Below are 55,189 nucleotides of genomic sequence, written 5' to 3' on the forward strand. Positions count from 1 at the left end.
ACGACCGCATCAGCGGCAGCAGCTGCTCGAAGGTGTCGAAGCTCGCGAAGAACCCTCTCCACTCCTGCAGCGGCTCGAGCCGGATGGTGGCGCGGGCGATGATGCCCGCCGTGCCGTAATTGTGCACGTACGGCTGCGCCTCGTCGCCCTCGACGTGCACCAGGGTCGCGTCGGGCACGGCGTGGACGACGTCGAGCGCCACGACGAAGCCCTGGTGGTTCGAGCCGTGCTTGATCGAGCCTGTGCCGCCGGAGCCGCCGGAGAGGAACCCGCCGATGGTCGACTGCGCCGTCGACGGATACAGGAGGATCTGCTGGCCGGTCTTCGCAGCGGCCTGTTCGAGCGAGACCATCGTCGCGCCGGCCTCGGCCGTGAGCGTTCCGTCGCCGACCTCGACGATGGCGCGGGCGCGGGTCATGTCGAGCACCAGCCCGCCGTCGAACGGGATCGCCTGACCGTAGTTGCCGGTGCCCTTGCCGCGCGGGGTGATCGGCACGCCGTGGCGGACGGCGGCGCCGACGACGAGGGCGATCTCGTCGGCCGTGGCGGGGTAGGCGACGAGATCGGCGAGCCCGAGCGGCAGCTGCTGGCTGATCACGGGCGAGAGGCGCGAGCCGTCGACGGACGCCTTCTCGCGCGCGGCGAGCTCGACCGAGACGCCGCGCTCGCCGAGCAGCTCGCGCAGCTCGGCCTCGAGGGCGGCGAGAGCCTCGGGTGCGACGGGGGTGGCGTGTGTGGGCATCAGGCGTCCTTCGGGTCGGCGAGCAGGGGGTGCGCAGGAGCCGCGGCGCCCGGCCCGGCAGGCGAGGCGACACTCCGCGAGGTGGACGACTCCGCGACGAGCGCCCCGCGGTGGATCACGAAGCGGTCGGCGGGCGCGTTGGCGACGACGTCGGCGAGCGAGGTGCCGCGGACCGCGAGCAGCTCGGCCTGCGCTCCCACGACGACGCCGGCCGCGGGCAGCGCGAGCACTTCACGCGCGGAAGTGCTGACGAGACCGTAGGCCTCGTCGATCGTGAGGTGCCCGGCGGTCACGAGCAGCATCGCGGTCTCGAGGGCGTCGCTGCGCCCGAGCGGGTTGAACGGGTCGCGCACGTTGTCGGCTCCCGCGGCGACGCGGGCGCCGGCGTCGAGCAGCTGCCGCACCGGCGCGAGGCCGCGCGGCATCGAGACGTCGTCGCCCCAGCCCTGCAGGTAGAGGTTGGTGATCGGGTTGGCGATGACGCCGATGCCGGCGGCGACGGTCGCGGCGATCGTCTCGTCGCGTGCTGCGGCGGGCGCCGTGCCGAGTCGCACGCAGTGGCCGGCGCTGACATTCACCGGCAGGAGTCCGTCCGCGAGATCGGCCTCGCGCCAGCCGGCGACGATCCGGGCGAACTCGTCCAGCGTGACGGGGCCGTGCAGGCTCTCGTCGGTGTGCAGGTCGACTCCGGCGCGGCGGGCTCGGGCCAGGGCGAGGAGCCTCGTGAGGTCGGCTGTCGGATCCTGCGCCAGATGCGGCGAGCCGCCGACGAGGTCGACGCCCAGGTCGAGCGCCGCCTCGATGTCTCGCGTGGGTACGTCGGGCCCCGCGAGCGCGACGAGTTCGATGTCGATCAGGTCGCGCAGCTCGTCGCGCACCCGCACGAGGGCCTCGGCGCCCCGGAGGGGCTGATCGCCGAGCAGGATGTCGAGGTGCGTGCGGATCGCGGTCGTGCCCTGGCCGAGCATCCGAAGCGCCTGCTCGCGGGCGCGGTCGGCGATGTCGTCGACGGTCATGGTCGCCGCGTACTCGCGCCACGACGCGATCGCGGCGCGCAGGTCGCCCATCGGCGGGCGGATCGCCTCGTACGAGAGGGCCTTGTCGAGGTGCGCGTGCGGTTCGGCCGGGGCGGTCAGCAGCAGGTGGCCGGTGAGGTCGAGGGTCGACGCGGGGGAGTCGGGCGTGCGGGTCTCGGATCCTGCGCCTTGAGCCGAGGCACCCGCGGTCTCGACCCTCGCGACCCGGTGGCCGTCGAGCGTGACGTCGACGAGGCGCCCGTCGGGCAGCGTCGCGTTCGTGAGCCGGGTGAGCTGGCGGGGGAGTGCGGTCACGGGGCCTCGAGACGGGGAGGGGGCAGAATGTTGATGGAACCAACACGCTCGAATCTAGGCAGAGCGCGTTTCCGGGTCGTAACGTGACCGTTTCAACCCCGTGAAACGGGCCTTCCGGCCGGAATCGGCGTGGTACACAAGCATGGTCCCACCGCACCACAGGAGGCCCCCGTTACCGCCGTCGACACTTCACCACCCGCAGCCCCTGCCACGCAGGCGGCCTCAGGCGGCGCCATCGACGCGCAGGCGCTGTCGGTCGGTCGCAGGATCCGAGAGCTCCGGCGCGCCCGGGGCCTCACGCTGGTGCAGCTCGCGCAGGCGGCGGAGCTCTCGCACCCCTTCCTCTCGCAGCTCGAACGCGGGCTCGCCCGGCCGAGCATGGTCTCGCTCGAGCGCATCGCCAAGTCGCTCGGCTCCACCCAGGTCGAGCTGCTCGCGGCCATCGACGACGCCCGCGAAGGGTCGAGCCCCGATGCGAGTCAGCCGGCAGTGGTCTTCGTCGGCCACGACGACGGCTCGCGCGGCGCCTACGGCAATGACGGGGCCAGGATGCTCGTGCACGGCTCGCGGAAGTTCCTCCCCTTCGAGCTGCGCGGCGACGCCCGGGAGGCCGGCGACTACATGACCCACGCCGAAGACGAGTTCATGCACGTGGTCGAGGGCACCGTGATGGTCGACCTCGAGGGGTCCGAGCCGCGGACGCTCGTGGCCGGCGACTCGCTCTACTACTCGGGCGGCACGCCGCACCGGTGGTCGGCGGTCGACGAGGCGGGGTACCGGCTGTTCATCGTCAAGGAGAGGCCGGCGGCGCTGTGAGCGACGTGTCGCCGGGCGGCGCTGTGAGCCCGTCTCACTCCGAGGCCGCCGGGCTGCACGAGACCCAGTTCGACGTGCGCGTGGTGGGCCGCACGCGCGGGGCCGACGGGGTCGAGCTGTTCGAGCTGGGGCCGCTCGGGCCTCTCGGAGACGACAGGGCCGCGCTTCCCGGCTGGACCGCCGGCTCGCACATCGACGTCGTCCTGCCCGACGGCGAGGTGCGCCAGTACTCCCTCTGGGGCGCGCCGTCGCCCGGCAGCGCCGCGACGTGGCGCATCGGCGTGCTGCTCGAGCCGTCCGGTCGCGGAGGCTCCGCATGGCTCCACTCGTCGCTCCACGTCGGCGACACCCTGACCGTCGCGGGCCCGCGCAACCACTTCGAGTTCGTCCCCACGCACGGCACGCGCTACGAGCTCGTCGCCGGCGGCATCGGCATCACCCCGATCTCGTCCATGGCTGCCGCGGCGAAGGCGGCGGGCGTGCCGTACCGCCTCCATTACGCCGGGCGCTCGCGAGAGACCATGGCCCTTCTCGACGACCTGGCGCAGGAGCACGGCGACGCCCTCGTCATCCACGCCGCCGCCGACGGAGACCGCCTCGACCTCCCCGCCCTCTTCGCCGACATGCCGCCGTTCACCACCACGTACTGCTGCGGGCCGGCCCGACTGCTCGACGCGATCGAGGCGGCCGGCCGCGGGCGACAGGTCGTCGTCGAGCGCTTCACGCCCCGCGAGGTCGGAGCCCCCGTGCTCAACGAGCCGTTCGAGGTCGAGCTCGCCGCGACCGGTGTGACCGTGACCGTGCCGCCGTCGCGGAGCATCCTCGACGTCGCCGAGGAGGCCGGGGCTCTCGTGCTGTCGAGCTGTCGCGAGGGCACCTGCGGCACGTGCGAGACCGTGGTGCTCTCAGGCGAGGTCGACCATCGTGACTCGATCCTGACGCCCGACGAGCAGGACGCGAACGACGTCATGTACGTCTGCGTCTCGCGCTCCGCGTGCCCGCGGCTGGTGCTCGACCTGTAGCCGCGCGCTCGCCGCCTCGAGTGGGCGCGGTCTGACGCAGCGGGGCGCCCCCGCGTCCGATAGCGCCCAGTCGCGAACCCGAGTGGCCCGAAATGCACGCTCGGGCACGCTGATGCGTGCGTTTCCGGCCACTCGGCGCCCTTCGGCGGCGGAGGCGGCCCGCGGCGGCCGGCGGCCGCGAGTCGACGGCTAGCGGGGCACGCGGGCGCGGAGGGCGGCCACGAGCTCCGCCTCGTCCGCCCCGACGAGCCGATAGTCGCGCACCACGACCCTCCCGGCGACCACCACGTGCTTCGGGCGGCGGCCGGGCGCGGCCCACAGCAGCCCGGCGACGGGGTCGGCGACGCCCGCGTCCGCCACGCCCGAGACGTCCCAGACGCAGAGGTCGGCCGCGGCGCCGACCGCGAGGTGCCCCAGCTCCTGCCGCCCCAGCCCCTGCGCACCGCCGCGCGTGGCCATGCCCAGCACCTCGCGCGCCGAGAGCGCTGGCCCGACGAGCGGCGCGACCTGCATCGCCAGGCGCGCGTCGGCGAGCAGGTGCCCGGCGTCGTTGCTGCCCCCGCCCGAGGTGCCGAGCCCGACCGTGACGCCGGCTTCGCGCAGGGCCGCGACGGGAGCGACGCCCCAGCCCATCGGCAGGTCGCAGCCCGGCGCGTGGGTCGCGGACACCCCCGCGGCGGCGAGGCGCTCGATCTCTGCGGGTGTCACGTCGCACAGGTGCGCGATGGTGACGTCGGGAGCAAGCCACCCCCACTCCTCGAGCAACTCCAGCGGCCGGCGACCGTACCGCTCGAGCGCGATCGCGGTGTCGACCTGCTCGTTCGCCTGCGTGCGGCGTCGCAGTCCGTGCCGCGCCGCGACCTCGCCGAGCGCCTCGAACGTCGCAGCGGAGTCGCTGTGCACCCCGGCCGGGCCGACGGCGACCTGCAGCATGCCGTCGTCGCGCACTCCGCCGACCGCCCCGGGCACGAGCGCCTCGACGATGGCCTCGGCCGAGGCGGCAGCGGTCGCAGGATCATCGCGAGCGCTTCCCCGCACGAACACCAGCCGCGCCCCCAGCCTCTCGGCGGCACCCGCGATGGATTCGGCGATCGACACGGTCTGGGCGACGTACTTGTCGCGCGCGTCCGCGGTGAGTGCCTCGGCTCCTGCGCCTGGCGCCGCTGGCCAGTTCAGCATGTGGTCGGCCACCGTCGTCACGCCGTTCAGCAGTCCCTCGGCGAGGCCGACGGCGGCGCTCGCGGCGAGCAGTGAGGCGTTGATGCGGGCCTCGGCGTACGCGGCGGCCATCGTCGGCAGCCACTCGGCCATCGGCACGCCCCGCGTGCCGGGCAGGGTGCGGAAGGCGCTCTGCAGGAGGTGGTGGTGCGCGTTGACGAGACCCGGCGTCACCAGGCAGCCGGTCGCGTCGAGTGTCTCGCGAGGCCCGCCCGCGGAATCGACGGAGATGTGCGCCTGCGACCCCACGCCGACGACGATGCCGCGGTCGAGGAGGAGCGATTCTCCGTCGATCTCGACGCCCTCGTCGAGCAGGAGGCGGGTGGCGCCGGTGACTTCGAGCATCCTGCGTTTCTAGCAGGGGTGTGTGTCGGGCGTGTGTCGCCGGCGCGCGAGCGCGGGGGCGGGTGCGGGAGCGGGCGCTACGCCGCCGGCTTGCGCGCCTCGATGAGGAACCGCGTCGAGTACGCGACGAACGGCCCGTCGGCGGTGATCTTCTCGTGCAGGTCTCGCAGCCGGGGCAGGTGGGCCTCGACCGTGAAGCCCGGCACGATCCAGATCACCTTCCGCAGGAAGTAGACGACCGCGCCGATGTCGAAGAACTCCATGCGGGTCTCCTCGTAGCGCAGGTCGACGACCTCGAGCCCTGCTTCGGCCGCCGCGACCCGGTCTGCCTCCGGGGCGCGCATCTGCCGAACTTCCTCCGGCTGCGGGCCGAGGAACCACTCCACGACCTCGAACACCGAGTGCGGCCCCACGTGCTGGGCGAAGTAGCTGCCTCCCGGGGCGAGCACCCGCGCGATCTCGTCCCACCAGACCCGCACGGGGTGCCGAGACGAGATCAGGTCGAACGTGTCGTCGGCGAAGGGCAGCGGCGGCTCTTCGGCGGCGTTCACCACCACGATGCCGCGAGGCCCGAGAAGGCGCTGCGCCTTCTGCAGGTTCGGGGCCCAGGATTCGGTGGCCACCGCCAGCCGCGGAACGCTCGGCACCTGCGCCAAGACCTCACCCCCGCCGGTCTGCAGGTCGAGCGACGACTGGACCCCGGCCATCCGGTAGCCGAGGGCGCGCGAGAAGCCCCACGAGGGTCGCGCTTCGGTCGCACGGCCGTCCAGCCACGAGAAGTCCCACCCTTCGACCGACGCGCTCGCGGCCTCGGCCACCAGCTCGTCGAACCCCCGCTCCGTCATGTCCACAGTGTGCCGCGCCTGCCCGTCCCGTCGCGACCCCCGTCGTCACCACGCTCGCTCGCGCGCCGCGCGGGCCGAGACCTGGCGATCACCGCTGGCGGTAGACGAGTCGACGATGCCCCGCCCGCAGCACGAGTATGCGCAGCTCGTCGTCGAAGACGTCGTAGATGATCCGGTAGTCGCCCGTTCGCACCCGCCACTCCCCGCCGCCGCCGACGAGCTGCGTCGCCGCAGGAGGTCTCGGGTTGTCGGCCAGCAGCTCGATCGCTGCCTGGATGCGACGCCGAGCGGGCGGATCCATCTTGCGCAGCTCGCGGACCGCCGCCGGCGTGATCGTGATCTCGTAGGTCACTCGAGGCCCAGGTCGCGCTTCACCTCGGCCCACGGGATGACCGTCTCGGGTGCTTCGGCCATCTCGTCGCGAGCATCGGCGGCGTCGAGGATGTCCTGCATGTCTTCGGCCAGCGCCATCAGGTGGGCCAGGTCGTCGCTGTCGACGATCGCCGCGACGCGCTTGCCGTGGCGCTCGAGGAACACGGGCTCGTGATCGGCGTGCGCCTGTGACACGAGCGCGCCGAGGTTGCTCCGGGCGTCGGAGAGGCTGATGGCCGTCGCGAGACTCATGTCACAAGTGTACCAAATGTACTGATTGTACGAATCGGTCGAAACGACGCCGACACACGGGGTCGCTACAGTGAGGCCGATGACCGACGCGAACGCCAACGACTTCCGCGACAAGCTCCGCACCGCCCTCCACGTCGAGCGCTGGGTCGACGACGTCGCGGCGAAGGCCCCCTTCAGCGACCTCGACTCGCTCGTGATGGCCGCGTACGACGCCGCCACGCCTCTCACCCCGGCCGAGATCGACGAGGCCGTCGCCGCCCACCCGCGCATCGGCGAGAAGCCGGCCGGCGCGACGCAGTCGGCGGCGCTGAGCCGCTCCGAGCAGTCCGCTCCCGACGCCGACGACGAGCAGCTCGCCGCCGCGATCGCGCAGGGGAACGCCGACTACGAAGCGCGGTTCGGGAGGGTGTTCTTGATTCGCGCCGCGGGGCGGACGAGGGCCGAGGTGCTCTCCGAGCTCCTGCGCCGGTTGGAGCTCGACGACCAGACCGAGCTCGAGATCGTGGGAGAGCAGCTGCGCGACATCGCCCTTCTCCGCATCGAGACCCTGTTCTCGCAGGGAATCGTCGCCGGAGGTGCCGCGTGAGCCACGTCACCACCCACGTGCTGGACTCGAGCATCGGCCGGCCCGCCGGCGGCGTCTACGTCGAGCTGCAGGAGCCGACCGGTCGCGTCCTCGGCACCGGCGTCACCAACGCAGACGGCCGGGTCCCCTCGCTCGGCCCCGACGTGCTCGACGACGGCGCATACCGGCTCGTGTTCGACACCGGCGCGTACTTCGCCGCGACCGGCACGGCGACGTTCTATCCGTCGGTCACGCTCGACTTCCAGGTGTCGGGCGATCCGCACTATCACGTGCCGCTGCTGCTGAGCCCCTTCGCCTACAGCACCTACCGCGGCTCGTAGTTCTCCCGGCTGTCGCGAATTCGCGACCGGAATCGCGTTCCGACCTCACCCGTTACTGCCGTTCGGCGGTGTTTTGCCCGAATCGGTCGCGAATTCGCGACACCCCGCGTCAGTACGCCGTGCGGGCGGCAGCCGTCAGCCACGTGTCGAACGGCTGGGCGGCGTGTGATGGCCGTACGGTGTCGACGCGGAGCTCCCACTCCGACCGGTCGCGCGCGAACAGCTCGTAGAACGCGAGGTCGTCGAACCCACCCCGCGCGGCGTCGTACCGGTCGGCGGCGAACACCACGCGATCGACGCGCGACCACAGCGCGGCGGCCAGGCACAGGGGGCACGGCTCGCACGACGTGTAGAGCGTGCACCCGTCGAGGGCGAACGATCCCACCACCTGGCACGCGGCCCGAATGGCGACGACCTCGGCGTGGGCCGTCGGATCGAGGTCGCGGGTGACGCGGTTCTGCCCCTCGGCGATCACCGTTCCCTCGGGGCCGACGATCACGGCCCCGAAGGGCCCGCCGCCGTCGCCGACGTTCGCCGTGGCGAGGTCGATGGCGCGTGCGAGGTGGGCGGCGTCGGCTGTCGCCGATCCTGCAGCAGGATCCGACACCCCGCGGGGCGCGAGGTCGCCCGTCGCCGCCCGGCCCGCCGGGCCCGCGGAGGTCATGCCAGCCCCGCCGAGAACCGCCAGGCCTCGCCTGCGTCGGGGGCGTCGTCGCGCGTGACCTGCGCCTCGATGAGGCCGTAGGGGCGGTCGGCGGCCCAGAACACCTCCTGCTTGTTCTCGATGCCGAAGCGGCCGATGTCGTAGGTGAAGTGGTGCTTGTTGGGGGCCTTGAGGCGCACCTCGGCGATGAAGTCGAAGGCCTCGAGGACGGCCTTGCCCATGGCCCAGAGGGTCTGCTGCAGGGCGAGCGAGTGCAGGGTCGCGAAGTGCTTCACCATGATCGCCTTGATCTCGGGGTAGACGGCCTCGAAGTCGATGTCGTCGAGCGACTGCCCGGCCGTTGGCGCGAACCGCCACTGCGCCTGCAGGGCCGTCGCCATGATGCGGTCCTTCTCCTCGGGGAGGGTCGTGTACTCGTCCTTGAGGAAGCCGGTGAACTCCGACCCGGTGCTCTTGAGCAGCACGAGGTCTTTGAGGCCCCCGATGACGTACTCGCCGGTCGCGTCGACCGTGATCGCGGCGGTGCGGACCTCCTGGCCCTTGCGCAGCCAGGTGTGGTCGTGCTCGGCTCCGTCGACGACGGCGCGCTCCCACGCGTACTCCTCGACCTCGATGCGGGCGCCCTCGACCGGGTCGACGTCGTGCACGAAGTGGTGCGCGAGCTCCAGGCCGAAGGCCTCCGGCGAGGTGATGCCCTTCGACTTCGCGAACGCGTACGCCGTGTTCTTCTGCGTGTCGGTCGGCAGCACGTTCGACTGGTCGCCCTCGAGATACGCGTTCTGGAACGGGCCGCGCAGGGCGGTCGTCACGTTGAGGTCGCGGATCTCGTGCCGAGGGGTGTCGCGCACGATGCGGACGAGTCGTGATTCCGCTTTGCCGTACTGGATGTCTCCGAGGATGATCGCCATGCGCGCAGTCTGTCAACAAAATGTAACCGGGGTGTTTCGGCGCGGTTCCCGATTGCTTTCAGGTGAAACCAATAGGTTCGCCACGTGGTTTCGAAAGCAGAGCAGGCGGCCCGGCGTCGCGCCAAGGTCGAAGAATTCCGACGGCAGCAGGAGCGGCAGCAACGTCGACGCCTCATCTTCATTCTCGCCGGGGCGGTCGCCACGGCGATCGTGATCGTCATCATCTTCCTCGGAGCAGACGGTCGCTTCGGCGGCGGCTGGTCGAAGCCGGCGTCGACGAGCGCCGCGTCGCAGCAGATCATCCCGTCGAAGCCCGACGGCACGACGACCACGACGCAGGCGGCGGTGACGAAGGTCGCGAACACCACCGGCATCGACGGCGTGGTCGCGTACGACACCGAGGGGTGGCCCGGCAACGGCGACGCCCACAAGGGCGCCCTCGAGCACGACCACGTGACCGGCCCGGTGACGTACTCGATCACGCCCCCGGTCGGCGGCCCGCACAACGCCATCTGGATGAACGCCGGCGTCTACACGAAGCCCGTGCCGACCGAACGTGCGGTGCACAACCTCGAGCACGGCGCCGTGTGGATCACCTACGACCCCGACCTCTCGGCGTCGCAGGTGAAGAAGCTCACCGCGTTCGTCGGCAAGCAGACGATGATCCCCGAGAGCGAGCAGACCGCCGGCCAGGAGAACCGCTACATGGACCTCTCGCCGTGGGCCTCGAACGACCTGCCCTCGAAGATCGTGATCTCGGCCTGGGGCTACCAGCTGCAGGTCTCGAGCGCCTCGGACCCGCGGCTCCAGAAGTTCGTCGACACCTTCCGCCACAACCCGAAGTACACGCCCGAGTACGGTGCCCCGGTGGACGGCGTGCCGATCAACACGGGCGGTCGCCCTGCGAAGTTCGGCAGCCTGAAGGCGAACCCTCCCGGTACTGCCACCGACTGACGCTGCACTCTCCGCGCCACTCGTTTTGGGGTGCGCGACCCGCCGATGCCGAGTTGAGGCCCGAGTGCGCTCTCGGGCATACTGGTCTGGCATTCAATTGCATCCGCTGCACCTCGTGCAGCAAGTCCTACAGCCGCCTTCGGGCGGCTGTAGTTGTTTCAGCTTGGTGTAACGACGAGGTGACCGTGTTTCTCTGCTACATCGACGAGTCAGGCGATGAACAGGCCCTTCGAACCAAGAACGACCCGCCCGTGCTCGTTCTAGGTGGGCTTGTCGTCGAAGAGTCGCAGAGCCGCGGCCTCATCTGGGACTTCCTCCAGTTGAAGAAGAAGTACAACCCGGCGTTGGCGGCAAAAGACGCGCAGCTCTCCGACGTCATAGCGTTCGAGATAAAAGGCGCCAACTTGCGAGCCGACATTCGGTCTGACTCGCGTCGCCGTCGACGCCGCGCCTTCGGCATTCTCGACGACGTGATCTCTCTTCTCGACTCCCACAACGTGTCGCTCATCGCTGAGGTCCATGTCAAAGGGCAGAAGGTCCTCAACCGCTGGATCTACTCAGATTGCGTCGCGTCGCTCGCCGAGAAATTCGACGTTCAACTTCGTGCCGCCAGTACGACTGGCCTCGTGGTCCTCGATGCGCGGACGAAGGCGAAGAACGTTCCTAGCGTCCAACGAATCACGACGAAGCGCTTCAAGTCAGGCGCGAACGCTTACACGCACCTGGCCGAGTCACCGGTCTTCGGACACTCCGATGCCCACGTCGTCCTGCAGATCGTTGACATCGTGGTCTGGGCGTTGGTCTTTCCGATGGCATGTGCCGGTTTCTGCCTCTGCCTTCTTGATAACGCTCACCCGAGCAGTGAGTACCTCCACGTCCGTGAGCGCTATGGCCAGAAGCTGCGACTCCTGGAGTACCGGTATCTGGACCGTGATGGATCCCGAGTGGGTGGAGTCCGGGTTCATGACCACATGAATCGCCAGCCAACGCTGGCGCTCTTCGAGGATGTACCGTTCCGCATTTCCTCCTAGGCCGCGGCCTGATTGAGCGGCTCCTGCGCCTCGGTCCGCCCCGCACTCAGCAGACGTCGTCCGACTGACGCCTGCCTTTGGCCCCCTGCGTCGCGGCTCGCTGAGCACTGTTTGCTGACTCGAGAGTATGTGCCCTGACACGTATGGTTTCCGGTGGGAGGAACCGATGACCGCGTCATTCCAAGAACTATCTGTCGAGACCAAGGCCCGATGAACGGATGATGCTTTGGCCGCGTACGACGCGGCGTCGGCATCATTCACCGCCGAGTTCGGCGTGCGCACCGAGCGGAGTGACAGTCAGCCGTCGCGTGGCGGCGGTGACGACTCACTGAAGGTTGGTTAGCGGGTGGCGGCCTCGGCGATGGGCGAGAAAACAGGGTGAGCAGTGAACACGGGCAAGACATTCGTCGATGGCGCAGACCGCATCGACGCGCTCCTGGCACGTCCGGGCATGACCGGGAAAATCGCCGAGATTGACGTGCGGGCCGATGAGGAGGATCGCTCCTAGGGCGTGAGCGTCGCGATGGTGCACGAGTCGTCGCGACGTCGAGCTCGAGTTGTCGGCCCTGACCCAGAAGTAGCCGGCCGACACGGCTCGTTAGGCCACCGGCCGCCGCGCCTTCGGCAAAGCCGCGATCACGAGCCGGTACGACTCCCGGATCAACTCCTCGTCGAGCCCGTCGGGCAGCGACCCGTCGAGCGTGACGGTGATCCAGTGCCGCTTGTTCATGTGGTACCCCGGCGTCACGGCCGCGTGCTCGCGCACCAGCGCCTCGGCGTCGGCCGGCTCGCTCTTGAGAGTGATCGACGCCACCTCGGAATGCAGCGGCAGGATCGCGAACACCCTGCCTCGCACCTTCATCACCGCGGTCTCGAACCCGAACGGGTGAGTGAGCTCCGCCGACGGCAGGTTCTGGCAGAACTCGAGTGCTTCGTCGTCGTTCATGTGGACGATCCTGCCTCCTCCTGACGCGGCGACCTGGACGCGCGGGCGGGTCGGCCCGACGCCCGCGACGACGCGTGCCATGCTTTTCGCAAGGATATTCATGTGCACGCGCGGAGAGGACAGCGCGACACAGACGTGACCGCAGGGGGTCGCCGTGCTCGACCTCACCGCACTCACGAGCCGCCGACGACGCACCCCGCACGAGCCGGCCGCCCCCGAGGCAGCAGCACCCGCGGCCGCGCCCGAGAAGGCAACGGCCGCGGGCCGACGACGCACCCCACGCACCCGCGCCACCACCGCCGGCCCACCCCCGCTCCCCCCGCGCCACGCCGCCCCCCGCGGCTACGCCGGCTACGGCCACCCCATGCCGCACCGCACCCCCGCCGCGAGCTCCCCCGGCCTCGGCGGCGAACGCTTCTCGCCCGAGATCCAGGCCCTCCGCGCCCTCGCGGTGACGCTCGTCGTCTTCTTCCACTCCTTCCCCGAGGTCGTGACCGGAGGCTTCGTCGGAGTCGACGTCTTCTTCGTCATCTCGGGGTACCTGATCATCGGGCACCTGTGGCGGGAGCGCGAGGCCACCGGCACCGTGAACGTCCTGGCCTTCTGGTCCAGGCGCATCCGCCGGCTCCTGCCGGCCGCGGCCGTGGTCTTGATCGTGAGTCTCGTCGCGACGCTGCCGCTCGTGCCCATTCAGCGGTACCCGGCGATCCTCGAGGAGTTCTGGTCGAGCGTCGGACTCGTCGAGAACTGGACCCTCGCGAACCTCAGCGTCGACTACTTCCAGTCGGGGCGCGCCGCCTCGCCGTTCCAGCACTACTGGTCGCTCTCGGTCGAAGAGCAGTTCTACATCGTCTGCCCGCTCGTGCTCGTCGCCGCCGTCTGGATCGCGGCCCGCCTCCGCCGCCCGGGCCCGCGACGCCACACCGGCAGCGAGCTCCACGCGGCCAGGCGCAGCGCGGCGGGCTTCGCCGGCGTCGTGGCGGTCGTCGGCGCGGCCAGCCTCGTCTACTCGGTGATCTTCACGGCGCAGGATCCGACAGTCGCCTACTTCTCCACTCTCACCCACGTGTGGGAGTTCTCGGCGGGAGGCCTGCTCGGGTTCGCCGCCCCGTCTCTTCGGCAGACACTCGCGCGACTGCCGGGGTCGCTGAGGAGGGTCGCGGGCAGCGTGGCGCTGGGCGGGGGAGTGTCGCTGATCCTGCTGGCCGCGTTCGCGTTCGACGGGTCGAACGGGTTCCCCGGCTGGCGGGCGCTCGTGCCGGCCCTCGGCGCCGTGCTCGTGATCGTGTCGAGCGCGGTCGAGCTGCCGCGGCCCGTGGCGCTCGCGGTGGCGTGGCGTCCGGTCGACTTCGTCGGGGCGATCTCGTACTCGCTGTACCTCTGGCACTGGCCGGTGCTCATCGTCGCCGGGCTGATCGTCGGCGGCAGTGGCGCCGCGGGCGACCCGCTCGTGGCGCTGCCGTGCATCGCGGTGAGCGTGCTGCTCGCCTGGCTCTCGAAGCGGTACGTCGAGGACCCCGCGCGTGTGATCCACCACCCGCGCCGCGCGGTCTTCCGCACCTACGTCATGGCGGCCGCCGCCGTCGTGATCGTGCTCGCCGTGTCGATCGCCCCGACGCACCACTACGACGGCGCCAAGGCGCAGGCCGTCGAGGCGTACCGCACCCTCAGCGGGCAGGCGCAGGGCTCGTCCGAGACGGGGCTGACCTGTGTGGGCGCAGGAGCAGCGCTCCAGCCCAACCCCGACACCTGCCCCGCCAGCCACACCGTCGGCGCCGCCGAGGCCGCCCTCACCCCGTGGCTGCCGACCCTGGCCGCCGACACCACCACGGGCACGGCCGACACGATCACGTGGAACAACTGCCCGTCGAGCTTCGTCGGACACCTGCACACCTGCTCGTACGGGCCGAAAGGCGCCGCCTTCCACATCGAGATCGTCGGCGACAGCCACGGGTTCCAGTGGGCGCACACGATCCTGCCGCTCGCCCTCGCGCGGGGCTGGCGCGTCACCGTCAACTGGCAGGCGGGGTGCCCGCTGGCCATCGCCGGCTACTACACGCCCGGCGGCACCGGCGACTCGGAGGAGGGGCCGACCTGCCAGGACTGGCAGCCCGTGATCCTGAAGAAGATCGAGAGCGACAGGTCGATCGACGCGGTCGTGATGAGCAGCTTCTCGCACAAGTACGCCGCCGACGGGCAGTCCGCCAAGATCCCCGGGGTCGAGAAGGCGAACGCGGCGGTCATGCGGCAGCTCGTGGCCGCGGGCAAGCGGGTCGTGGTGATGGCGGATCCCCCGGATCCGGGTCGAGACATCCCCACTTGCATCGACGACGCGCCCTCGAAGGTCGACCCGTGCACCACCCCGCGCTCGCAGGCGGTGCTGCCGGACCCGATGGCGCAGGCCGCCCGGTCGCTGCACGACCCCCGGGTGAACCTCATCGACATCACCTCGCTGATGTGCGACGCGAAGGTCTGCCACTCGGTGATCGGCGGCGTCACGGCCTACGAAGACAGCCATCACCTGTCGAGCCAGTTCCTGAACTCGCTCGGGCCGGCCGTCGCGCCCGTGCTCGACCAGCTGGCGGCGGACGCCCGCTGAGAACTCTTTCGCAGGATCGGGAATGCCGTGCGTCCGGCTGAGTTGCGTTAAGCAAGCTAGATCGATCACCGACGAAAGAAGAGACCATGTCCACCACCCCCAGCCTCGACGGAGCCGTAGTCCTCGTCACCGGAGCGAACGGAGGCCTCGGCGAGGAGTTCGTCGCGCAGGCCCTCGCCCGCGGCGCCGCGAAGGTCTACGCGACCGCCCGCTCCCCGCGCACCTGGTCGGACCCGCGCGTCGTGCCGCTGGCGCTCGACGTCACCGACGCCGCCTCGGTCGCCGCCGCGGCGGCCGCGGCCTCCGACACGACGGTCCTCGTCAACAACGCCGGCATCAACGTGCGCGACGACAATTCGCTGACCTCCTCGTCGCTCGACGCGGTGCGCGTCGTCTTCGAGACCAACTTCTTCGGGGCCGTGCGGGTGGTGCAGGAGTTCGTCCCGATCCTGGGCCGCAACGGCGGCGGCGCCCTGATCGACGTGCACTCGGTGCTCAGCTGGATCGGCATCGCCGGCATCTACTCGGCGTCGAAGGCCGCCTTCTGGTCGGCGACGAACTCGTTCCGCCTCGACCTCGCGCCGCAGGGCACGCACGTGCTCGGACTCCACCTCGGCTACACCGACACCCCGATGACCGCGGCGCTCGACGTCGAGAAGGGCGACCCGGCCGACGTCGTGCGCGACGCCTACGACGGCCTCGAGCGGGGCGAGCACGAGGTGCTGGCCGACCAGATCAGCCGCGACGTGAAGGCCGGGCTGTCCGCTCCGGTCGAGGCGCTGTACCCGCAGCTGGCCGCGCGCGTCTGACGTTTCCTGCTGTTCGGCGGGCGCCGCGTTCGAGTTCTGGGGGCGCGGCGCGCGTCGGTACCTCGGGCCGATTTCTCGAGAAGATGTCACTCCTGCGGAGGATGCGGGACGACGGAAATCAGAGGTTGGCCCGAGGCGGGGTCCTCCCGTAGGGTGGTCGGGATGCACCCGAACGAGAAGACCTCCAGCACGCCTGTGTCCGCCCTCGTCGACCTCGCAGACGCTCCCACGTCTCGCCCCTCCGGTCGTCGTCGCGCCGCCACGCCCGTCGCTGACCTCTCGTCCGCCGGTGCCCTCTCGTCGCCCGTTTCGGTTGGGGCGCAGGAGCCAGCTTCGTTCGCACCGAGCGCGTCCGCCGCCCACGCGACGTCCGACGCACCCACGTTCGACGCCGTGGTGAGCCCCCGCCGTGCCGCCCGCGCCGCACGCGAGGCAGCCGCCGCCGCCGCGATGTCGGAGGCGCCCGCCTCCGTCCCGACGTCCCCCGTCCTCCCGACCACGGCGGTGCTGCCGGTGGTCGAGGTCGCGCCCGCCTCGGCTACTACCGTCGCTCCTGCTGCCGCCGAGCCGGTCCAGCCCGTCGCTCCGGTTGCGCCCGCCGCGGCGTCCGTCGCCGCCCCTGTGTCGCCCGCCGCCGAGCTCGCCCCGACACCGTTCACCGGGTCGCTCGCCGTCGGCATCCCCGCGCCCGAGTCGTCCTCCGGCCGTCGTGAGACGTTCGTGCCGTCGGCCGCCGGTGCGGGTCGCGGTTCGGCTCGCCCGGCGTCGCGCTCCACGGTCGCGCGTCGTCGTCCCGCTGCTCTCGCCGCGCCTGCCGCCCAGGCCCGCCCGCCCCGCCGGGGAGCGTTCTCGCGCGTCGGCGTCCGCGTCGCGGTCGCGGCGGTGATCGCGGGCATTCTGGCCACGAGCATCCTGCCCGCCATCGGCCACACCGGCGCTGCGAAGGCCTACGCCTCGACCAACGCCGACGGCTCGACCACCGTGCACATCGGCAACCAGACCTACGACGTCGCCGCCGGCGTCGACAGCCAGGTGCTCGCCCGCGACGGCTACAGCGCCACCTCGGTGCTCGACTACGAGACCCAGGTCATCGCGAACCGCAAGGCCGAGAAGGTCACGACCTACACGGGCCCGACGGCCGCGGAATACGTCGCGCACCCGCTCTACTCCGACAACCCGCTCGACCGCTCGCAGGTGTTCAACGTCGCCCTGCAGTACCTCGGCACGCCCTACGTGCACGGCGGCGCCGACCCGTCGGCGTTCGACTGCTCGGGCTTCATCATGTTCGTCTACGCGCAGTTCGGCATCTCGCTGCCGCACTACGTTCCCTCGCAGGACGCCCTCGGCACCACGATTCCGCAGTCCGAGGCGGTTCCGGGCGACCTCGTCGTCTTCGACAACGAGGAGCACGACGGCTTCTACGCCGGCAACGGCATGATCCTCGACGCCCCCAAGCCCGGCGGTGTCGTCTCGGTGCGTCCGATCTGGGACCAGCCGCACCACTTCGTGCGCATCAACCCGTAGCCCGGGTCTCGTCGCGCGCTCCTCGAACCGTCGCTGCGCCTCGCGTCGCAGTGCTCGGCCATGCTCGCCCGCGCCGCCGCGGTTGCCCGCGTCGCGCGTCCGCCGCCCGCCTGCCCGCGTCGCGCGTCCGCCGCCCGCCCGCCCGCGTCGCGCGTCCTGCCTGCCCGCCTACTGCCCGCCGCCTGCGCGCCGCCCGTCGACCTGGTGCCTGCCCGCCGGGTGCCCGCCTGGCCGCCGGCTCCCCGTTGCCGGCCCGCTGGGTGTGTTGCTTCACTTTTTTCCCTCCTCAACTACGCAGTTGAGGAGGGAAAAAAGTGAAGCAACACCCCGGGGCTCGCTGAACAGGCCAGGCACGCGGCGGCCTCCCGCCGCCGCGTCCCGTTCGCCGGGCGTGCGACGAGCGGCGCGCCGCGCCGGGCGTGCGACGAGCGGGCTGCGACGAGCAGGCTGCCACAGCCGGGCGTGCGGCGAGCTGCCCGGCGATCGGACGAACGACGAAAGGCCCCGCCGCGAGGCGGGGCCCTTCGGATGGGGCACGTCTACTGGTGCCGGGAGTCCGGCTCGACCGGGGCGGCGTGCGCACCGTGCGGGTGGTCGGCCACGTGGTGACCGTGCGACGGAGACGGCTCGGCAGGATGCGCGGGGTCGGCGGCGTGAGCCCCGTGGCCGGGCGCGTGGCCGGCGGCGGGGGAGCCGGCGGGCTGTGTGCCGGCTCCTGCGCCCTGAGGCTGCGGCTCGCCGGACGCCGCTGAGGCCGAACCCGGACCACCCGACGCGTCGGCCGCCGAAGCACCGGCGCCAGCCGGAGCCCCCGCACCGGCGGGCGCACCGGCGGCACCGCCGGGAGCACCACCCTGAGCCCCGCCACCGTGACCACCGGGCGCACCCGGCACGCCGACCCGCTTGGGCAGAGCGAACACCAGGCCGAACGCGACGATCGCGAAGATGACGCTCACGAGCATCGCCTTGGCGGAGGCGTTCCCGAACCCGGTCGCCAGGTTGTCGAGTGCCTGCTGCTTCACCGCGGCGATCGCCGCCGGCGTAGGAGACGTCGGGGCAGCAGGCTTCGCCACGACAAGCGTCCCGAACAGCACCGACCCGATCACCGCGATGCCCACGGCGCTGCCGACCCGCTGCACGGCCGCGATGACAGCCGACGCCGAGCCCGCGTCTCGGCGGTCGACCGTGGCGACGATGAACTGCGCGTTCGGGGCGATGAAGAAGCCGTTGCCGATGCCGGCGAAGAACAGCGGCGCGACGAGCATCCAGTTGGTGAGGTCGGTCGCCTTCACGGCGACGAGGATCAGCCACACCGAGATCAGCCCGGCGGCGACCAGCGCGGTGCCGATGATCAGCACGGTGCGACCGAGACGCGCGGCGAGTCGCCCGCTCTGCGACGACCCGAGGATCGAGCCGACCGCGAACGGGATCGTGACGACGCCCGACTCGAGCGCGGTGTGCGCCAGGCCGGTCTGCCAGAGCAGCGAGATGGTGAAGAAGATGCTCGTGAACGCGGCGAAGTAGACCAGCGCGAGCACGACTCCGCCGGTGAACTGCGGGTGGCGGAACAGCGCGGGCGGCACGAGGGGGCTGCGACCGACGTGGGCGACGTGCACCTCCCACAGGCCGAAGACCGCGAGCAGGATCACGCCGAGTGCGATCGTGAGATAGGTCCAGAGCGGCCAGCCGTCCTGCTGCCCCTGAATGAGCGGCACCAGGATCGCGACGAGGGCGGCCGACACGAGGAACACGCCGAACCAGTCGAGACCCGCGGGCGGGCGGGGCGCGTTCACATCGCGCTTGGGCAGCCAGATCGCGGCCAGGATCAGCGTGGCCAGGCCGATCGGCAGGTTCACGTAGAAGACGGTGCGCCAGCCGTCCGTGTCGCCGAACGCCTGGATCAGCAGACCGCCGACGATGGGGCCGAGCGCCGACGAGACGCCGATGACCGAGCCCATGATCGCGAACGCGCGACCGCGGGCCTGCGGCGGGAACAGCAGCTGGATGAAGGCGGTGACGGCGGGCACGAAGATGCCGCCGGCGAGGCCCTGGATCACGCGGAAGATCACCAGCTGCTCGTCGGACTGCGAGATCCCGCAGGCGAACGAGGCGGCGGTGAAGATCAGGATGCCGGTGAAGTACACCCACTTGTGGCCGATGCGGTCGCCGATCCTGCCCGCGGGGATGAGGGCGAGGCCGAAGGCGAGCGCGTAGCCCGAGATGATCCACGAGAGGGTCGACTCGGACGCGTTCAGCGACGACTTGATGGTCGGCAGGGCGACGTTGACGATGGTGGTGTCGAGCAGGGCGATGAACATGCCCAGGAGCAGGACGACGAGGGCGCGCCAGGCGTGCCCGGGGATCGCGGGTGCGGCCGGCTTCGACGAAGCGGGGGCCGCGCCGCCGACTGTGGCGGTTGACATGGTGATGGTGCCTTTCGTTCCGCGCGAGCGCGCGGCAGGGTGGAGCGGAAGGGGAACGGGTCAGGGGGTCGCGCGGTCGGGTTCGGGCCGAGCGCGCTCGTCGGCGACGATCGCCGGGAGGTTCGCCTGGAGGTCGCGCAGCCAGTCGATCTCCGACCGCAGTCGGTGTTCACCGTGGCTGATCACGAAGTCCTCTCCGAGGCTCAGGTAGGGGCGTGCCCGCTCGTTGTTGGCTCGCATCGTCGCGAGGCGCACCTCGTACGCGTCGATGCGCTCCTGGATCGTACGCGGCAGCTCGTCGAGCCGCTCGGGGTCGAGCCGCGCGAAGGCCAGGTCGAACGGGTCGGGCCGGTAGGCGATGTCGGCGAGGGTCGACTGGTGCAGGTCGTGCAGCACCTCTCGCCCCCGCGACGTGATGGCGTAGACCTGGCGCTCGGGGAAGTTCCCCTCGCGCTCGGTGCGCACCTCGGCGAGCAGCCCGTCGGCCGCCAGCCTCTTGATGGCGCCGTACAGGGCGCCGACACTGACGTCGGTCCAGAGTGAGATGCGCTCCTGTTCGGCCTGGAGGCGCAGCTGGTGCCCGTGCATCTCCCCGTAGCGCTCAAAGGCGTCGAGAATGAACAGGCGAATGGACGACATGCGACTACTCTCGCATAAGTAGTCTCACGTGGTCAAGTCATGGGCGCAGGAGCCGCGCCAGACCCCGTCGCCCTAGACGGCACCCCGCGCCGCACGGTCCGCCCGCACCACCCCGAACGCGATGAGCGCGAGCATCAGAATGATGACGACCGCGAGGACCCCGCCCGACCCCGGGCGGTACAGCACCACGAAGCCGCCCGCCGCCGCGATCACCCCGGCGATCGTCATGGGCAGCAGGGCGGCGAGGTGGCCTGCCTCCCAGGCGGACTGGGAGGCGAGCAGCGACGGGATCCTGATGCCGGCCACCGTGTTGAGGCGGAGGATGCCGCCGGCCGCGGCGACGGTGGTGCCGACGATGGCGACGGCGACGACGAACAGGACGATGGCGGCGATGATCACCGAGCAATCGTAGCCAGCGCCGACGCGCGCGGCCGCCCGACGCCGAGACACCCCCGGCCCGACGGTCTCGGGCCGGGTGAGGCCCGATCGCGTCGGATCGAGGGTGTCTGGGAGTGGCGAGCCGCTAGCCGAGGTCGGACAGGAAGCGGTTCGTGTACTCGAGGGCGGTCGTGCCGCTCATCGAGTTGCAGGTCGCCGACGCGGTGGTCTGCGCGGTCGGGCACGGAGTGTCGCGGTCGAGCGACCAGTAGTGGACTCCGGCCAGGCCGTTCGCCTTGGCGAACGACACGATCGTGTCGACGTCGGCGAGCGAGACGACGTTGCTCGACGAGTCGTTGACGCCGATCATCGGGGTCAGCTCGATCTTCGAGTACGGCGTGCCGTAGGTGTGCTGGAGGTTCTCGGCCGCCTGGATCGCCGACTGGCCCATCTCGCAGACGCCGTTCGACACGACGCAGACGCTCGGGGTGCCGGCGCCGTAGTCCATCGTCATGAGGTCGATCGTGTAGTTCGTGAGGCTCGACGACTGGATCGCCTTCATCACGGTGCCACCGGTCGAGTTGAGGCCGCCGTACGAGCCGTCCGACGCGGCGAGGGTCGCCAGCGTGAACGAGAAGCGCAGGTTCGGGTAGGTCGCCTGAGCGCCGGCCGCCGCGTTCACGAGGTTCGAGATGTCGGAGGCCGTCTGGCCCGACTCGATGTCGAAGTCGATGCCCACGAGGTGGTTCGACGAGTAGCGCTGGATGAAGCTGTCCATCGCCGCCGTCGAGCCGCAGGTGAACGAGCCGGCCGCGCCGCCGGTCGAGACGACGTAGTCGACGCCGGCCGCGTCGAGGGCGGGGACGTTGGCCGCGGCGAAGTCGGCGCCGGCGACGCCGCCCCAGTTCTCCGAGCCGCAGGTGCCGGTCGCGAACGCGAGCGAGATGCCCTTGAGATTCGGCTCGGCGGTGGCCACGAGGCTGTTCGAGCCGCCGACGACCGGGATCGTGGTGCCGGTGACGGCGGTCTGCATGACGTCGGTGTTCCAGTTGAGGCTCGACGTGACGTCCTTGTAGGGGCTGAAGAAGGTGCCGCTGATCGAGCCGGTCGCACCGGTGCCGGTCGAGCCGCCGGATCCTGTGCCCGTGCCGGTCCCCGTGCCCGTGCCCGTGCCGGTCCCGGTCGACCCGGAGCCCGAACACGCCCCGCTGTTCGTCCACGGGAGCCCGCTGCCGGTCGGCCCGGAGTTCGTGGCGGGGTCGTTGCCCTGCGTCCACCAGTTCGCCGTGTAGTTCGTGCCGTTCTCGCTGACGGTCGCGCCGCCCGAGTAGGCCGTCGACGCGCTCCACGCGGTGGCGCACGACGGGGTGTCGGCGTTCGCGACGCTCGCCCCGACCCCGGCGAGCGACGCCCCCACGACGCCCGCGGCCACGGCGGCGAAGCCGAGCCCTCTGCTGATCCTGCTGGTCTTCATCCGATCCTCCGTTTCGGCCCGGGCACGGTGCCCGGTGCCAGTGAGAAGCCCTTCCATACCCGAATATGTAAGGGAGACAAACAAACAAACACTGGACAGACCGTACTGCCCCGTTCGGGGGTCACGGAAGAGGGCCGCGACGCGTTAAGCGCGCGACGTGCGCAATCCGGCTAAGGCGAATCCGGCCGCAGGATCGCCGACACCCGCCCGGCGACAGCTAGGCGCGGCGGTTCTTGACCAGCGCCTCCGCGTACGACGCGTACCACTGGCCGGCCTTCGGGCCGCCGTTGCAGGTGCCGTCGCTGACGCCGGGGGACTTGATCCAGAGGAGAGCGTCGAGCCCCGTCGTGCCGGCCGACACGTGGGGCGCCTGGCCGAGGCCCGTGCCCTCGGGGTTGCACCAGGTGCCCTTCCAGCCCTGGCCGTTGCGCGAGACGTCGATGACGTACTTCGCGCCGCCGGTGAGGTTCGACACCTTCTCGGCGTAGGCGCGCTCGTCGTCGACCGGGTAGAAGCTCGCGACGTTCGTGAAGAAGCCGCGGGCGTACCGGATGCCGGCCTTCTTCAGCCGGCTCGCCATCTCGGCGGGCTGCACCCAGTGCGAGTTCCCGGCGTCGAGGTAGGCGGGGATGCCCGCGTCGTGGAGCTCCTTCACCGACTGCCGGATCAGGGGAATGCGGGTGTCGGTCTGCGACGGGCAGTTGCTCAGCATCGCCAGAGAGTCGGGCTCGACGATGACGGCGGAGTGCTCGCCCCGCTTCTCGCCCCGGGCCAGGGCCCTGGTGACGGCCTTCATCCAGGTCGGGTACTCGGCCGTGCTGAAGCCGCCGGCCGAGAAGTCGCCGCAGTCGCGGTTCGGGATCGCGTAGGTGACGAAGACGGCGGTCTTGCCCTGCTTCTTGGCGGCGGCCAGGTTCGCTGCGACGACCGCGCCGACCTTCTTCGCCGAGTACTGGTCGCCGAGCCAGATCGACACCGGCGTCTCGGCGATCGCGGCCGCGGCCTTCGACGCGGACTCCTGGCCGTCGGCCGCGAGTCGCACCGCGGCCTGGTGCGCGAGGCTGTCGGCCTGAAGGTAGAGCCCGCCCGGGAACACCTTCGTGTTGGGTTCGGTGCGGAGAGTCATCGGCGTCTTCGTGTCGGTCGGGGTCGTTCCCGTGCATCCTGCGACCAGGAGGGCGACCGCGGCGACGGCGGCCGACACCGCGACGAGGCGGCGGGTACGGCGGGCGTGGTGGTGAGTCATCGCGGCTCCGATCGGCGAAGAGGGGCAGTCGCGCCCTGCTTCGCACGCGCGCCCAGTCCATCACGGCCGTGCCCGCCGGGGCAACGTCCGCTCAGAAGGTCCGCAGGTAGGCGTCGATCACGGAGGGCCGGTGAGCCACATCGTCACCACGCAGGTGACCTGCAGGGCCATGCCCGAGAACAGCACCAGCCGCCGGATCGCCGTGCTGTGCGTGATGCTGTCGACCGACACCAGCGGAGCGAGGGGCATCAGGAGCCGCGGCAGGCTCTCCTGCGGCAGGAACACCGCGAAGAGGTACAGCGCGTACGAGACGACGTACGCGCGGATCCCGGTGCCGAGCCGGCGCAGCGACGGCTTGCGCATGCCCCAGACGAACAGGCCCACGATCGCGAGGACCACGAAGACGCCCGCCCAGCCGAGGAAGTGCGTCGCCATGATGAACCAGGGCGTGAGCGGCACGAACTTCGGCGTGTAGCCGAGCACGTCGCGCCACCACGACATCTCCGTCTGCAGGTACGCGCCGGCGTGGCCGGTGGCGGCCGCGGCGATGAGGGGCCAGGCGAACCCGGCGGCGGCTATCGCGAGGCCGGCGATCACGGCGCGGACGCGCTCGGCAGGGGGGAACCCCTCGCGATCCTGCACGTAGCGCTGCACCACCACGATGCCGAGGGCGAGCGCCAGCACGAGGGCGCCCGGCTTCGTGAACGCCGCCAGGACGCCGCACCAGAGCAGCATCTCGTACCGGCGGGTCAGCATCGCCCAGGTGCCGGCGAAGAGGAAGAACAGGAACATGCTCTCGGCGTAGCCCACCTCGAGCACGAAGCCGACGGCACCGAAGCAGAAGAACGTGGTGCCCCAGAGCGCTCCGAGCTCGTCGACGCGCAGCCGGAGCAGGCGGTACAGCATCAGGGCGGCGAGCGCGCCGAAGGCCGTGGCGACGCCGACCGCGACGCCGCCGGTGTCCCAGCCGGTCATCTGGGCGAGGATCCGCACCGTCCACGGGAACGCCGGCAGGAACGCCCAGCCGTTCTTCTCGACGTGCCCGGCGGCGTCGATCGCGAGCGTCGTCGGATAGCCGTGCTGGGCGATGTTCGTGTAGAAGCGGGCGTCCCAGACGTTGAGGAAGCCGAAGAAGCCGTGCGTGGGGTCCTGGTCGACGTAGCCGTTCGCCCAGCGGCCCGGGTTCGCCGACGCGATGCGGTACATGACGAACAGCAGGATCGTCGAGAACACCCTCGAGGCCGCGTACACGCCGAGCACCGCGCTCCACCACGGCAGCCGCTGCGCCCAGGTGAGCAGGCGCAACGGAGACGGGGTCGGCGCGAGGGCGACGGGGGTCGTCGCGGTCGCGGGGCTCCAGCTCGGCACGAAGACAAGTATTCACGCGAACCTGAGCGTTGCGCGCGGGGCACTTGTGCCCGTCGGTGGGCGCCGCGCCTACCGCCGACGGCGGAAGAGCCGCCGCAGCCGCCGCTCGAGCGCGTCCGTCATGCCGTTCGAGTAGTCGGTGATCTCGCCGACGCCCTGCATGCTGGTCAGCGACGGCAGCGACGCCTGGATCGAGTACGTGCGCGCCGCCTGCGGGGTCTCGAATGCCAGGTCGAGCTCCACTGCGGCGGCCCGCAGGAGCCGCAGAGACTCCTCCGGCGTGGCGTCCGGGCTGACGGCCAGCAGCTCGAGGCTCGGCGAGCGGACGCCCTGCGACAGCCAGAGCTCGGCGCGGGTGGAGAGGTCGTCGGTCTGGGCGAGCCCCAGCATCCTGCGCGCCTCGGCGAGCCTGATCTCGTCGAACGCGCCCATGCCCTCGACGGTAGCGCGCGGTCGCTTCGCGGACCCGGAAATCCCGCACGCGGCGGAGCCTCGGCGCCGAGCGACCCGGCGAGGCCCCAGGTTCGCGGGAGGTAAACTCGATCGTCCCCACCACGCCCAGAGAGAGCACAGAGCAGCACTGTGACGGCCATTCAGCACGACGCGGAGTCCTCCTCGCGCTACTGGCCCGTCCCCATCCTGCGGGCGATCCCGCTGCTCGTCCTCGGCATGGTGACCACCTTCGTGAGCGACCACTCGCCGAACATCGGGCTCGCGACGTTCGGCGGCACCACGCTCGCGGGCGGGCTCCTGCTCGCGGGCGGCACCTACCGCTGGCTCGACGACCGCGCGAGCCGCCTGCTCTTCTTCGTGCAGGCCGGCGTGAGCGTCGTCTTCGGCGGGCTGGCGCTCGCCTTCGTCGGCGGCGGCCTCGTGACCCTCGTCGCCCTGGTGACCGGCTGGGCCGTCATCACCGGCGCCCTCGAGCTCGTCTCGGGCCTGCGGCGTCGCCGTCGCAGCGCCCTCGCGCGCGACTGGACCCTGCTCGGCGCGGCGACGCTCGTGCTGGCCCTCGTCTACATCCTGACCCCCACCGACTACGCCAAGCCGTTCGGCGGCATCGAGCACGTCCCGGGCACCCTCACCTCGTCGACGATCCTCGTCGGCATCGTCGGGGCCTACGGCGCGCTCGTGGGCGTCTTCCTCGTCATCCAGGGCCTCTCGCTGAAGTGGCAGACCGGCACGGCCGAGTCACTGCCCGTCGAGGCCGACAGCAACCCCATCGACGGAGCACACCGGCCATGAGCACCAACCCCACCCGCCACGAGCGCCTCCGCCCCCTCGAGCTCCTGATCATGGCGGCGGTCTTCGGCCTCTTCACCGGCCTGATCGTGCTCATGGCGACGCGTCAGCCGATCCTGTCGGCCATCTTCTGCGGCGTGGCGTTCATCGTCGCGCTCGTCGTGCTCGCGATGCTGTCGCTCGCGGCGAAGCCGAGCGACGCCGAGCAGCACGAGGTCACCGACGCGAACGGTCGCGTCAAGGGCCTGCTCGAAGACCGCGACGACCTGCCGCGCGGCCACTAGGCCCGGGGCTCGGAACTCCTAGGGCTCGGGGCCCAGGCCTCAGGAGCCGAGGCGCTCCACCAGCGACGCCGCCAGACCCGTGTAGGTGCCCGGCGTCAGTGCGACGAGGCGAGCCTTCGCCTCCGCCCCGATGTCGAGCCCCTCGACGAATGCCACGAGCTCAGCCTGGCCGACGCGGTGGCCGCGGGTGAGCTCTTTCAGCAGCGCGTAGGGGTCGCTGATCGACGAGCGGCCCGCAGTGATCTCGGCCCGGATGACGGTCTGGATCGCCTCGCCGAGCACCTCCCAGTTGCCGTCGAGGTCGGCCGCCATGGCGTCGGCGCTGATCGAGATCTCGCCGAGTCCGCGCGCGATGTTGTCGAGCGCCAGCAGGGAGTGGCCGAACGCGACGCCGATGTTGCGCTGCGCCGACGAGTCGGTGAGGTCGCGCTGCATGCGCGACGTGACGAGGGTCTCGGCGAGGGATGCGAGCAGAGCGCTCGACAGCTCGAGGTTCGCCTCGGCGTTCTCGAACCGGATCGGGTTGATCTTGTGCGGCATCGTCGACGACCCGGTGGCCCCGGCGACGGGGATCTGGGTGATGTAGCCCATCGAGATGTAGGTCCAGATGTCGGTCGCGATGTTGTGCAGCACGCGATTGGCGTGGGCTGTGCGGTCGTAGAGCTCGGCCTGCCAGTCGTGCGACTCGATCTGCGTGGTGAGCGGGTTCCAGGTGAGTCCGAGGCCCTCGACGAACTGCCGGGAGACGGAGGGCCAGTCGACGTCGGGGAACGCGACGACGTGGGCAGAGAAGGTTCCCGTTGCTCCGGAGAACTTGCCGAGGTACTCCGTCTCGGCGATCTGGCGGCGGATGCGGCCCAGGCGGTAGGCGTAGACCGCGAACTCCTTGCCGACGGTGGTCGGCGTCGCGGCCTGGCCGTGGGTGTGCGAGAGCATCGGCGTCGCCGCGTGCTCGGTGGCGAGCGAGGCGAACAGGGCGATGACGGCGTCGAACTTCGGCAGCCACACCTCGGTGACGGCCTGCTTCACGGTGAGCGCGTAGGAGAGGTTGTTGATGTCTTCGGACGTGCAGGCGAAGTGCGTGAGCTCGGCGATCGGGTCGAGGCCGAGGTCGCGGAGGCGGGCACGCACGTAGTACTCGACGGCCTTGACGTCGTGCCGGGTGGTGGCCTCGAGCGAGGCGAGCTCGTCGATGGCGGCCTGGCCGAAGTCGGTCACCACGGCGCGGAGGGCGGTCTTCTGCTGCTCGGTGAGCGGCTCGGCTCCTGCGAACCGCAGGTCGGTCTGGGCGATCAGCCACTCGACCTCGACGTGCACGCGAGCCCGGTTGAGCCCTGCCTCGCTGAGGAACTCGCCGAGCCCCTCCACCGCGGGACGGTAGCGGCCGTCGAGGGGCGAGAGAGGCTGCGGGGGGAGGCTCATTGGTGGGACCCTTGTCGTAGTGCTGGTTCGATCTGCCGGAACAGGGCGGTCGAGGCGTGCTCGACCATGTCGAGGACGACCTCGAACATGCTCGCATCGGAGTAGTAGGGGTCGGGCACATCGGTGCCGTCGCCCGCTCTGCCCCTGCCTGACGGCCCGCCGGCCTCGCGATCGAAGCTCAGCAGGAGCTGGACCTTCGTGCGGTCGGTCTCGGTGGGCGCCCACGCCTTGAGGATTCTCTCCTGGCCGCGATCGAACACCACCACGAGATCGTGATCGGCCCAGTCGGCGGCCTCGAACTGCCTCGCCCGGTGCCGGGAACCATCGTACCCGCGGTCGGAGAGCGCCCGGATCGTCCGCGCGTCGGCGTGCTCGCCCACGTGCCAGTCGCCCGTGCCCGCCGACGACACGACGACGCGCGAGGCGAAGCCCGCCTCGGCGACGCGGGCACGGAAGACGATCTCGGCCATGGGCGAGCGGCAGATGTTGCCGGTGCACACGAACACGATGCGGAACAGCGGGGGCTGCGGGTGCGGGCCGTACGCGTCGGTCGAGCCGAGGGAGGCCTTGAACCCGTCGTCGTCCAGCTCGTCGGCCGCTCCCCCGAACGTCATGCTCAGGCCCGGGCGCGCACGGAGCCGAAAAGCGGGCGCAGGATCAAGCCGATCACCCAGGCGAGGATCGCCAGCACGAGCGCCCCGAGAATGCCCCACCCGAGATTGTCGACCGTGAGCCCGAAGCCGATCAGCCCCGACACCCACGCCACGATCAGCAGCAGGAGGCCGTTCACCACGAGCGAGATGAGCCCGAGCGTCAGGATGTAGAGCGGGAAGGCGACGACGCGGATCACCGTGCCGACGATGCCGTTCACGATGCCGAAGATGAAGGCCACGAGCAGGTACGTGAGGATCGTCGGCACGATCGACCGGTCGCCGAACGGCGTCACGTGGACGCCCGAGACGAGGTACGTGGTGAACCAGAGGGCGATCGCGTTGATCACGAGCCGCACGAAGAAACGCATGCGCACCACTATGCCCACCCTCGCCTGGCGGCGGTAGCCCGTAGGCTGGATGCGTGCCGCAGCCAGTCCGTCTCCGCCCCGAGATCGCCTCTCTCCCGCCCTACCGTCAGGGCCGTCAGGCCGACCCCGAGGCCTTCAAGCTGTCGTCGAACGAGAACCCCTTCGATCCGCTGCCGGCCGTGGTCGAGGTGCTGCGCGACTCCCTCCAGGTCAACCGCTACCCCGACGCGGCGGCGGTCGAGCTGCGCGAGGTGCTGGCCCGCCGGTTCGGCGTCACCGCCGACGAGGTGCACGTGGGCTCGGGGTCGGTGGCGATCCTCTCCCAGCTGTTCCTCGCCGCGGCACAGCCCGGCGACGAGATCGTGTACGCCTGGCGGTCCTTCGAGGCCTACCCCGGCCTCGTCACGGTGGCCGGCGCCACGAGCGTGCAGGTGCCGAACCGCGCCGACGGCGGCCACGACCTCGACGCCATGGCCTCGGCGATCACCGAGCGCACGCGTATCGTCGTCGTCTGCACGCCCAACAACCCCACCGGCGAGATCGTCACGACACACGAGTTCGAGTCGTTCATGGCGAAGGTGCCCGAGGACGTCCTCGTGCTGCTCGACGAGGCGTACGTCGAGTTCGTCACCGACCCCGACGCCGTGAACGGCGAGTCGCTGCTCGAGCGCCACCCCAACCTCGTCGTGCTCCGCACCTTCTCCAAGGCGTACGGCCTCGCCGGGCTCCGCGTCGGGTACGCGATCGGGCCGTCGTACGTGCTCGACGCGGCGCGGTCGACGGCGATCCCGCTGTCGGTGACCGGCATCGCGCAGATCGCCGCGATCGAGTCGCTGAAGCACGAAGACGAGCTCTTCGAGCGAGTGGGCCGCATCACCAGGCTGCGCGACCAGCTCCGGCAGGCCCTGCTCGATCAGGGTTGGGACGTCCCGCGCGCCCAGGGCAACTTCCTCTGGCTGCCGACCGGCGAGCACACGGCACACGCCGCGCAGGTGTTCGAGGCGGCCGGGCTCATCGTCCGGGCGTTCGCCCCGGAGGGCCTGCGCATCTCGGTGGGCGAGGCTGCGTCTGTCGACAAACTCCTAGGCGCCGCCGCCGAGCTTGTCCGGGTCGTCTAGGTCACACTCGGCGACCCGACAGTAGGCTCGGCCGCATGTCTTCGCATGAAGAGGCCACAGGCGTCCGCCCCGTGGCCGATGTCCCGCCCGTGCACGGCCCTCCCGCCGTCCGGCTCCTCGACCCCGACGGCCGCATCGTCGACGGCCCGGCGGCCGACGAGCTCCTGCCCATGATCGACGCCCTCGACGACGAGACGCTGCGTCGCTTCCACCGGGACATGGTGGTCACCCGCTGTATCGACGACGAGGGCGCCAACCTGCAGCGCCAGGGGCAGCTGGCCCTGTGGATCCCGATCCGCGGCCAGGAGGCCGCCCAGGTCGGCCTCGTCCACGCGTCGCGCCCGCAGGACCACTTCTTCCCGTCGTACCGTGAGCACGCGGTCGGCTTCGCGCGCGGCATCGACCCGGTCGACATCATCCGGATGCTCCGCGGCGTCACGCACGGCGGCTGGGATCCCGCTGCCCATCAGAACTTCCACCTGTACACGGTCGTGCTCGGCTCGCAGACCCTGCACGCGACCGGCTACGCCATGGGCATCGCGTTCGACGGCGCCTCGGGCACCGGCGACCCCGGCCGCGACGAGGCGGTCGTGGCGTTCTTCGGCGACGGCGCGTCGAGCCAGGGCGACGTCAGCGAGGCCATGGTCTTCGCCGCCAGCTTCCAGACGCCCGAGCTGTTCTTCCTCCAGAACAACCACTACGCCATCTCGGTGCCGGTCGAGCGGCAGTCCCGCACGCCGCTGTACTGGCGCGGCGAGGGCTTCGGCATCCCCTCGACCCAGATCGACGGCAACGACGTCCTGGCCTCCTACGCGGTGTCTCGGCGCGACCTCGACGCTGCGCGCGCAGGAGGGGGTCCTCGCCTCATCGAGGCCCTCACCTACCGCATCGGCGCCCACACCACCTCCGACGACCCCACGAAGTACCGTTCGCAGGCCGAGCTCGACTCCTGGGTGGCGCGCGATCCGATCCTGCGCTTCGAGCGGTACCTCCGGTCGCGCGGCGAGAGCGACGCGTTCTTCGCCGAGGTCGACGAAGAGGCACGCGACCTCGCCGACGACGTGCGCCGACGCACGATCGCGCTCGAGAAGCCCGAGATCGGTGTGATGTTCGACCACGTGTACTCCGAGCCGCACCCGCGGATCGACGAGCAGCGCGCCTGGTTCCAGCAGTACGAGGCATCGTTCGGAGGCCGCTCATGACCGACATCGTCGACGCACCCCCGATCGGGCTCGCCGGAGCAGGCTCACGCGGCACCGAGGTCATGCCCCTCGGCCGCGCCATCAACGCCGGCCTCCGCCAGGCGATGCTCGACGACCCGAAGGTGCTCCTCCTCGGCGAAGACATCGGGCGCCTCGGCGGAGTGTTCCGCGTGACCGAGGGCCTGCAGGCCGAGTTCGGCGAGCAGCGGGTCATCGACACCCCGCTGGCCGAGTCCGCCATCGTCGGCTCGGCGATCGGCCTCGCGATGCGCGGGTACCGCCCGGTCGTCGAGATCCAGTTCGACGGGTTCATCTACCCGGCGTTCGACCAGATCGTCACGCAGCTCGCGAAGCTGCAGGCGCGGCACGAGGGCGCCCTGACCATGCCGATCGTGATCCGGGTGCCGTACGGCGGGCACATCGGCGCCGTCGAGCACCACCAGGAGAGCCCCGAGGCGTACTTCGCGCACACGGCGGGCCTCCGCTGCGTGAGCCCGTCGACGCCGCACGACGGCTACTGGATGATCCAGGAGGCGATCCGCTCGACCGACCCCGTGCTCTTCTTCGAGCCCAAGAGCCGCTACTGGCCGAAGGGCCCGGTCGACCTCGACTCGTCCGGCGTGCCGCTGCACGTCAGCCGTGTCGTCCGCACCGGCACCGAGGTCACGGTCGTCGGCCACGGCGCCATGGTCAGCGTCCTGCTGCAGGCCGCCGAGATCGCGGCCGAGGAGGGCATCTCGCTCGAGGTCGTCGACCTCCGGTCGCTGTCGCCGGTCGACTACGGCCCCCTGCTCGAGTCCGTCCGCAAGACCGGCCGTCTCGTCGTCGCGCAGGAGGCGCCGCAGAACGCCTCCGTCGGCTCCGAGATCGCCGCCACCGTCGCCGAGAAGGCGTTCTACTCGCTCGAGGCGCCGGTGCTTCGGGTCTCGGGCTTCGACACCCCGTTCCCGCCGGCGAAGCTCGAGAGCGAGTACCTCCCCGATGCCGACCGCGTGCTCGAAGCAGTCGATCGGGCGCTCGCGTACTGACGACCCGGCCCGCGGTTCACCAGGCGCTTCGCGCCGCCGGTCCGAACCTCACCTGACGCCGCACACCATCCGAAGGAGCACGCAGTGCCCAGCAACGCGACCCTCACGGGCGACACCTTCCACCTCCCCGACGTCGGCGAGGGCCTCACCGAGGCCGAGATCGTCGAGTGGAAGGTGCAGCCCGGCGACACCATCGCCCTGAACCAGGTCATCGTCGAGATCGAGACGGCCAAGTCGCTCGTCGAGCTGCCCTCGCCGTTCGCGGGCACGGTGGACGAACTCCTCGTCGCGGCCGGAGACACTGTGGCGGTCGGCGCTCCGATCATCCGGGTGTCGGGCGGCGAGATCCCGCGCACGCCCGCCGACGAGGTGCTCGAGCTCGAGGCCGAGGCCTACGACGGAGCGGGGTACGACTCGTACGAGAAGGCAGTGCACGCGGCTCCTGAGGGCTCAGGAGCAGTGCTGGTGGGCTACGGGGTCAGCGGCGCGCACATGACCACGAGGCGTCGCCGCGTGTCGAAGGCCGACGCGGACGCCCGGGCAGAACGCGTCGCCGACGCGCGAGCGGAGCGCGTGGCGAACGAGCGCGCCGCCCGGCCCGCCTCGGTGCCCGCGGCGTTCGCTCACCCGGTGATCGTGAAGCCGCCGATCCGCAAGCTGGCGAAAGACCTGGGCGTCGACCTCTCGAAGGTGTCGCCCACCGGGCTGGCCGGCGAGACCACGCGCGACGACGTGATCCGCGCCGCGACGCAGGCGAGCGTGTTCCACAACATCGAGACGCCCGAGTGGGGCGACGAGCGCATCGAGCGGATCCCGGTGAAGGGCGTCCGCAAGGCGATCGCCACCGCCATGGTGACGAGCGCGTACTCCGCGCCGCACGTGTCGCTGTTCGTCGACGTCGACGCCACCCGCACCATGGAGTTCGTGGCGCGGCTCAAGGCGTCGCCGCAGTTCGCCGGCGTGAAGGTGTCGCCGCTGCTCATCATGGCCAAGGCCGTCATCTGGGCCGTTCGCCGGAGCCCCACGGTCAACTCGGAGTGGACCGACCGGGAGATCCTGGTGCGCCACTTCGTGAACCTCGGCATCGCCGCCGCGACGCCGCGCGGGCTCATCGTGCCGAACGTGAAGGAGGCGCAGGCCATGTCGCTCATCGAGCTGGCGCAGGCCCTCGAGCAGCTGACCCTCACGGCACGCGACGGCAAGACCCAGCCCTCCGACACCGCCGACGGCACGATCACGATCACCAACATCGGCGTCTTCGGCATGGACACCGGCACGCCGATCCTGAATCCGGGCGAGGTGGCGATCGTCGCGCTCGGCACCATCAAGCAGAAGCCGTGGGTCGTCGACGGCGAGGTGCGGCCCCGCATGGTGACGACGATCGGCGCGTCGTTCGACCACCGGGTGGTCGACGGTGACGTGGCGTCCCGCTTCGTGGCCGACGTGGCCTCGGTGCTCGAGGAGCCCGCGCTCCTCCTCGACTAGTCCCCGCCGACGCGGGGCGACCTGCCGCCCTGCACCCCTGACCGGATGAATCACGGTCGCGGTTCCGTCCGCTCGGGGGTGCAGAGCAGCCTGCGGGCTAGACGAGGCCGCGCTGGTAGGCGTAGATCACGGCCTGCACGCGGTCGCGGAGGCCGAGCTTCGAGAGCACCCGGCCGACGTGGGTCTTCACGGTCGACTCCGAGAGGAAGAGCGCCGCCGCGATCTCGCTGTTCGACAGCCCGCGCCCGATCGCGACCAGCACCTCGTGCTCGCGCTCCGACAGGGGCGACGAGTCGGCGGAGGAGCCGCCCGCCGTCTCGGGCATCCGCCCCCGGTACATCTCGAGCATGCGCTGCGTGATCCGCGGCGAGACGATCGCCTCTCCCCCGGCGACGGTGTGGATCGCGGCGATGAGGTCGTCCGACGGGGCGTCCTTCAGCAGGAACCCGCTCGCCCCCGCGTTCAGCCCGCCGAACGCGTACTCGTCGAGGTCGAACGTGGTGAGGATGATGACGCGGGTCGCCGGGTTCGCCGCGGTGATCCGCCGCGTCGCCTCGATGCCGTCGAGCCCCGGCATCCTGACGTCCATCAGCACGACGTCGGGCTCGAGCTCGGCCGCGCGGGCGACGGCGTCGGCCCCGTTCGTCGCCTCGCCGATCACCCGGAGGCCGGGTGCCGCGCCGAGCACCATCGCCATGCCGGCGCGGAGGAGATCCTGGTCGTCGACCAGGAGGAGGGTGATGTCAGCCATGGGAGCCTTCCGTGTGAGAGGCGAGCGTCATGCGCACCCGCCAGCCGCGTTCGAGACCGGTCGCCGCGTCGCGTCTCGGGCCCGCCTCGACGCTGCCGTCGTGGATCGCCGCCCGCTCGCGCAGGCCGACGAGCCCGCGGCCGGTGCCGACCGAAGCCGGCGGCCCCAGCCAGAGGCCGTCGTCGGTCACCTCGACCACGATCGGGTCGCCGGTGTAGTCGAGCTGCACCAGCACGCGCGACGGCTGGTTGGCGTAGCGCAGAGCGTTCGTGAGGGTCTCCTGCACCGCCCGGAACACCGCGACCTGCACGCCCGAGTCCGCCGGCGGCGTGCCGCGCTGCTGGACCACGACCGGAAGCCCGGTCGAGCGGTAGGTCTCGACGAGGTGGTCGAGCTCCGCGAGGGTGGGCTGCGGTGCGACCGTCGCATCCTGGTCGTCGCGAAGGACCCCGAGCAGACGTCGCATGTCGCGGAGCGATTCGCGCCCCACCTCGCCGATCTGCCGGACGGCCTCTCTCGAGCGCGCAGGATCCGAGTCGGCCACGGCCGAGGCCCCGTCGGAGAGCCGCACCATCACGGAGAGGCTGTGCGCGACGACGTCGTGCATCTCGCGGGCGATGCGCGAGCGCTCCGCCGCCGTCGCGAGCTGCCCCTGCTGGTCGCGCTCGCGGGCGAGCTGGGCCGCCCGGTCGATCAGGGCGTCGAGGTAGCGCCTCCGGTTGCCGACGGCCGTGCCGGCGAGGAGGGCGAAGATGAGCACGACGAACAGGCCGTTGCCCGCGCCCGGCCGGTGGCCGGCCAGCAGCGTCGCCAGCCAGAACACCCCGTACGACGCGGCCGCGCAGCCCCACGCCCAGAGGTTGCCGCGGTAGACCGCGACGGCGTAGGTGGCGAGCATCAGCGGGATGATGAGGCTGCCGCCGACGACGACGGTGAGCGCGGTCGCGCAGACCGCCACGACGGCGAAGCTGGTGACCGGGCGGGTGCGCCGCAGCATGATCGCGGCGGCGGCGATCAGCACGAGGGCGAACCAGCCCGAGACGAGCCAGTTGGCGTGCCCGAGCCCCAGCCCCGTGTCGATGTTCTCGAGGTAGCCGAACAGCAGCCCGACGAAGGCGATCAGCGCGTCGGCCAGCCGCCAGTGACGAGACCAGAACCGGCGCAGGATCCCGGGAGGCTTCGGCAGCAGCAGGTCGTCGCCGGCCGCCTCCACCGGCGCACTCCCCCACCACGCGACCCGGCCGGGCGCGCCGCCTCGGTCGTCGCTCATGCCCTCGAAACTACCGCGCGGTCGAAGCGCCGGCCTTCGATCCGGGGCGCCTGGATCGTGTAGACGAGCAGGATGATCCACCCCACGATCGGCAGGAGGTACCAGAGGACGTTGAAGCCCGAGTGGTTCGCGTCGTGCAGGCGACGCCAGAGGACGGCGAGGTTCGGGATCAGGATCGCGAGCGCCCAGATCGCGCTGGCCACGTTGAGGATCGCGCCGGGCGAGCTGCTCTCGCCGAACGACCGCACGAGGGTCTGCAGCACCGTCGTGACGAGGTACGAGACGAGGATCCACCACCAGAACTCCGACCGGCTGGCGCGCCCGGAGAACGTGAAGTACTTGCGCCAGACGCGGGTCCACGCCTGGCCGATCGTCGCCTGGTAGAGCGGGTACTCGAGCGGCGGCTCCGTGGGCTGGTTCGGGTAGGTCATGGCTTCACGCTAGAGGCCGCCCGGCCGGGTCGCATGATGCCCCGGTACCGCAGCCCGTCCGCCCACGGTGCTCCTTTTTGACAATGATTATCGTTTAGGGTTACGGTCGACTCGTGAAGAACCCCCGACTCGTCCTCCCCGCCCTCGCCCTCGTCGCCATGTCGACGGTGGCCCTCGCCGGCTGCTCGTCCTCGTCGTCCGCGGCCTCCACGTCCTCCGACGGGAAGGTGCGCGTCGTCGCCTCGACCGACGTCTACGGCGACATCGCGAAGCAGATCGGCGGCAGCGCGGTGAGCGTGACGAGCATTCTCACCAACCCGAACCAAGACCCCCACACCTTCGAGGCCGACGCGCAGACGCAGCTGGCCATCTCGAAGGCCCAGGTGATCATCGAGAACGGCGGCGGCTACGACGACTTCGTCGACACCATGCGCAAGTCGACCAGCAGCACCGCCGAGCTGATCAACGCGGTGACGATCTCGGGCAAGAAGGCCGTCGACGGCGACCTCAACGAGCACGTCTTCTACGACTACCCGACCATGGTGAAGGTCGCCGACCGCATGGCAGCCGACTTCGCGAAGGAGGCGCCGAAGAAGAAGGCCGTCTTCACGAAGAACGCCGCCGCCTTCGAGACGAAGATGGCGAAGCTGGAGTCCGAGACCGCTGCGATCAAGAAGCAGTACGCCGGCGAGAAGGTCTCGTACACCGAGCCCGTGCCCGGCTACCTCTTCGAGGCGATGGGTCTCGTCAACGTCACGCCCGAGGCGTTCTCGCACGCCGTCGAGGAGGGCAACGACGTGCCGCCGGCCGCGCTGAACGATGAGCTTAAACTGATCCAGAACAAGACCGTGAAGATGCTGGCCTTCAACGAGCAGGCTTCGAGCCCCGAGGCGTCGCAGGCGCAGGCCGCGGCGAAGAAGGCGGGCGTCGCGGTGGTCCCGGTCACCGAGACGCTCCCGGCCGGCACCACGTACGAGACCTGGCAGCAGAACAACATCGACCACATGAAGGCGGCGCTCGCGAAGTGACAGACGAGGTGGTGCTGCGCCTGCGCGGCGCAGGAATGAGCTTCGGCGAGCGCACGCTCTGGTCGGGGCTCGACCTCGACGTGCGCGCGGGCGAGTTCGTGGCCGTCCTCGGCCCGAACGGCGCCGGCAAGACCACGCTGCTCAAGGCCGTCCTCGGGCAGCAGGATCTCACCGCCGGCACCATCGAGTTCCTCGGCCAGCCCGTCCACCGGGGCCACCGCAAGATCGGCTACATCCCCCAGCAGCGGCTCATGGAGCAGGGCACCCCGCTCCGCACCCGCGACATGATCTCGCTCGGAGTCCTGGGGCACCGCTTCGGCCTTCGTCGCGAGTCCCGGGACGAACGCGCTCGCATCGACGCGCTCGTCGACGAGGTCGGCGCCACGGCCTTCGCGACAGCGCCGGTCGCGTCGCTCTCGGGGGGCGAGCAGCAGCGCGCGCGCGTCGGGCAGGCGCTCGCCGCGCAGCCCGCGCTCCTGCTCTGCGACGAGCCCCTCATCTCGCTCGACCTGCGCCACCAGCGAGGCGTCACCGAGCTGATCGACTCGCAGCGTCGCGCCATGGGCGCGGCGGTCGTCTTCGTCACGCACGACGTCAACCCGATCCTCGACGTCGTCGACCGCGTCGTGTACATCGCGGGCGGCCGCTTCACGATCGGCACGCCCGACGAGGTGCTGCAGTCGTCGGTGCTCTCCGACCTCTACGGCACCCCCGTCGACGTGATCCGAACGATGGGCAGGATCGTGATCGTCGGCAGCACCGAGGGCTCCTCGGCCCCCGGCGACCACGACCACGCGCACCACGCCGAGGCCGACCTCGACCCGGAAGGCCCCGTGCGATGAACCTCGACCTGCTGAACCACATCCTGTCGTTCCAGAACTTCGGCGAGCTCGTCGTGCTGGTGCGAAACTCGATCATCGCCGGCGCGCTGCTCGGAATCGTGGGCGGCCTCATCGGGCCGTTCGTGATCACGCGCAACCTGCCGTTCGCGGTCCACGGCATCAGCGAGCTGTCGTTCGCCGGCGCCTCGATCGCGCTCCTCATCGGCATCAACGTCGTCGCCGGCTCGCTCATCGGCAGCGTCCTGGCCGCCCTGCTGATCGGCGTGCTCGGCAACCGGGCCCGCGAGCGCAACTCGATCATCGCCGTGCTCATGCCGTTCGGCCTCGGCCTCGGCATCCTGTGCCTTGCGCTCTATCAGGGGCGCTCGGCCAACAAGTTCGGCCTGCTGACCGGCCAGATCGTGTCGGTCGACAACCCGCAGCTCGGCTGGCTCCTGGGCATCTCGGTGCTCGTGATCGTCACGCTGCTCGTGGTGTGGCGGCCGCTCACCTTCTCGAGCGTCGACCCCGACGTCGCGGCGGCGGCCGGCGTGCCGGTCCGCTCGCTCGCGATCGTCTTCATGCTCGCGCTCGGCCTGTCGGTCGCGGTGTCGGTGCAGATCGTCGGCGCGCTGCTGGTGCTGTCGCTGCTCGTCACTCCGGCCGCGGCCGCGCTCCGGCTCACCGTGTCGCCGCTCTGGGTGCCGGTGCTGAGCGTCGTGTTCGCGGTGACGAGCGTCGTCGGCGGCATCCTGCTGGCGCTCGGCGGCGGGCTGCCGATCTCGCCCTACGTGACGACGATCTCGTTCGCCATCTGGCTCGTCTGCCGCATCGTGGGGGGTCGGCGTGAGAAGCGGGCGGCGTATCGGCGGGCGCGTGTCGCCGATCCTGCGACCGTGACCGCCGGAGGCACCGGCGTTCGCGCCGCGGCCGACGAGGGTGAGAGGGTGAGCGCATGAAGCGACAGACCTGGCAGCGGGAGGCCGTGCGCACGGCGCTCGGCGCGAGCGAGGGCTTCGTGAGCGCGCAGCACCTCCACTCGTCGCTGCGCGAGGGCGGCTCGTCGATCGGGCTGGCGACGGTCTACCGGCAGCTGTCGAGCCTCGAGGAGGCCGGCGAGGTCGATGCGCTGCAGCAGGATGGCGAGAGCCTCTACCGCGCCTGCTCCACGGACAAGCACCACCACCACCTGATCTGCCGCCGCTGCGGCACGGCCGTCGAGATCTCGGCCGACGCCGTCGAGCAGTGGGCCGCCGGCGTCGCCGCCGAGCACGGCTTCACCCAGCCGAACCACGTCGTCGACGTCTTCGGCCTCTGTGCCGCCTGCACCGCCGAGTTGACCGAGGCTTAGCCGGTCACGTAGGCTATCCCCTTGGTTGGGCGCAGTCTGCGCCCATGTGGGCCGATTCCACCGCTCTTCTGCCAGGCCATGCCCGACAGAGTGGATGACGCACGCCGACAAGTGACCTTGGGTAGGCCTGTTCCGACAGACCTACGGTATCTAGGAGGAAACCATGGCAGCAGTCTGCCAGGTGACCGGCGCCGTTCCCGGCTTCGGGCACAACATCTCGCACTCGCACCGACGCACCAAGCGTCGTTTCGACCCGAACATCCAGAAGAAGACCTACTACGTGCCGTCGCTGCGCCGTAACGTCACCCTGACGCTCAGCGCCAAGGGCATCAAGGTCATCGACTCGCGCGGCATCGAGAAGGTCGTCAAAGACCTCCTCGCACGTGGGGAGAAGATCTAATGGCAAAGCAGCAGGACGTCCGTCCGATCATCAAGCTCCGCTCGACGGCGGGCACCGGTTTCACGTACGTGACCAAGAAGAACCGTCGCAACAACCCCGACCGTCTCGTGCTCAAGAAGTACGACCCGGTGATCCGCAAGCACGTCGAATTCCGAGAGGAGCGCTAAGCATGGCCAAGAAGAGCATGGTTGCGAAGAACAACCAGCGCAAAGAGATCGTCGCCCGCTACGCCGCGAAGCGCCTCGAGCTGAAGAAGGCTCTGATCGACCCGAACGGCACCGACGAGAGCCGTGAGGCCGCTCGCGTGGGTCTGCAGAAGCTCCCCCGCGACGCTTCGCCGGTGCGCGTCCGCAACCGCGACGCCATCGACGGACGCCCCCGCGGTCACCTCAAGGAGTTCGGCATCAGCCGTGTCCGCTTCCGCGACATGGCTCACCGAGGCGAATTGCCGGGCATCACGAAGTCTTCCTGGTAGGTTCTGAGGCGGTTCTTCAGGGTTGCTTCCCGCTAAGTTAGCGGGGAGGCAACCTCGAGGGGCCGCCTTTCGACCGTCATCCGATGGTCTTCCAGCAAAGCGAATCGCTTTTTCCAGAATCGTGTCCGAGGAGGACAACATATGGCTGACAAGTCACTGAACCGTACCGAGCTCGTCGCAGCTGTCGCTTCCGAGTCGGGCCAGAGCCAGGCCGCCGTCAACGGTGTCGTCGACGCTCTCTTCGCTGTCGTCGCCAAGAACGTCGGCGAGGGCACCAAGGTCACGATCCCCGGCTGGATCTCGTTCGAGAAGACGCACCGCGCCGCTCGCACCGGCCGCAACCCCCAGACGGGCGAGCCGCTCGAGATCGCCGCTTCCGACAGCGTCAAGGTCGGCGCCGGCTCGAAGCTCAAGGCTGCCGTCAAGTAGTCTTCGCGACACCGCAGAAGAGGGGCCGCCGACACTCGCTGTCGGCGGCCCCTCTCTTTTCCCTCTCTAGGATTGTCGGGTGCCCCGCCTCCTCCGCCTCGCCGGCCCCGCCCTCCTGGTGGCGGCAGGGCTCGCGGCCCTGCTGGTGGCTCTCGCCTACGGCGGTGCGGCTGCACGCCTCCCCCTCGACGATCCCGGCGCCGTGGTCCGCTTCGGGCTGCCGGTGGCGACACTCGTCACCGACCTCAGCGCCAGCCTCGCGATCGGGACGCTCGCGCTCACCTGCTTCGCGTTGACACCCGACCGCCCCGAGTGGACGCGCGCCCTCGACATCGCGTCGGCCGGGGCGCTGGCGTGGACCATCGGCTCCTGCGTCACAGGGTTCTTCACCTTCCTCAGCGTCTCGAACGTCGCGCTGACGCCCGACGCGAAGTTCGGGCAGTCGCTCGCCTTCTTCCTCACGAACACGTCGCTGGGCGTCGCCTGGCTCGTGTCGACGCTCATCGCCGCGGTCGTCACCGTGCTCTGTTTCGCCATCCGCAGCCCTACGGGCGTGCTCGTCGTGGCCCTGCTGGCCGGAGCGGGCCTCGTGCCGATCGCCTCGCAGGGCCACGCCGCCGGCACCACCGACCACGTGGCGGCCGTCACCGCCCTCGGGCTGCACGTCGAAGGCGCCGCCGTGTGGCTCGGCGGCCTCCTCGCGATCGTGCTGCTGCGCCCCGTGCTCGACCGCCGCGTGGCCACCGTGCTGTCGCGCTACTCGACCCTCGCCCTGCTCTGCTTCGCGATCGTGACCGTGTCGGGCGTCGTGAGCGCCGGCATCCGGATCGGATCCTGGGCCGACGTCGGCTCCCGCTACGGCGTGCTCGTGCTGGCCAAGGCCGTGGCCCTCGTGCTGCTCGGGCTCTTCGGCGTCGTGCATCGCCGCGTCGTCATCACGAAGCTTCAGGGCGCAGGATCGGGCAGTATCCGCGGCGTGAGGTCTCCCCGCCTCCGCGAGGGCACCCCGGCCTTCTGGCGATTCGTCGTCGCCGAGCTCGCCGTGCTCGGGGTGGCCTCCGGCGTCGCGGCGGCCCTCGCGCGCACATCGACGCCCGTGTCGCAGAAGGCGATCGCCGAGACCGGCACGCTCTCGCCGTTCGAGGTGCTGACGGGGCGGGTGCTGCCGGCGCCGTTCACGGTCGAGAGCTGGTTCACCGGCTGGAGCCTCGACCTCGTGTGGCTGCTCGGCTGCGCGGTGCTCGCGGTCGTCTACGTCGTCGCCGTGCGGCGGGTGCGCAGGCGGGGCGAGACGTGGCCGTGGTCGCGGGCGGTGCTTTGGATCCTGGGCCTGGTGGTCCTCGCGTACATGACGTCGGGGGCCCCGCACCTCTACGATCAGGCGCTGATCAGCGCGCACCTCGGCACGGTGGTGTGCGCGGGGCTCGTCGTGCCGGCGCTGCTCGTGCCGGCCGCCCCGTGGACGCTGGCGCTCGTCGCGATCGACAAGCGCACCGACGGCAGTCGCGGCCCCCGGGAGTGGCTGCTCGGCGTCGTGCGCTCGCGCGTCGCGGCCTGGCTCACGCACCCGTTCACCGGGCCGCTGCTCGCGAGCGTGTCGCTGTGGGCGTGGCTGCACACGCCACTTCTCCGCTGGTCGGTGGCGACCGGGTGGGGGCACTTCGCGATGGTGCTCGAGCTCGTGCTGGCCGGATGGCTGTGCGCGCAGGCGGTCTGCGGCATCGACCCGGTGCCGGTGCGCGCGGGGCGCGGACTCGCCGTCGGGGGCGCCGCCCTCGTCGCGGTCGTCGTCGTGGGGCTCGGCGTGCGGCTTCTGGGCGACGGGCTGCTGCTCTCGAACTGGTACGGCGCCACAGGGCGGCAGTGGGGTCTCGCGCCCGTCGACGACCAGCAGGCCGGTGGGGTCGTGCTCATGGTCGCCGGGCTCGTCGTGGGCTCGCGGCTCGTGGCCGCCGCCGTGCGTCGCCCGGCCGAGTAGCGCTCTGCGGCTCCTGCGCCCCGTGCCCCCCCGCGACAAAACGCGACACCTGCGACGTGTCGAGACGTCGCAGGTGTCGCGTTGTGTCGCAGGAGGCGCGGCTAGAGGGCGACGGGAGCCGGCGCCTCGGCGAGCAGCTCGCGCACCATCGGCGCGACCTTCGTGCCGTAGAGCTCGATGCTCCGCATCATCGCGTCGTGCGGCAGCGGCCCCATCGAGTACTTCATGTCGAAGCGGGTGGCGCCGAGCACGCGGAGGTTCTGAGTGATCTTCCGGGCGACCGTCTCGGGCGACCCGACGTAGAGCGCCCCGTCGGCGGCCGCCGACGCGAGGTACTGCTCGCGCGAGAACGGAGGCCAGCCGCGCTCCCGCCCGAGCTTCGTGACCTGGGCCGACTGGTACGGGTAGAGCGTCTCGAGCGCCTCCTCGTCGGTGGCGGCGACGAAGCCGGGGGAGTGCATGGCGATGGGCCGTGGCCCGTGCCCCATCTGCTCGAGGGCGCGCCGGTAGAGGTCGGCGTACGGCGCGAACTGGGCCGGCTGCCCGCCGATGATCGCGAGGAAGAGGCCCATGCCGTAGTGCGCGGCCCGGATCACGGACTGCGGCGACCCGCCGACGCCGACCCAGGTCTTCAGCGTGCCCGACTCGGGGCGCGGGAACACCTCCTGCTTGTGCAGGGCGCCTCGGGTCGTGCCGTTCCAGGTGACCGGCTGGTCTTTCAGCAGCTCGGCGAAGAGGTTGATCTTCTCCTCGAAGAGCACCTCGTAGTCGGCGAGGTCGAGCCCGAAGAGCGGGAACGACTCGGTGAACGAACCGCGCCCGAGCACGACCTCGGCCCGGCCCGACGACAGCGCGTCGACCGTCGAGAACCGCTCGAAGACGCGCACGGGGTCGTCCGACGACAGCACGGTCACGGCGCTGCCGACGTGGATGCGCGACGTCTTCGCGGCGATCGCCCCGAGCACCACCTCGGGCGCCGAGACGGCGAAGTCGGCGCGGTGGTGCTCGCCGACGCCGAAGAAGTCGAGCCCGACCTCGTCGGCCAGAACCGCCTGGCTCAGGAGCTGGCGGATCGTCTCGGCATGGCTCGTCAGTTCGCCGTGCATCGCCTCCCCGCCCGGAGTCGGCGACTCGGTCACGTCTCCGAAGGTGTCGAGGCCCAGCTCGACGTCGTCGGGCGAGACGACCGGGACGACCCGGTCGGGATTCGAGGCGGTGGCCATGACGTGCTCCCCATTTCTATGCGTGTGCATGTAAGTCAATCATGATCGACGCCCGGACATTCCCGTTCGGCCCGCGAACGGGGAGCCCGTGAACTGGGGCGACACGGTCACGCGAACTGGGGGCGGTCCCACCGTCTGCCCGGTTGTTCGGCAAAATACACTTTTGCTATGACCTTCAGCCCAGCAGCCGGCGCGTCCGACCCGCGCCGCGACGCGATCGACGCCGCCGCGCGCCGTATCGCCGTGCGCCACGGGCTCTCGGGCATCACGCTCCGGCGCCTGACGGCCGACGTGGGCGTCGCCCCCGGCGTCATCGCCGAGCTCGAGCCGTCCATGGGCGCCCTCATCGCCCGCACCTTCGACGAGCTGGCGACGAGCGAGCTGCACGACACCCAGCGCGACATCGACGCCGCCGCGTCGCCGCTCGAGGCTCTGCGGCTCATGATCGAGGCCCTCCTCCAGGACAGCCACAACAACTTCAACTCCATCTGGGCCGACGCGTGGAGCCTCGGCCGCCACAACATCCCGCTCGCCCGGGTCGCCCGCGAGGCGTCGATCGAGTGGCAGGAGATGTTCCGCATCCTTTTCCAGAACGGCATCGACCAGGGGCAGTTCGTCGCTCGCGACGCCGATCTCGTCGCGCAGGAGTTCCTGGCCCTCATCGACGCCGCGACCGCGTACCGGCTGGTGGGCTTCGGCACGAAGGAGACCCACCTCGACCTCCTGCGTCGCACGATGGAGCATTCGCTCGGACTTCCGGCGTCGACGCTGTAGCGATCCTGCGACCTGGGTTGCCTGAGCGACCCGTGTTGCCTTAACGGCGTGCCGCGACCCCGGACCCGGACGGAACGGCATTGACCGGCCTCGTCGCTCTCCGGTTGGGTAGGGCCACCGTTCGTCTCCCCTCGGGCGCACGGTCACCCGGCTGGCGAACCGATGGAGGCTCCCCGTGACTGCTACCACCTCGACGACCCCGACTCAGGCGGTCGACACCAAGGGCCTCAAGGACGGCTCGCTCGGGCTGGTCTCGAGCGTCGTCGTCGGAGTGGCCTCGACGGCCCCGGCCTACAGCCTCGCGGCGAGCCTCGGCTTCATCGTGGTCGGCGGAACGACCATCGCGGGCGTCCATGCCCCGGGGATCATCCTTCTGGCGTTCATCCCGATGTACCTCATCGCGGTGGCCTACCAGGAGCTCAACAAGGCCGAACCCGACTGCGGCACCACCTTCACCTGGGCGTCGCGCGCGTTCGGCCCGATCGCCGGATGGATGGGCGGCTGGGGCATCATCGTCGCCGACGTGATCGTCATGGCGAACCTGGCCGCGATCGCAGGATCCTACAGTTTCACTTTCGTGGGCTCCTTCGGCCTCCCCGGCGTCGCCGCACTCGCGTCGCAGCCGATCCCGTCGACGATCGCCGGCGTGCTCTGGATCGTCCTCATGACCTGGATCTGCTACCGCGGCATCGAGATCTCGGCCCGCCTCCAGTACTTCCTGCTCGCCTTCGAGGTGCTGATCCTCATCTTCTTCGCGGTCTTCGCCCTCGTGCGCGTCTACTCGGGCCACGCCGAGTCGTACTCGCTGCACCCGTCGTTCTCGTGGCTCAACCCGTTCACGCTCGGCCCGGGAACCATCGCCCCGGCCATGCTCACGGCCATCTTCATCTACTGGGGCTGGGACACCGCGGTCTCGATCAACGAGGAGACGAAGGACCCGGAGAAGACCCCGGGCCGCGCCGCCGTCATCTCCACCGTGCTGCTCCTCGTCACCTACGCGCTCGTCGCCGTCGCCACCATCGCCTTCGCCGGCGTCGGCGACAAGGGCATCGGCCTCTCGAACCTGAACAACGCGGGCGACGTCTTCTCGTCGATCGGGCCGACCCTCTTCGGCGGCGGCATCGTCGGGTCGATCCTGATGGCCATGCTCGGCTTCTCGATCCTGACCAGCGCCTCGGCCTCGACCCAGACGACGATCCTGCCGACGGCTCGCACGTCGCTCTCGATGGCCGTCTACAAGGCGATCCCCGAGCGCTTCGCCCGGATCCACCCGAAGTACCTCACGCCGACCTGGTCGACGATCGGCATGGGCCTCGTCTCGATCGTCTTCTACCTGATCTTCACGTTCATCTCGACGAACCTGCTCAACGCCCTCATCGGCTCCATCGGCCTGATGATCGCCTTCTACTACGGCATGACCGGCTTCGCGTGCGTGTGGTTCTACCGCAAGACGCTGTTCCAGTCGGCGCGCAGCGTCATCATGCGCGGCATCTTCCCGTTCGTCGGCGGCCTCATGCTGCTGGCGGTGTTCATCTACGGCGTCTACTCGTTCGCGCAGCCCGACTGGCTGACCGACGACAAGGGCAAGAACATCACGATCTTCGGGATCGGCGCCGAGGCCGTCGTCGGCATCGGCGGCCTCCTGATCGGCGCCGTCCTCATGATCATCTGGTGGATCATGAAGCCCGACTACTTCCGCGGTCAGACGCTGCCGCGTCGCTCCGACGACTACGTGCTGGCCGGCGCCGACGGTGTGAACGCGCAGTTCGGTCTCCCCGACTCCGGCCGCTTCCCGTCGGTGGTCGCCCCCGACCTCTCGAACCTGCCCACCGGCGCGACCGCGATCAACGCGGCCACGGGTCGCAGGATCCGCGGCAACCGCCACACGGGCCCCGAGCCCGAGACCGCGGCGACGCCCGTCCCGCCGTCGGCTTCCGCGGCTCCTGACGCCCCCACCTCGCCCACCGACGAAAGCAAGTAGTCCCGCATGAAGATCCTCATCGTCGGCGCCGGAGGCGTCGGATCGGCCGCCGTCCGCATCGCCGCCCGCCGCTCGTTCTTCGACACGCTCGTCGTCGCCGACTACGACCCGGCGCGTCCCGCCGCCCTCGTCGCGGCGGTGGGCGACCCCCGGCTCGTCGCCGCTCAGGTCGACGCCTCGTCGTCGGAGTCGGTCGCCGCGCTGATCCGCGAGCACGACATCACCCACGTGCTGAACGCAGTCGATCCGCGCTTCGTCATGCCTATCTTCGAGGGTGCGTTCGCGGGCGGTGCGACGTACCTCGACATGGCGATGAGCCTGTCGAAGCCGCACCCGACCTCGCCCCACGAGCTGACGGGCGTCAAGCTCGGCGACGAGCAGTTCGCGGTCGCCGACGAGTGGGAGGCGGCGGGCCGCCTGGCCCTCGTCGGCATCGGCGTCGAGCCCGGACTCTCGGACGTCTTCGCCCGGTACGCCGAGGACGAGCTGTTCAGCGAGATCGACGAGCTCGGCGTGCGCGACGGCGCGAACCTCGTCGTCGCCGGCTACGACTTCGCCCCCTCGTTCTCGATCTGGACCACGATCGAGGAGTGCCTCAACCCGCCGGTGATCTACGAGAAGGACCGCGGCTGGTACACGACCGCCCCGTTCTCGGAGCCCGAGACCTTCGACTTCCCCGAGGGCATCGGCCCGGTCGAGTGCGTCAACGTCGAGCACGAGGAGGTGCTGCTCATGCCGCGCTGGACCTCGGCGAAGCGCGTCACCTTCAAGTACGGCCTCGGCGACGAGTTCATCGAGGTGCTGAAGACGCTGCACAAGCTGGGACTGGACTCGACGACCCCTCTGTCGGTCAAGGGTGTGCAGGTGTCGCCTCGGGACGTGGTCGCGGCCGCGCTGCCGGATCCTGCGACCCTGGGAGACCGGATGAGCGGCAAAACCTGCGCGGGCGTGTGGGTGACCGGCACGGGCAAGGACGGCCAGCCGCGGTCGACGTACCTCTACCACGTCGTCGACAACGAGCAGACGATGGCGGAGTACTCGTCGCAGGCCGTCGTGTGGCAGACGGCGATCAACCCGGTGATCGCTCTCGAGCTCCTGGCGACGGGAGCCTGGTCTGGAAAGGGTGTGCTGGGGCCCGAGGCGTTCCCGGCCGGGCCGTTCCTGTCGCTGCTGGCGGCGGACGCGCCCATCGGGTACGGGTCGCCCTGGGGCATGGAGGAGAAGCCTCTCGCCTAGCGGAGCCGCTCGCTGAGCGGCACCTGATGGTTGCTCACGTCCCCCGGGGCTAGCGTTCACGAGGTCGACAAGGAGACGACGTGAACCGCTATTACCGCTGGCTCGATCATCTTCCGCTCCCCGCGTTCTTCGGGTTCGTGTTCGTCTTCTTCACCGGCGTCCGGCTGATCCTGGCCGCTGCCGACCGAGATCGCTTCACGGCGTCGCTCGTCGTCATCGAGGTCGTCGGCGGGCTGATCTTCGCGGGCATCCTCACCGCGCTCGTCGCGTGGCGTCGCCGCCGCGCCGGCGGCAGGTCGACCTTCGCCGACATGAATCAGGCCCTCCGCACGGGTCGACTGCCCGAAGACGCCGAGCCGTCGGTCTGGGCGCCCGAACTGGAGCGTCGCCGCCGCAGCGTCGTGGCGTCGCGCATCTGGGGCCCGATCTTCTTCGGGATCGTGGGCGTGCTCGGCGTCGCCGCGCTCGTCAGCGGCCAGGGCGTCGTGCTCTCGCTGCTGCTCATCGCCCTGTGCGTGGGGTTCATCGTCTTCACGTTCGTCGCGGGGCACCGGTCGCTCGTCAAGATCGACTCGCTGAAGCGGCAGCTCGACCCCCGAGACGCCTAGAGAGGCTTGCGGAGGGCGAAGCTCGGCATCGCCACGCCCTGCGGAGCGGGCCTCAGCTCTTCGACGAACACGAAACCGTGCCGCTCGAAGAACGGGCGGGCGATCAGGCTGGCGTGGGTGGTGAGTTCGACGGCGTGGTGACCGTGCGCCCGTCGAGTGACCTCGGCGAGGAGCGCGGTGGCGACGCCCTGGCGGCCGACCGACGGATCCACGAACATCATGTCGATGTAACCGTGCTGGTCGGTGTCGCTGAAGCCGATCACCGTGTCGTCTCCGGCGAGGGCGACCACGGTTTCGGCGCGCTCGCGACGGATCGCCCACTGGGGCGGATCGAGGTCGACCACGGTCGCCCAGGCCTCGACCTGCTCGGGCGTGTACGCGCTCGAGGCGGTGAGGCGGATCGCCCGGCGGAACACCGCGAGCGTGGCCTCGGCGTCGCCCTTCGACGGATCGTAGGCGCGGAGCGTCACGGGCACGGCTCGTACCTCGTGACCATCGTGTAGTCCTTCATCGGGCCCGTGACGTTCCAGGTCTGCGTCCAGGCCGCCGCGCCGCCCTCGGCGTCGATGCGGCCGCGGTAGTCGTCGGGCGCGCAGTCGTGGACCACCTCGGCGTCGACGCGCCAGGGGTGGAACGGCCTGCCGTCGGCGAACTCCACGGCCCAGGCGCCGGCGGCGTCGCGTCGCAGCAGGCGGTGGGCCGCGACCGGGACGCGGTCGCCACCCTGGTCGAGGAGGCCCTCTTCGTCCCATGCGATGGCGCCGTCGGAACGCGGTGCGAAGGTCGCGGTGCCGGCCACGTGGATCCTGCGCCCCTGGAGCCGGTCGTCGATCGTGCGCTCGAAGCGCCAGACGCCGGGCAAGGTCGCCGGGTCTGCGGCGTCCCCCCTCGGCAATTCAGGCTCCTCGTGCGCGGCAGGTTCGGCGTGCCCCGTCGCGCCGCGGATCGGCGGCGCGGCCGCCCCGGGCGCGACGAGCGGAGCCTGAATTGCCGGAGACGGGCGTGCCGCAGGGCCTGCCGCCGCCGAGGTCACGCGGCCTCCCGCGCTCCGGACGCGGCCGAGTCGTCGCGCCGGGCGCGCGCGGGAAGGATCGTCCGCAGCGACACCTTCCGCGAATACTCGATCGACCCGTAGCGGAACAGCCGCACGGCGAGCCGGAGCACGATGCCGCCGAGGATGAACTGCTCGGCGATCACGATCACGGCCGACACCGGGTCGAGCGACCCCAGCCCGTTGCGAAGCATGGCCGTGACCGGCGCCGAGTAGGGGAAGAACGTGAAGATCTGGACGATCAGCGCGTGCGGGTCGGAGACGATGAGGGCGACGGCGTAGAACGGCACGAAGATCAGCGCCATCATCACGCCGAAGATCTGCCCGGCCTCCTTCGCCGTCGGCATGATCGCCCCGACCGCGACGAGGGTGCCCGTGAACAGCGTGAAGCCGCCGATCAGCATCAGGGCGCCGGCGACCATCGGCCACGGGGCGAGGTGCAGGTGCGCGAGGTCGAGTGCCGGCAGGTTCAGCGACGTCCGGAAGAACAGATAGCCGATCACCACCGGCAGCGCGAACACCACCATCTGCACGACGCCGACGATGAACAGCGAGATGATCTTGCCGATGATCAGCGTCGTCGGGTTGAGGGTGGTGAGAATCATCTCGGTGACCCGGTTCTCCTTCTCCTCCAGCGTCGACGTGAGCATCTGGTTCGCCAGCAGCAGGATCACGACGTAGAAGATCGCGAGGAACAGCAGCGGCGGGATCACACTGCCGATGCCGCCCGACACCTGCCCGGCGGAGTTGTAGGTCGTCGAGGTGGTCGGTGCGGTCCCCTGCACGAGCGACGAAAGCTTCGCGTCGCCGACCTTGGCCTCGGCGCTGATCTTGAGGATCTCCGACGCCACCGACGTGTACTGCCCGTTGTCGAAGATGCCCTTGTCGACCCCGTAGACCTTCGTGTCCTGCTTCACCGGGTTCGCCGGATAGTCGAAGTAGGCGTCGAGGGTTCCCTTCTTCACCGCGGCGATCGCGGCCGACGGCGACGATGCCGGGTGCCCGCCGACGGCACGGACGACCTCGGGGTTCACGATGCCCGACGCGTCGGTGTACGAGAACGAGAACTTCGCGTTCTTCTGCTCGCTGATGCTCGAGTCGGTCGACGTGTCGGACGCCGCGATCAGGGCGACCACGATGCCGATGATCACGGGCACGATCAGGGTCGCGATCCAGAACCGCCGCTTCGTCAGCGTGCGCGTGACCTCGAACCCGATGACGGTGCGAAGGTTGTACCGGGCCATCAGGCGGCCTCGTTCTCGTCGCCGTACACGCGCAGGAAGATGTCGTCGAGGCTGAGCTTCGACGTCTCGAACGACCGCACGGCCACCCCGTCTTCGACCAGGGCGCGCAGGATCCGAGACTCGTCCGCCCCCTCGTTCACCGCGAGCTCCGCGTAGTTCCGCTCCCGCAGGGTGACCTCGTAGTCCGGCGAGTCCGGGACGGTGCCGCTGTACCGCATCCGCACGGTCGTGCCGCCGAACTGGTCCTGCACCTCGGAGATCGTGCCGTACGCCTCCGCTCCCCCGTTCTTGAGCAGGATCACGCGGTCGCAGAGCCGCTCGACCTCCTCCATCTGGTGCGTGACCATGAGCACCGTGGCGCCCTTGCGCTTCTGGTCCTCGATGATGTCCATGAGGAGGCGGCGGTTGACGGGGTCGAAGCCTTTCGTCGGCTCGTCGAGGATCAGCAGGTCGGGGTCGTTCATGATCGTCACGCCGAGCTGCACCTTCTGCTGCTGCCCGCCGCTCAGCTTGTCGAGCCGGGTGGTGGCCTTGTCGGTGAGGCCGACGCGCTCGAGGTAGTCGAGCGACCACGACTTCGAGGCGTCCTTCGCAAGGCCCTTGAGGCGGCCGAAGTAGGTCATCACGTCGATGACGGACTCCTTCTTGTAGAGGCCGCGCTCCTCCGGCAGGTAGCCGAGTCGCGAGCCGCGCTCGGGGGTGAACGGCTTGCCGTCGATGTGGAGGGTCCCCGCGGTCGGCTGGTAGATGCCCAGCAGAGCACGGATCGTCGTCGTCTTGCCCGACCCGTTCGACCCGAGGAACCCGAAGGTCTCACCGCGGCGGATGTCGAACGACAGGTCGCGGATCACCGTCGTACGGCCGAAGTCCATGCGGAAGTTCTGGATGCGGACGATCGGTTCGTCGCCCGGAGGTACCTGATCCATGGTTCCCGACCCTACTTCAGCGCCGGTGCGCAGGCCCGGCGGCACCCGGCGGTCGTCCCGGTGAGTGGGCGCGTCACCGACGCCAGTCGACGCCCGGCGCGGCCTCCCCCGAGCCGCGCTCGATCAGCCGGACGGGCAGCACGAGGGCGTCGCCGCGCGGTGCGCGTGCCGTGAGCGCCTCGAGCGCGAGCTTCGCCGCCTGCGACCCCATGTCGACCGGGTCGTGCGTGATGACGCTCACGCCGAGCACGTCCGCCAGGTCGAAGTCGTCGAACCCGACGAGGGCCGGGGCGACTGCCTCCGACGCGCGAAAAGCCGTGAGCGCGCCGATCGTGACGCGGTTGTTGCTCGTGAAGAGGGCGGTGGGGGGCAGCGGCAGGGACAGGAGGTCGAGGACTGCTCCGCGGGCTCCTGCGGCGTCGTGGAGATCTTCACGCACCAGGAGCCGGGCCTCGTCGCCGTCGACCCCGGCCTGGGCCATCGCCTCGAGGTAGCCGTCGAGCCGCTGACGGTGCGTCGGAAGCCGCGAGAAGTCGCCGACGAAGCCGACCCGGCGGTGGCCTGCGTCGAGCAGGTGCTGCGTGGCCATCCGCGCGCCCTCGCGGTTGTCGAGGACGACGCTGTCGGCGACGAGGGTGTCGGCGGGGCGGTCGACGAAGACGACGGGGATTCCGCGATCCTGCGCCCCCTGAAGCACCTCGGAGGCCTCGAGGGTCGAGACGACGATGAGCGCGCGGACCTGTCTCGCGACCATCTCCTCCACCAGTCGTCGCTCGCGCTCGGCGCTCTCGTCGGTGGACGACACGACCAGCTGCAGGCCCTGCGATCGCAGCTCGCGCTCGACGCCCTTCGCCAGCGACGAGTAGAACGGGTTCGCCAGGTCGCCCGTGACCAGGCCGATGAAGTTCGAGCGGATGCCGCGCTTCAGCAGCGACGCCATGCTGTTGAGCTGGAACCCGAGGTCGCTCGCCGCCTTCGCCACGCGCTCGCGGGTCGCCTCGGCCACGTGCGGCTCGCCGTTGATGGCGCGCGAGGCGGTCTTGAGGCTCACCCCGGCGCGCTCGGCCACGTCGACGAGCGTGGCGGGGGTGGTGCGCGGTGGCTGCTCGGTGGTCACGGTCGGTCTCCTGGGCTCGGCCTCAGTATGACAGCGCTGGCACGGGGCCTGCTCCGGCTCATTTGGGGGTGATCGTCAGCCCGTTGTCGGAGCCGATCGTCACCTGATACGACACCCGGAACGGCACGTTCTTGTCGATCGTGTAGTCGTGGCCGTCGTAGAGCGACTCGGCGCCGACGTTCAGGTGGGCGACGCCGGTGGCGGCCACGACGTCCCACACGCCCGCGGTCGCCGTGGGCTGGAGCGAGACCGCGGGGTAGGTGGCCATGGTCCAGGTCGGGTCGCCGGTGAGACGGTCGTCGACGGACTCGCCGAACGGGCAGCCCGACGGCAGCAGCACCTTCTGCGGCAGGCAGTCCGTGCGGAGGTACTTCGTCACGTCGGCCCGGACCTTCGCCGTGAAGCTCGCCCGCGGCTCGACGTCGACGGCGGCGCTCACGACCTGCCCGACGGCGTCGGCGGAGACCGTCGTGTCGCGGGCCGTGAGGTACGTGCTCGAGTGGCTGAGCGTGAAGGCCGCAGGAGCCAGGACCGTGTACCTCGTGGCGAGGTCCGCGCCCTTCGTGGTGACCTCCACCCCGTCCGCCGTGAAGCGGGGGTCGTTGCGCGGCGTCACGTCGATCGAGGCGGTCGGCGGCGTCGCGAACTCCCAGCGGCCGAAGAGGCCTCCGAACGTGCCGGACGGGCGGATCGTGAAGCGGATCGTCTGCTCCTGCGCGCCGGTCGTCGTCTCGTACGTGACGGCCACGCGGTGGTCCCCGTCGCGTTCCGTCACGTCACCCACCACCCGCACGCTGCGGAAGGCGCCCTTCTCGCTCACCGTGAGCAGCTCGTCTCCGGAGGCTCCCGTCGGCTGCACGCCGGCGAGGGCGAGCGCGCTCGCGGTGTCGCCCCGGTTGATCGCGTCCACGTAGCTCTTGGCGAAGCCGGACGCGCTGTACACCGTCGAGTTGAGCACGGCGATCGTCACGAAGAACAGCACCACGACGAGGGCGCCGAGGCCCAGCCACAGCAGGGTCGCGCGGGGAACGGGCGACCGGCCCGTCGTCTCCCCCACAACGGCCGCCATGCCGACATTCTAGGGGCGAGCCTGTGGACGGGCCGGGCCGCAGGATCGGGGGCCGGTAGATTGGTCAGTGCTCTCGCGGTGTCTCTCGCCGCATCGTTTCGCGGCGCGCGTGCCGCGTCGTTTCGCGGCTCTTGGGCCGCATCGCCTGGCGGAAGGGGTGAGGTCACTGAGCGACGACAGCCGCCCTCCGCTCTCCGACGAGCAGGCCGCCGTCTACGACGCGATCGAGAACTCGCGCGAGCACATCTTCGTCACCGGGCGGGCGGGCACCGGCAAGTCGACGCTGCTCAACCACCTGTCGTGGAATACGTCGAAGCAGATCGTCATCTGCGCCCCCACGGGCGTGGCCGCCCTGAATGTCGGCGGCCAGACGATCCACTCGCTCTTCCGGCTGCCCATCGGCCTCATCGCCGATCACGACATCGAGCAGAACTCCGAGCTCCGCAAGCTCCTGAACACCATCGACACCCTCGTCATCGATGAGGTCTCGATGGTGAACGCCGACCTCGTCGACGCGATCGACCGATCGCTGCGGCAGGCCCGCCAGAGGCGCAACGAGGCGTTCGGCGGCGTGCAGGTCGTGCTGTTCGGCGACCCGTATCAGCTGGCGCCCGTTCCCGGCGATCCTGAGGAGCGCGCCTATTTCACCGACCACTACCGGTCGATGTGGTTCTTCGACGCCCACGTGTGGGACGAAGCGCCGCTTCGTATTCTCGAACTGGCATACATCCATCGGCAGAGCGACTCCGCCTTCAAGGAGATGCTCAACGCGGTGCGTCACGGCCGCGTCACCGCCGAGATCGCGGGTGAACTCAACGCCGCCGGAGCGCGTCCCGTACCCGTCGACGAGGGCGTGATCACGCTCGCCACGCGCAACGACACCGTCTCGCGGATCAACCGGGCCGAGCTCGCCCGCCTCCCCGGGTCGGTCAAGACGGCGAAGGCCGAGGTCACGGGCGACTTCGGCGGCCGCACGTACCCCGCCGACGAGGCGCTGGAGCTGAAGGTCGGCGCGCAGGTCATGTTCCTCCGCAACGACTCCGACCAGCGGTGGGTGAACGGCTCCGTGGGCGTCGTCACGCGGATCCGCGACACCGTCTTCGTCGAGGTCGACGGCGAGGAGTTCGAGGTGCAGCCGGCGGTGTGGGAGAAATACCGCTACAGCTATTCGCCCCTCAGCAAAGAGCTCAAGAAGGACATCGTCGCCGAGTTCCAGCAGTTCCCGCTCCGTCTGGCGTGGGCTGTCACCATCCACAAGTCGCAGGGCAAGACGTACGACCGGGCCATCGTCGACCTCGGCGACCGGGTGTTCAGCGCCGGGCAGACGTACGTCGCGCTCTCGCGGATCACGTCGCTGGAGGGGCTCTATCTGTCGCGGCCGCTGCGACCGAGCGACATCATCGTCGACCTCG

Annotated in this window: 59 protein-coding genes (2 of these 59 running past the window's edge); 30 read left to right on the forward strand and 29 right to left on the reverse strand. The window is 70.5% G+C overall.

Features of this window, described 5'->3' with window-relative positions; genetic code table 11:
* Together C8E83_RS15605 and C8E83_RS15610 are read right to left on the reverse strand one after the other, a co-directional pair.
* A protein-coding gene (locus C8E83_RS15605; RefSeq protein ID WP_121370884.1) for an FAD-binding oxidoreductase crosses the window boundary here: on the reverse strand, positions 1–742 show its 5' portion. 599 nt of this gene lie to the left of the window's left edge; only the first 742 of its 1,341 coding nucleotides appear in the window; the start codon lies at positions 740–742; its stop codon lies beyond the left edge, outside the window.
* A complete protein-coding gene (locus C8E83_RS15610) occupies positions 742–2,073 on the reverse strand; it encodes an amidohydrolase family protein (protein WP_121370886.1) in 1,332 nt (443 codons plus the stop codon). Before C8E83_RS15610 ends, C8E83_RS15605 begins: the two co-directional genes overlap by 1 nt.
* A 129-nt stretch (positions 2,074–2,202) precedes the next feature.
* Between C8E83_RS15610 and C8E83_RS15615 the strand changes: the two genes are divergently transcribed.
* Complete coding sequence (locus tag C8E83_RS15615) at positions 2,203–2,889, forward strand: helix-turn-helix domain-containing protein (protein ID WP_211331714.1); 687 nt, start codon at positions 2,203–2,205, stop codon at positions 2,887–2,889.
* The gene (locus tag C8E83_RS15620) at positions 2,886–3,911 is read left to right on the forward strand and encodes a PDR/VanB family oxidoreductase (RefSeq protein ID WP_245981728.1); all 1,026 of its coding nucleotides are present in this window, start codon (positions 2,886–2,888) and stop codon (positions 3,909–3,911) included. The genes C8E83_RS15615 and C8E83_RS15620 overlap by 4 nt, the downstream gene beginning before the upstream one ends.
* A gap of 189 nt (positions 3,912–4,100) precedes the next feature.
* On the opposite strand, the gene C8E83_RS15625 is transcribed toward C8E83_RS15620, so the two are convergent.
* The 4 genes from C8E83_RS15625 to C8E83_RS15640 form a co-directional block, all read right to left on the reverse strand.
* Positions 4,101–5,474, reverse strand: coding sequence for an amidohydrolase family protein (locus tag C8E83_RS15625; RefSeq protein ID WP_121370887.1), 1,374 nt, complete (start codon positions 5,472–5,474; stop codon positions 4,101–4,103).
* Between the two features lie 77 nt (positions 5,475–5,551).
* Positions 5,552–6,319, reverse strand: a complete 768-nt coding sequence (locus tag C8E83_RS15630) for a methyltransferase domain-containing protein (protein ID WP_121371950.1) — start codon at positions 6,317–6,319, stop codon at positions 5,552–5,554.
* A gap of 88 nt (positions 6,320–6,407) precedes the next feature.
* Positions 6,408–6,671 (reverse strand): type II toxin-antitoxin system RelE family toxin, encoded by a 264-nt coding sequence (locus C8E83_RS15635; RefSeq protein ID WP_121370889.1) that lies wholly within the window; start codon positions 6,669–6,671, stop codon positions 6,408–6,410.
* Positions 6,668–6,943: a type II toxin-antitoxin system Phd/YefM family antitoxin gene (locus tag C8E83_RS15640; RefSeq protein ID WP_121370891.1), complete on the reverse strand. Its 276-nt coding sequence runs from the start codon at positions 6,941–6,943 to the stop codon at positions 6,668–6,670. Before C8E83_RS15640 ends, C8E83_RS15635 begins: the two co-directional genes overlap by 4 nt.
* A gap of 79 nt (positions 6,944–7,022) precedes the next feature.
* Between C8E83_RS15640 and uraD the strand changes: the two genes are divergently transcribed.
* Entirely contained in the window at positions 7,023–7,529 is a 507-nt protein-coding gene (gene uraD, locus C8E83_RS15645; RefSeq protein WP_121370893.1) for a 2-oxo-4-hydroxy-4-carboxy-5-ureidoimidazoline decarboxylase, read from the forward strand.
* Complete coding sequence (gene uraH / locus C8E83_RS15650; protein WP_121370895.1) at positions 7,526–7,849, forward strand: hydroxyisourate hydrolase; 324 nt, start codon at positions 7,526–7,528, stop codon at positions 7,847–7,849. Before uraD ends, uraH begins: the two co-directional genes overlap by 4 nt.
* Positions 7,850–7,958: 109 nt before the next feature.
* Here the strand turns inward: uraH and C8E83_RS15655 are convergent, their stop codons facing one another.
* Both C8E83_RS15655 and pucL read right to left on the reverse strand, forming a co-directional pair.
* Positions 7,959–8,513 carry a nucleoside deaminase gene (locus C8E83_RS15655; protein ID WP_121370897.1) on the reverse strand — a complete coding sequence of 185 codons (555 nt, stop codon included), beginning with the start codon at positions 8,511–8,513 and terminating at the stop codon, positions 7,959–7,961.
* Positions 8,510–9,421 (reverse strand): factor-independent urate hydroxylase, encoded by a 912-nt coding sequence (gene pucL, locus C8E83_RS15660; protein WP_121370899.1) that lies wholly within the window; start codon positions 9,419–9,421, stop codon positions 8,510–8,512. Before pucL ends, C8E83_RS15655 begins: the two co-directional genes overlap by 4 nt.
* Before the next feature lie 84 nt (positions 9,422–9,505).
* Here pucL and C8E83_RS15665 point away from each other — a divergent pair, with 84 nt between their 5' ends.
* From C8E83_RS15665 to C8E83_RS20045, 3 genes are all read left to right on the forward strand, one after another.
* Positions 9,506–10,375, forward strand: coding sequence for a thioredoxin-like domain-containing protein (locus C8E83_RS15665; protein ID WP_121370900.1), 870 nt, complete (start codon positions 9,506–9,508; stop codon positions 10,373–10,375).
* 185 nt (positions 10,376–10,560) lie between these two features.
* Positions 10,561–11,406, forward strand: coding sequence for a DUF3800 domain-containing protein (locus C8E83_RS15670; protein ID WP_170159967.1), 846 nt, complete (start codon positions 10,561–10,563; stop codon positions 11,404–11,406).
* 385 nt (positions 11,407–11,791) lie between these two features.
* On the forward strand, positions 11,792–11,914 hold the full coding sequence (locus tag C8E83_RS20045) for a hypothetical protein (RefSeq protein ID WP_281270826.1): 123 nt from the start codon (positions 11,792–11,794) through the stop codon (positions 11,912–11,914).
* Positions 11,915–12,004: 90 nt separating this feature from the next.
* Here the strand turns inward: C8E83_RS20045 and C8E83_RS15675 are convergent, their stop codons facing one another.
* Positions 12,005–12,433, reverse strand: coding sequence for an MmcQ/YjbR family DNA-binding protein (locus C8E83_RS15675; RefSeq protein WP_245981730.1), 429 nt, complete (start codon positions 12,431–12,433; stop codon positions 12,005–12,007).
* Positions 12,434–12,506: 73 nt separating this feature from the next.
* Here C8E83_RS15675 and C8E83_RS15680 point away from each other — a divergent pair, with 73 nt between their 5' ends.
* The 3 genes from C8E83_RS15680 (at position 12,507) to C8E83_RS15690 (ending at position 17,284) form a co-directional block, all read left to right on the forward strand.
* Positions 12,507–14,951 carry an acyltransferase family protein gene (locus C8E83_RS15680; protein WP_121370904.1) on the forward strand — a complete coding sequence of 815 codons (2,445 nt, stop codon included), beginning with the start codon at positions 12,507–12,509 and terminating at the stop codon, positions 14,949–14,951.
* A gap of 86 nt (positions 14,952–15,037) precedes the next feature.
* Positions 15,038–15,760: an SDR family oxidoreductase gene (locus C8E83_RS15685; protein ID WP_121370906.1), complete on the forward strand. Its 723-nt coding sequence runs from the start codon at positions 15,038–15,040 to the stop codon at positions 15,758–15,760.
* Positions 15,761–15,922: 162 nt separating this feature from the next.
* On the forward strand, positions 15,923–17,284 hold the full coding sequence (locus tag C8E83_RS15690; protein ID WP_121370907.1) for a C40 family peptidase: 1,362 nt from the start codon (positions 15,923–15,925) through the stop codon (positions 17,282–17,284).
* Positions 17,285–17,823: 539 nt separating this feature from the next.
* Here C8E83_RS15690 and C8E83_RS15695 read toward each other — a convergent pair.
* The 7 genes from C8E83_RS15695 to C8E83_RS15725 form a co-directional block, all read right to left on the reverse strand.
* Positions 17,824–19,707, reverse strand: coding sequence for an MFS transporter (locus C8E83_RS15695; protein WP_121370909.1), 1,884 nt, complete (start codon positions 19,705–19,707; stop codon positions 17,824–17,826).
* A gap of 60 nt (positions 19,708–19,767) precedes the next feature.
* Positions 19,768–20,346 (reverse strand): PadR family transcriptional regulator, encoded by a 579-nt coding sequence (locus C8E83_RS15700; RefSeq protein ID WP_121370911.1) that lies wholly within the window; start codon positions 20,344–20,346, stop codon positions 19,768–19,770.
* A gap of 72 nt (positions 20,347–20,418) precedes the next feature.
* The gene (locus tag C8E83_RS15705) at positions 20,419–20,745 is read right to left on the reverse strand and encodes an SdpI family protein (protein WP_170159968.1); all 327 of its coding nucleotides are present in this window, start codon (positions 20,743–20,745) and stop codon (positions 20,419–20,421) included.
* Positions 20,746–20,869: 124 nt separating this feature from the next.
* A complete protein-coding gene (locus C8E83_RS15710; RefSeq protein WP_121370914.1) occupies positions 20,870–22,198 on the reverse strand; it encodes a carbohydrate-binding protein in 1,329 nt (442 codons plus the stop codon).
* Positions 22,199–22,415: 217 nt separating this feature from the next.
* Positions 22,416–23,444 carry a glycoside hydrolase family 6 protein gene (locus C8E83_RS15715; protein ID WP_121370916.1) on the reverse strand — a complete coding sequence of 343 codons (1,029 nt, stop codon included), beginning with the start codon at positions 23,442–23,444 and terminating at the stop codon, positions 22,416–22,418.
* Between the two features lie 117 nt (positions 23,445–23,561).
* Complete coding sequence (locus C8E83_RS15720; RefSeq protein ID WP_121370918.1) at positions 23,562–24,812, reverse strand: mannosyltransferase family protein; 1,251 nt, start codon at positions 24,810–24,812, stop codon at positions 23,562–23,564.
* A 69-nt stretch (positions 24,813–24,881) separates the two neighbouring features.
* Positions 24,882–25,244, reverse strand: a complete 363-nt coding sequence (locus tag C8E83_RS15725) for a hypothetical protein (RefSeq protein WP_121370919.1) — start codon at positions 25,242–25,244, stop codon at positions 24,882–24,884.
* Between the two features lie 150 nt (positions 25,245–25,394).
* Between C8E83_RS15725 and C8E83_RS15730 the strand changes: the two genes are divergently transcribed.
* Positions 25,395–26,057, forward strand: a complete 663-nt coding sequence (locus tag C8E83_RS15730; protein ID WP_121370921.1) for a hypothetical protein — start codon at positions 25,395–25,397, stop codon at positions 26,055–26,057.
* A complete protein-coding gene (locus tag C8E83_RS15735; RefSeq protein WP_121370923.1) occupies positions 26,054–26,338 on the forward strand; it encodes a hypothetical protein in 285 nt (94 codons plus the stop codon). The genes C8E83_RS15730 and C8E83_RS15735 overlap by 4 nt, the downstream gene beginning before the upstream one ends.
* 39 nt (positions 26,339–26,377) lie before the next feature.
* Here the strand turns inward: C8E83_RS15735 and purB are convergent, their stop codons facing one another.
* Genes purB through C8E83_RS15750 form a run of 3 tightly spaced genes read right to left on the reverse strand, consistent with a single transcriptional unit; the run spans position 26,378 to position 28,781 of the window.
* Positions 26,378–27,760, reverse strand: coding sequence for an adenylosuccinate lyase (gene purB / locus C8E83_RS15740; RefSeq protein ID WP_121370925.1), 1,383 nt, complete (start codon positions 27,758–27,760; stop codon positions 26,378–26,380).
* Entirely contained in the window at positions 27,757–28,374 is a 618-nt protein-coding gene (locus tag C8E83_RS15745; protein WP_121370927.1) for a low molecular weight protein-tyrosine-phosphatase, read from the reverse strand. Before C8E83_RS15745 ends, purB begins: the two co-directional genes overlap by 4 nt.
* Positions 28,375–28,376: 2 nt before the next feature.
* Entirely contained in the window at positions 28,377–28,781 is a 405-nt protein-coding gene (locus C8E83_RS15750) for a phage holin family protein (RefSeq protein WP_121371952.1), read from the reverse strand.
* Between the two features lie 53 nt (positions 28,782–28,834).
* Here C8E83_RS15750 and C8E83_RS15755 point away from each other — a divergent pair, with 53 nt between their 5' ends.
* From C8E83_RS15755 to C8E83_RS15770, 4 genes are all read left to right on the forward strand, one after another.
* Positions 28,835–29,899, forward strand: a complete 1,065-nt coding sequence (locus C8E83_RS15755) for a histidinol-phosphate transaminase (RefSeq protein ID WP_121370928.1) — start codon at positions 28,835–28,837, stop codon at positions 29,897–29,899.
* 35 nt (positions 29,900–29,934) lie between these two features.
* Complete coding sequence (locus tag C8E83_RS15760; RefSeq protein ID WP_121370930.1) at positions 29,935–31,101, forward strand: thiamine pyrophosphate-dependent dehydrogenase E1 component subunit alpha; 1,167 nt, start codon at positions 29,935–29,937, stop codon at positions 31,099–31,101.
* 62 nt (positions 31,102–31,163) lie between these two features.
* Positions 31,164–32,129 carry an alpha-ketoacid dehydrogenase subunit beta gene (locus tag C8E83_RS15765; RefSeq protein ID WP_121371953.1) on the forward strand — a complete coding sequence of 322 codons (966 nt, stop codon included), beginning with the start codon at positions 31,164–31,166 and terminating at the stop codon, positions 32,127–32,129.
* Positions 32,130–32,213: 84 nt separating this feature from the next.
* Positions 32,214–33,614, forward strand: coding sequence for a dihydrolipoamide acetyltransferase family protein (locus C8E83_RS15770; protein WP_121370932.1), 1,401 nt, complete (start codon positions 32,214–32,216; stop codon positions 33,612–33,614).
* Positions 33,615–33,711: 97 nt separating this feature from the next.
* Here the strand turns inward: C8E83_RS15770 and C8E83_RS15775 are convergent, their stop codons facing one another.
* From C8E83_RS15775 to C8E83_RS15785, 3 genes are read right to left on the reverse strand one after another with little or no spacing between them, the layout of a single operon-like run.
* Positions 33,712–34,365, reverse strand: coding sequence for a response regulator (locus tag C8E83_RS15775; RefSeq protein ID WP_121370934.1), 654 nt, complete (start codon positions 34,363–34,365; stop codon positions 33,712–33,714).
* Complete coding sequence (locus C8E83_RS15780) at positions 34,358–35,635, reverse strand: sensor histidine kinase (protein WP_121370936.1); 1,278 nt, start codon at positions 35,633–35,635, stop codon at positions 34,358–34,360. Before C8E83_RS15780 ends, C8E83_RS15775 begins: the two co-directional genes overlap by 8 nt.
* Positions 35,632–36,066: a DUF805 domain-containing protein gene (locus C8E83_RS15785; RefSeq protein WP_121370938.1), complete on the reverse strand. Its 435-nt coding sequence runs from the start codon at positions 36,064–36,066 to the stop codon at positions 35,632–35,634. Before C8E83_RS15785 ends, C8E83_RS15780 begins: the two co-directional genes overlap by 4 nt.
* 113 nt (positions 36,067–36,179) lie before the next feature.
* On the opposite strand from C8E83_RS15785, the gene C8E83_RS15790 reads away from it, so the two are divergent.
* The 9 genes from C8E83_RS15790 to C8E83_RS15830 all read left to right on the forward strand — a co-directional run bounded on the left by C8E83_RS15790 (position 36,180) and on the right by C8E83_RS15830 (position 42,548).
* The gene (locus C8E83_RS15790; RefSeq protein ID WP_245981737.1) at positions 36,180–37,094 is read left to right on the forward strand and encodes a metal ABC transporter solute-binding protein, Zn/Mn family; all 915 of its coding nucleotides are present in this window, start codon (positions 36,180–36,182) and stop codon (positions 37,092–37,094) included.
* The gene (locus C8E83_RS15795) at positions 37,091–37,936 is read left to right on the forward strand and encodes a metal ABC transporter ATP-binding protein (protein ID WP_245981739.1); all 846 of its coding nucleotides are present in this window, start codon (positions 37,091–37,093) and stop codon (positions 37,934–37,936) included. The genes C8E83_RS15790 and C8E83_RS15795 overlap by 4 nt, the downstream gene beginning before the upstream one ends.
* A complete protein-coding gene (locus C8E83_RS15800) occupies positions 37,933–38,874 on the forward strand; it encodes a metal ABC transporter permease (protein WP_121370939.1) in 942 nt (313 codons plus the stop codon). Before C8E83_RS15795 ends, C8E83_RS15800 begins: the two co-directional genes overlap by 4 nt.
* Entirely contained in the window at positions 38,871–39,266 is a 396-nt protein-coding gene (locus tag C8E83_RS15805; protein ID WP_121370941.1) for a Fur family transcriptional regulator, read from the forward strand. Before C8E83_RS15800 ends, C8E83_RS15805 begins: the two co-directional genes overlap by 4 nt.
* Before the next feature lie 163 nt (positions 39,267–39,429).
* Positions 39,430–39,666: a 50S ribosomal protein L28 gene (gene rpmB, locus C8E83_RS15810; protein WP_121370943.1), complete on the forward strand. Its 237-nt coding sequence runs from the start codon at positions 39,430–39,432 to the stop codon at positions 39,664–39,666.
* Positions 39,666–39,833 (forward strand): 50S ribosomal protein L33, encoded by a 168-nt coding sequence (gene rpmG / locus C8E83_RS15815; protein ID WP_121370945.1) that lies wholly within the window; start codon positions 39,666–39,668, stop codon positions 39,831–39,833. The genes rpmB and rpmG overlap by 1 nt, the downstream gene beginning before the upstream one ends.
* 2 nt (positions 39,834–39,835) lie before the next feature.
* Entirely contained in the window at positions 39,836–40,141 is a 306-nt protein-coding gene (rpsN, locus tag C8E83_RS15820; RefSeq protein ID WP_121370947.1) for a 30S ribosomal protein S14, read from the forward strand.
* 141 nt (positions 40,142–40,282) lie between these two features.
* Complete coding sequence (locus tag C8E83_RS15825) at positions 40,283–40,570, forward strand: HU family DNA-binding protein (protein ID WP_121370949.1); 288 nt, start codon at positions 40,283–40,285, stop codon at positions 40,568–40,570.
* 79 nt (positions 40,571–40,649) lie between these two features.
* A complete protein-coding gene (locus C8E83_RS15830) occupies positions 40,650–42,548 on the forward strand; it encodes a bifunctional copper resistance protein CopD/cytochrome c oxidase assembly protein (RefSeq protein ID WP_121370950.1) in 1,899 nt (632 codons plus the stop codon).
* A 101-nt stretch (positions 42,549–42,649) separates the two neighbouring features.
* Here C8E83_RS15830 and C8E83_RS15835 read toward each other — a convergent pair whose 3' ends face one another.
* Entirely contained in the window at positions 42,650–43,771 is a 1,122-nt protein-coding gene (locus C8E83_RS15835) for an LLM class flavin-dependent oxidoreductase (RefSeq protein WP_121370952.1), read from the reverse strand.
* A 168-nt stretch (positions 43,772–43,939) separates the two neighbouring features.
* Here C8E83_RS15835 and C8E83_RS15840 point away from each other — a divergent pair, with 168 nt between their 5' ends.
* The 4 genes from C8E83_RS15840 to C8E83_RS15855 all read left to right on the forward strand — a co-directional run bounded on the left by C8E83_RS15840 (position 43,940) and on the right by C8E83_RS15855 (position 48,370).
* On the forward strand, positions 43,940–44,545 hold the full coding sequence (locus C8E83_RS15840; protein WP_121370954.1) for a TetR/AcrR family transcriptional regulator: 606 nt from the start codon (positions 43,940–43,942) through the stop codon (positions 44,543–44,545).
* Positions 44,546–44,720: 175 nt separating this feature from the next.
* Entirely contained in the window at positions 44,721–46,526 is a 1,806-nt protein-coding gene (locus C8E83_RS15845; RefSeq protein WP_121370955.1) for an APC family permease, read from the forward strand.
* 6 nt (positions 46,527–46,532) lie between these two features.
* A complete protein-coding gene (locus tag C8E83_RS15850; protein WP_121370957.1) occupies positions 46,533–47,762 on the forward strand; it encodes a saccharopine dehydrogenase family protein in 1,230 nt (409 codons plus the stop codon).
* 80 nt (positions 47,763–47,842) lie between these two features.
* Entirely contained in the window at positions 47,843–48,370 is a 528-nt protein-coding gene (locus tag C8E83_RS15855) for a hypothetical protein (protein WP_121370959.1), read from the forward strand.
* Here C8E83_RS15855 and C8E83_RS19605 read toward each other — a convergent pair.
* From C8E83_RS19605 to C8E83_RS15885, 6 genes are all read right to left on the reverse strand, one after another.
* Entirely contained in the window at positions 48,367–48,846 is a 480-nt protein-coding gene (locus tag C8E83_RS19605; RefSeq protein WP_170159969.1) for a GNAT family N-acetyltransferase, read from the reverse strand. The genes C8E83_RS15855 and C8E83_RS19605 overlap by 4 nt on opposite strands.
* Positions 48,837–49,265 (reverse strand): DUF6314 family protein, encoded by a 429-nt coding sequence (locus tag C8E83_RS19610; RefSeq protein ID WP_170159970.1) that lies wholly within the window; start codon positions 49,263–49,265, stop codon positions 48,837–48,839. The genes C8E83_RS19605 and C8E83_RS19610 overlap by 10 nt, the downstream gene beginning before the upstream one ends.
* 134 nt (positions 49,266–49,399) lie before the next feature.
* Positions 49,400–50,665 (reverse strand): ABC transporter permease, encoded by a 1,266-nt coding sequence (locus C8E83_RS15870; protein WP_121370964.1) that lies wholly within the window; start codon positions 50,663–50,665, stop codon positions 49,400–49,402.
* Complete coding sequence (locus tag C8E83_RS15875; RefSeq protein WP_245981741.1) at positions 50,665–51,591, reverse strand: ABC transporter ATP-binding protein; 927 nt, start codon at positions 51,589–51,591, stop codon at positions 50,665–50,667. The genes C8E83_RS15870 and C8E83_RS15875 overlap by 1 nt, the downstream gene beginning before the upstream one ends.
* Before the next feature lie 73 nt (positions 51,592–51,664).
* Positions 51,665–52,708 carry a LacI family DNA-binding transcriptional regulator gene (locus C8E83_RS15880; RefSeq protein WP_121370966.1) on the reverse strand — a complete coding sequence of 348 codons (1,044 nt, stop codon included), beginning with the start codon at positions 52,706–52,708 and terminating at the stop codon, positions 51,665–51,667.
* A 58-nt stretch (positions 52,709–52,766) separates the two neighbouring features.
* Positions 52,767–53,777, reverse strand: coding sequence for a hypothetical protein (locus tag C8E83_RS15885; RefSeq protein WP_121370968.1), 1,011 nt, complete (start codon positions 53,775–53,777; stop codon positions 52,767–52,769).
* A 157-nt stretch (positions 53,778–53,934) separates the two neighbouring features.
* On the opposite strand from C8E83_RS15885, the gene C8E83_RS15890 reads away from it, so the two are divergent.
* Positions 53,935–55,189, forward strand: the 5' portion of a protein-coding gene (locus tag C8E83_RS15890; protein ID WP_425454771.1) for an ATP-dependent DNA helicase. 68 nt of this gene lie beyond the right edge of the window; 1,255 of the gene's 1,323 nt are visible here — the first part of the coding sequence; it begins with the start codon at positions 53,935–53,937; the stop codon falls past the right edge of the window.

The sequence above is a fragment of the Frondihabitans australicus genome, from assembly GCF_003634555.1.
Taxonomy (GTDB): Bacteria; Actinomycetota; Actinomycetes; order Actinomycetales; family Microbacteriaceae; genus Frondihabitans; species Frondihabitans australicus.

Coding starts and splice junctions, on each gene's coding strand:
- C8E83_RS15745 (WP_121370927.1), bottom strand. CDS start 28,374: ATGACGTTCGGGGGAGCGGCCGACGAGCTGGACGACGACGGGTTCAAG.
- C8E83_RS15690 (WP_121370907.1), top strand. CDS start 15,923: ATGCACCCGAACGAGAAGACCTCCAGCACGCCTGTGTCCGCCCTCGTC.
- C8E83_RS15885 (WP_121370968.1), bottom strand. CDS start 53,777: ATGGCGGCCGTTGTGGGGGAGACGACGGGCCGGTCGCCCGTTCCCCGC.
- C8E83_RS15760 (WP_121370930.1), top strand. CDS start 29,935: ATGTCTTCGCATGAAGAGGCCACAGGCGTCCGCCCCGTGGCCGATGTC.
- C8E83_RS15695 (WP_121370909.1), bottom strand. CDS start 19,707: ATGTCAACCGCCACAGTCGGCGGCGCGGCCCCCGCTTCGTCGAAGCCG.
- C8E83_RS15630 (WP_121371950.1), bottom strand. CDS start 6,319: ATGACGGAGCGGGGGTTCGACGAGCTGGTGGCCGAGGCCGCGAGCGCG.
- C8E83_RS15675 (WP_245981730.1), bottom strand. CDS start 12,433: ATGGCACGCGTCGTCGCGGGCGTCGGGCCGACCCGCCCGCGCGTCCAG.
- C8E83_RS15800 (WP_121370939.1), top strand. CDS start 37,933: ATGAACCTCGACCTGCTGAACCACATCCTGTCGTTCCAGAACTTCGGC.
- purB (WP_121370925.1), bottom strand. CDS start 27,760: ATGAGCCTCCCCCCGCAGCCTCTCTCGCCCCTCGACGGCCGCTACCGT.
- C8E83_RS15765 (WP_121371953.1), top strand. CDS start 31,164: ATGCCCCTCGGCCGCGCCATCAACGCCGGCCTCCGCCAGGCGATGCTC.
- uraD (WP_121370893.1), top strand. CDS start 7,023: ATGACCGACGCGAACGCCAACGACTTCCGCGACAAGCTCCGCACCGCC.
- pucL (WP_121370899.1), bottom strand. CDS start 9,421: ATGGCGATCATCCTCGGAGACATCCAGTACGGCAAAGCGGAATCACGA.
- C8E83_RS15640 (WP_121370891.1), bottom strand. CDS start 6,943: ATGAGTCTCGCGACGGCCATCAGCCTCTCCGACGCCCGGAGCAACCTC.
- C8E83_RS15710 (WP_121370914.1), bottom strand. CDS start 22,198: ATGAAGACCAGCAGGATCAGCAGAGGGCTCGGCTTCGCCGCCGTGGCC.
- C8E83_RS15785 (WP_121370938.1), bottom strand. CDS start 36,066: ATGACCTACCCGAACCAGCCCACGGAGCCGCCGCTCGAGTACCCGCTC.
- C8E83_RS15685 (WP_121370906.1), top strand. CDS start 15,038: ATGTCCACCACCCCCAGCCTCGACGGAGCCGTAGTCCTCGTCACCGGA.
- C8E83_RS15835 (WP_121370952.1), bottom strand. CDS start 43,771: ATGGCCACCGCCTCGAATCCCGACCGGGTCGTCCCGGTCGTCTCGCCC.
- C8E83_RS15750 (WP_121371952.1), bottom strand. CDS start 28,781: ATGCGTTTCTTCGTGCGGCTCGTGATCAACGCGATCGCCCTCTGGTTC.
- rpmB (WP_121370943.1), top strand. CDS start 39,430: ATGGCAGCAGTCTGCCAGGTGACCGGCGCCGTTCCCGGCTTCGGGCAC.
- C8E83_RS15725 (WP_121370919.1), bottom strand. CDS start 25,244: ATGGGCGCGTTCGACGAGATCAGGCTCGCCGAGGCGCGCAGGATGCTG.
- C8E83_RS15775 (WP_121370934.1), bottom strand. CDS start 34,365: ATGGCTGACATCACCCTCCTCCTGGTCGACGACCAGGATCTCCTCCGC.
- rpmG (WP_121370945.1), top strand. CDS start 39,666: ATGGCAAAGCAGCAGGACGTCCGTCCGATCATCAAGCTCCGCTCGACG.
- C8E83_RS15715 (WP_121370916.1), bottom strand. CDS start 23,444: ATGACTCACCACCACGCCCGCCGTACCCGCCGCCTCGTCGCGGTGTCG.
- C8E83_RS15825 (WP_121370949.1), top strand. CDS start 40,283: ATGGCTGACAAGTCACTGAACCGTACCGAGCTCGTCGCAGCTGTCGCT.
- C8E83_RS15655 (WP_121370897.1), bottom strand. CDS start 8,513: ATGACCTCCGCGGGCCCGGCGGGCCGGGCGGCGACGGGCGACCTCGCG.
- C8E83_RS15625 (WP_121370887.1), bottom strand. CDS start 5,474: ATGCTCGAAGTCACCGGCGCCACCCGCCTCCTGCTCGACGAGGGCGTC.
- C8E83_RS15805 (WP_121370941.1), top strand. CDS start 38,871: ATGAAGCGACAGACCTGGCAGCGGGAGGCCGTGCGCACGGCGCTCGGC.
- C8E83_RS15735 (WP_121370923.1), top strand. CDS start 26,054: ATGAGCACCAACCCCACCCGCCACGAGCGCCTCCGCCCCCTCGAGCTC.
- C8E83_RS15875 (WP_245981741.1), bottom strand. CDS start 51,591: ATGGATCAGGTACCTCCGGGCGACGAACCGATCGTCCGCATCCAGAAC.
- C8E83_RS15840 (WP_121370954.1), top strand. CDS start 43,940: ATGACCTTCAGCCCAGCAGCCGGCGCGTCCGACCCGCGCCGCGACGCG.
- C8E83_RS15700 (WP_121370911.1), bottom strand. CDS start 20,346: ATGTCGTCCATTCGCCTGTTCATTCTCGACGCCTTTGAGCGCTACGGG.
- C8E83_RS15780 (WP_121370936.1), bottom strand. CDS start 35,635: ATGAGCGACGACCGAGGCGGCGCGCCCGGCCGGGTCGCGTGGTGGGGG.
- C8E83_RS15870 (WP_121370964.1), bottom strand. CDS start 50,665: ATGGCCCGGTACAACCTTCGCACCGTCATCGGGTTCGAGGTCACGCGC.
- C8E83_RS15850 (WP_121370957.1), top strand. CDS start 46,533: ATGAAGATCCTCATCGTCGGCGCCGGAGGCGTCGGATCGGCCGCCGTC.
- rpsN (WP_121370947.1), top strand. CDS start 39,836: ATGGCCAAGAAGAGCATGGTTGCGAAGAACAACCAGCGCAAAGAGATC.